Origin of the sequence: Rhodoferax sp., assembly GCF_023700745.1 — a bacterium.
In the GTDB taxonomy this organism is placed as follows: domain Bacteria; phylum Pseudomonadota; class Gammaproteobacteria; order Burkholderiales; family Burkholderiaceae_C; genus Rhodoferax.
The window spans coordinates 1-57,390 of sequence record NZ_JAMPYG010000018.1; the positions used below are offsets into that span (position 1 = coordinate 1).

Here is a 57,390-nt window from a genome sequence, read left to right on the forward strand (position 1 = left end):
CCAACTTGCACTGAAAAATTGGCCCGCACAATGCGCACCCTTGCTTCAGTCAGTCTTGGGCCCGTTACACGCAACATGAACCACTCATGTCGTTAGCTTTGGGCAGACACTTCGCTTTTAACGCGAAGCCTTGTATTATGCAGCAAAAAATTATCCTGATCAAGGATTTTCTTGATCCCTGATCAAATAATGTTGGCACAAGTGCACAAATTCCGATTGCGCCGGGTCTTGCCCGGTCTCTTCTGTCAATATTTCAGCGACCGTCGGCGCCATCTGACACGCTAGGCCAGCGTCGAGAAATAGCAGTCGAGACCTTCTTGCAAGCATATCTTCTACCGTAAGCGCGTATTCGTGGCGCGCGGCAAATCGCACCATCGCTTCGCTCAAGCCCTCGCACAACCAATTCTCGGCGCCGGGCAAAGCGCGCACCCAGGCCTGCTCGGAGCCATAGGAGTGCAAGCCCTCGGGCTCGCACAAGGCCTTAAACTCGAAGCTGTCGGCATCGGCACCCACCAGGCCCAGGTTTTTGGTTTGCCCACCCGATGTCGGGCGAATGAGCTGATGCTGGGTGCATTGCGACAGCACATCTTCGGCCATGGCCCGGTAGGTTGTCCACTTGCCACCGGTTACCGTCACCAGGCCGGTGCGACTCACCAAAATCGTGTGCTCCCGACTCAAGCCCTTGGTGCTGCCGCCTTCATCGTCCGGCGGTTTCACCAATGGCCGCAGACCGACCCAGATGCTTCTGACATCCTTGCGGGTCGGTGCCCGTTGCAAATAGCGGGCCGACTCGCTCAGAATGAACTCGATTTCTTCTTCAAACGCTTCAGGCTCACGCGCCAGATCATGGCGCGGGGTATCGGTGGTTCCGAGAATGAGCTTGCCCAGCCACGGCACGGCAAACAACACCCTGCCGTCAGCCGTCTTGGGCACCATCAAAGCTGCCTCCCCACCGAGGAAGGAGCGGTCAACCACCACATGCACACCCTGGCTCGGCGCCACCATGGGCTGCGTCTCTGACGATGCGGCACCACCGGCAGCCACACCATCCTGCCGGCGCAACTCATCGACCCAGACACCGGTGGCGTTGATGACGCAACCCCCTTTCAGTTGAAACACTTGGCCCGAGAACTGGTCCTCGCAGACCACGCCTGCGATGCGACCAACGTCATGGCTCAACGCCGTGACACGGCAGTAGTTGACCAACAGCGCGCCGTGCGCTGCGGCGGTTCGTGCCAGCGCCAGCGCCAGACGCGCATCGTTGAACTGTCCGTCCCAGTATTTCACGCCACCCTTGAGCGATGCTGGTTGCACCATGGGCAACTGTGCCAAGGTCTCACTGCGGCTCAGAAACTCGGTGCGACCCAAACCGGCGCTTCCCGCCAAGGCGTCGTACATTTTCAAGCCGATGCCATAAAAAGGGGCCTCCCACCATTGGTATGTGGGCATGACGAAAGGCAAGGGCTGTGCCAAATGCGGCGCATTTTTTAACAACAAGGTGCGCTCGTGCAAGGCTTCACGCACCAGGCCAATATTGCCTTGTGCCAGATAGCGAACACCCCCGTGCACCAGTTTGGTGGAGCGAGATGATGTCCCCTTGGCAAAGTCGTGTGATTCGACCAGCACCACACGCAGACCGCGTACAGCAGCGTCCAGCGCCACGCCAAGACCAGTCGCCCCCCCGCCAACCACAATCACGTCATAGTGACAAGGTTCAGCCAAGCGTGCCATAAGGTCACGACGATGGGTCAGACGCGGCTGTATTGGGGTAACCATAAAACAATCTTCCGTGTGTTCCAAACAAAATGACCGTGTGGCAAGGCACACACGGTCATTCTTCAAGACATTGAGAAATTCAATGCCTTATTACCGAACCTTGCCGTTTTTCCATGCGCTTAACAAGGTGTCGTAAGCGATGGTCTCACCTTTTGGTTTTTCGTTCGCCAATTTTTTCCAGGGTGCGCCCTTGTCACTCAGGTACTTGTTCGGATCACCTTTCGGGTTGAGCTTGGGCGGACAATTGGCCATGCCGGCACGCTCCAGCCGCGCCATCACCTGGTCCATTTCATCGGCCAGGTTATCCATGGCCTGCTGTGGCGTCTTTTCGCCGGTGACGGCAACAGCCACGTTTTTCCACCACAGCTGTGCCAGCTTCGGATAGTCGGGTACATTGGTTCCCGTTGGCGTCCAGGCTACCCGTGCCGGGCTACGGTAAAACTCCACAAGACCACCCAACTTCGGTGCCATGTCGGTCATGGCCTTGCTTTGAATATCCGACTCGCGAATCGGAGTCAGGCCAACAATGGTCTTCTTCAATGACACCGTTTTTGCTGTGACAAACTGGGCATAAAGCCAGGCAGCAGCCGTTTTGTTGGCATCGTGATCCTTAAAGAAGGTCCACGAGCCCACGTCCTGATAGCCATTTTGCATGCCTTGTTTCCAGTATGGACCGTTCGGTCCAGGCGCCATGCGCCACTTGGGTGTGCCATCGGCATTCACGACAGGAAGACCGGGTTTGATCATGTCTGCAGTAAAGGCGGTGTACCAGAAGATTTGCTGTGCAATTTGGCCTTGCGCAGGCACCGGGCCGGACTCACCAAAAGTCATACCCGTGGCTTCCTTGGGCGCATACTTCTTCATCCAGTCAACGTACTTGGTCAACGCATAGACCGCTGCTGGGGAATTGGTGGCACCGCCACGAGCTACCGAGGCCCCAACCGGTGTGCACTTGTCAGCTGCAACGCGAATCCCCCATTCATCAACTGGCATGCCATTGGGAATACCGATATCTGCGGTGCCGGCCATGGACAACCAGGCATCGGTAAAGCGCCAGCCCAGGGATGGATCCTTTTTGCCATAGTCCATATGACCGTAAACTGGCTTGCCATCAATGGTTCTGACATCCTCACTGAAGAACGCAGCAATGTCCTCATAAGCGCTCCAGTTCAGTGGCACGCCAAGCTCGTAACCGTATTTAGCCTTGAACTTGGCCTTCAGGTCTGGCCGTGCAAACAGGTCAGCGCGAAACCAGTAAAGATTTGCAAACTGCTGGTCAGGCAACTGGTAGAGCTTGCCATCAGGTGCGGTCGTGAAGCTGGAGCCAATGAAGTCCTTGAGGTCAAGACCGGGGTTGGTGTAGTCCTTGCCGGCACCCATCATGTAATCGGTCAGATTCATGATTTTGCCGTAGCGATAATGGGTGCCGATCAGGTCCGAATCCGAAATCCAGCCGTCGTAGATCGACTTGCCAGACTGCATGGATGTCTGAAGTTTCTCAACCACATCACCTTCCTGGATAAGGTCATGCTTGACCGTGATCCCGGTAATCTCGGTGAATGCCTTGGCCAATGTCTTGGACTCGTATTCATGGGTGGTGATGGTCTCGGAGACAACCGCTATGTCGTTCACACCCTTGGCTTTCAGTTTTTTGGCGGCATCGATAAACCACTTCATTTCGGCAGCTTGCTTGTCTTTTGACAGGGTGGAAGGCTGAAACTCGGCATCGATCCATTTTTTGGCTGCAGCCTCGTCCGCCCATCCCTGGCTGGACATGGCACTGCATGCCAATGCCACCGCCACAGCGCTATAACGCAATTTCATGTTCAATCTCCTCGGATGTGTACGCCCCTGACGTCAAGGCTGCTTCGGCTCCAGGGGACAAAAAGCCGATCCTTGATACCTTGTTTGTCACCCTTTACGCATGATCAGAACCAATGCGCCCATGGAAATGACGAAGCTGATCCAGATTGACGGCTCTGCCTCCAGACTCATCCAGTCCATCAATTGGCCACTGAAGCCGACGAAGGCAAGATTGATATAGGCTGCACTCAGCAAGCCAATAAACAGGCGGTCCCCGCGTGTGGTCGCAATGGGTAGAAAGCCGCGTCGCAACGGGGTGGGTGAGTGGATCTCCCATAGCGTCATGCCAAACAGCATGAGCACAATACAGCTGAAGAAAACTGCGACCGGTGTCGTCCAGGCCATCCATTCAAACATTTGATTCTCCTAAACCGTTGTCGATGGGGTGAGCCTGATGCGTCACACCCGACCCATCGCAAACCCTTTGGCGATGTAGTTGCGCACAAACCAGATCACGACCGCTCCTGGCACAATCGTCAGCACGCCAGCGGCGGCGAGCGTGGCCCAGTCCATGCCCGAGGCCGATACCGTGCGCGTCATGATGGCCACAATCGGCTTGGCGTTGACACTGGTCAGGGTACGCGCCAGCAGCAACTCCACCCAGCTGAACATGAAGCAGAAGAAAGCCGCAACACCGACACCGGCTTTGATCAAGGGCAAGAAAATCTTGACAAAAAATACCGGAAAGGAATAACCATCGACGTAGGCAGTTTCATCAATTTCGCGAGGAATACCACTCATGAATCCCTCCATGATCCAAACCGCCAACGGCACATTGAACAACAGGTGCGCCAATGCCACCGCGAGATGGGTATCCATCAGCCCAACCGTGGAATAGAGCTGAAAAAAAGGCAGTAAAAATACGGCCGGCGGTGTCATGCGGTTGGTAAGCAACCAGAAGAAGACATGCTTGTCACCAAGAAAGCTGTAGCGCGAGAAGGCATAGGCTGCCGGTAACGCCACCGTGATCGAAATCACCGTGTTGATGCCGACATAAATCAGACTATTGATGTAGCCCGAATACCATGACGAATCAGTCAGGATGGTTTTGTAGTTGGCCCAGGTGAAATGCTGCGGAAAGAGCGAAAAGCTGGCCAGAATTTCTTCGTTCGTCTTGAACGACATGTTGATCATCCAGTACACCGGCAGCAAGGCAAACACAATGTAGGCCAACATGAACAGGTTGCGTTTTTGAAAGCCCCGCTTATGCATGACCACCCTCCTTTTCCTGGGTTCCGACGCGCTGCATCCAGTTGTACAAAATGAAACAAAGTAACAAAATGATCAGGAAGTAGATCAACGAAAAAGCCGCCGCCGGGCCAATGTCGAACTGCCCCACCGCCTTGATGGTTAGAAACTGTGACAAAAAAGTGGTGGAGTTGCCCGGGCCACCGCCCGTCAGCACAAAGGGCTCGGTGTAAATCATGAAGCTGTCCATAAATCGCAGCAGCACGGCAATCATCAACACACCGCGCATCTTGGGCAACTGCACATACCGAAACACAGCAAATTTACTGGCGCCGTCAATGCTGGCAGCCTGGTAATAGGCATCCGGAATGGACCGCAATCCGGCGTAGCCAAGCAGGCCGACCAAGGGGGTCCAGTGCCACACATCCATCAGCAACACGGTGAGCCAAGCATGGGTTGCGTTGCCGGTATAGCTGTACTCAATACCTAAACTTTGCAACGCGGCTCCCATCAAGCCAATGTCGGTGCGGCCAAAAATTTGCCAGATCGTGCCAACCACGTTCCAGGGAATCAGCAGGGAAAGCGACACAATCACGAGCACAGCCGAGGCCTTCCAGCCCTGCGCCGGCATGGACAGGGCCAACAAAATACCCAGCGGCAGCTCAATTGCCAACACCGAGAGTGAGAAAGTAATTTGCCGCAACAAGGCACTGTGCAATTCTTCGTCGCGCATGATGGCGGCAAACCACTCGGTCCCGACAAACACCCGCCGTTCGGGCGAAATGATGTCCTGCACCGAATAGTTGACCACGGTCATCAGCGGCACAATGGCCGAGAAGGCCACACAGATCAAAACCGGCAAAATCAGAAACCAGGCCTTCTGGTTGATTGGCTTGGTGGTGGTGCTCATGCCACGATCTCCTCATTTTTATAGATGCAACTGCGTTCGCCCAGCACCTGCAACCAGACCGTCTCCCCAAGCTTGAGCTGTGCGGCATCCGAGGGCAAACGCGCTTTGACACTTTGCCCGGCGCAACTGGCAGTCAACATCACGTGCGTACCGACATCCTGCACCTGCACCACCGTCATCGGCAAGGCGCCTGATGCCTGGGGTGCGACCAGCGACACATACTCTGGACGCATGCCCAACTTGATTTGACCTGATGGTGGCGACTGCCCCGCCAGCCAGGGCAAGGTCAGGCCTGCTACTTCAAACCCTTGCGGCTGCGCCTGTCCGGTCAAGAAATTCATTCCCGGTGAACCAATGAAGTGACCGACGAAGGTATGGCCTGGACGCTCAAACAGCTCGGCCGCCGAACCTACTTGCACGACACGACCACGCGTCATCACCACCACCTGTTCGGCAAAGGTCAGCGCCTCCACCTGGTCATGGGTGACATAGATCATGGTCAGCTTGAGTTCGTGGTGAATTTGTTTGATCTTGCGACGCAACTGCCATTTCAGATGCGGATCAATCACCGTCAGCGGTTCATCGAACAAAACCGCTGACACATCAGGACGAACCAGGCCACGACCCAGCGAAATCTTTTGCTTTTGATCAGCCGACAAATTGGCAGCCAACTGGTTCAACTGACCGCTCATCTCCAGAATCTCGGCGATTTCGCCAACTCGCTTCCTGATTTGTGCGCTGGGGACATGCCGATTACGCAATGGAAATCCAAGATTTTCTGCCACGGTCATGGTGTCGTAAATCACGGGGAACTGGAACACCTGCGCAATATTTCGCGCCTGCGGCGATGCGCGCGTCACATCAGTGCCATCAAACCGCACCGTCCCCTGGGACGGCACCAGCAAGCCCGACATGATGTTGAGCAACGTGGTTTTACCGCAGCCCGAAGGCCCAAGCAGCGCGTAGGCACCGCCATCTTCAAACCTCATCTTCAACGGCAGCAGCGCATAGTCGCTGTCCTGTTGCGGCTTGGGCGCGTAGGCATGTGCCAGGTCGAGTTCAATGCGTGCCATGTCAACGCCCCCCGCCACGCACGGGTGCCAGCAACAGCATCCCTTGCGCATCAAAGATATAAACCTGGGCCGGACTGAGGTACAGGCTGACCTGGGCACCCAATTCAAAATAATGCACCCCGGTAAGCTGGGCCACCAGGTCACCCACCAGCGAATCCACATGCACAAAGGTGTCTGAGCCTGAGATCTCTGCGAGCCCAACTTTGCCGGGCAAAGCCACATCACCCTCTTGGAAATGCACCCGCAGCGCACTGGCGCGCAGCCCCACCGTCAATTGACCGGATGACATTGCCGGCAATGCCATTGCCAGCAAAGGGCCACCCTTCAGTTGTACGCCAGCCGCCACCACGCTGGCAGCCAACAAATTCATCGGAGGGTCACTGAAAGCACGTGCTACCCGCAATGATTTCGGCTTCTGAAAGACCTCTGCCGTGGGGCCATATTGCAACAGCTCGCCTTGATCCATCACGGCGGTGTAACCGCCAAGCAGCAGCGCTTCCCCCGGTTCGGTAGTGGCGTAAATCACGGTGGATTCACCCTCGGCGAACAAGGCACTGAGTTCGTCGCGCAATTCTTCACGCAATTTGTAATCCAGATTCACCAGGGGCTCATCAAGCAACATCAACGGAGCACCTTTCGCCAGGGCTCTCGCCAGCGCAACACGTTGCTGCTGACCCCCTGAAAGTTCAGATGGGTAACGGTCCAGAAACATCTCGATGTGCAATTTTTCGGCCAATACGTTGACACGCTGCACAATGTTCTTTTCACCGCCCAATTTCATCGGTGAGGCGATGTTGTCGCGCACCGTCATTGACGGGTAATTGATGAATTGTTGGTAAACCATCGACACATTGCGCTTACGCACCGGTACACCCACCACGCTGGATCCATTGACTTTCACATCGCCATGACTTGGCGCATCGAGACCGGCCATGATGCGCATCAAACTGGTCTTGCCAGCCTGGGTGGCCCCCAACAAAACCGTCACGGCGCCACTGGACGGCTGCAAACTCATGTCATAAAGCCAAGTCTGGCTACCGACCTTTTTGCCGATCCCCACAAGCGTCAAATCCATCATGCAACCTTTACTGACGAAATGTCATTCCTAATGAAGTTCCTATTTCTTCGAATTATTGTTCGTTTTAATTCTTTTTTTATCGGTATTTACCCTATAAATATTCTTTTTGATTCGTTTTAAAGTTCAGACTTCACATTGATCCAGCCAAAATAAACCGTATGAAACCCAACCCAAGACAGCTCAACTTACTGGCAGCAGTGCAGGCCCAAGGCTCGGTGACAGTTGAGCATCTTTCTGAGAAATTAGGCGTTACCCTGCAAACAGTACGCCGAGACATCCAGCGCATGGCCGACGAAGGCTTGCTGACACGTTTTCACGGCGGCGTCAGGGTGCCCGGCTCAACGATCGAGAACATTGCCCACCGACAACGTGAAAACCTGTATGCGGAAGGTAAAAACCGCATTGCCCGGGCAGTCGCTGCGGAGGTACCCAACGACTGCGCATTGATCCTGAATATTGGCACCACCACCGAGGCGATTGCCCGCGCCCTGCTCCACCATAGCGGATTGCGGGTGATTACCAATAACCTCAATGTCGCCACCCTCCTGAGCACAAATCCGAAGTGCGAAGTCATTGTGGTTGGGGGCGTGGTGCGGGGCCGCGACCAGGGCATCGTGGGTGAGGCTGCGGTAGACTTCATACGCCAGTTCAAGGTGGACATCGCGATCATCGGGATTTCTGGCATCGAAGCGGACGGCTCCTTGCGTGACTACGACTTCCGCGAAGTCAAGGTATCGCAAACCATCATTTCCCAGGCGCGAGAAGTCTGGCTGGCCGCTGACAGCAGCAAATTCAACCGTCCCGCAATGGTGGAAGTCGGTCACCTGAACCAGATTGACCGCCTGTTCACCGATGCACCACCTCCTGAACCTTTTCCAACCCTGCTGGCCGAGGCCCAAGTTCGTTACGAGGTATCGCGATGACTTATTTACTGGCCCTTGACCAAGGCACCTCCAGCTCCCGCAGCATTGTCTTCAACGGGCAAGGCCAAGTGGTAGCGCAAGCCCAGCTTGAGCTCACCCAAATCTACCCGCAACCCGGCTGGGTTGAGCACGACCCGCTGGAAATCTGGCGCACCCAGCTGGCCACCGCCCGCGAGGCATTGGCCAGGGCGGGCATCACGGCAAGTGATGTGCACGCTTTGGGCATTACCAACCAGCGTGAAACCACCATGCTTTGGAACCGCAAAACGGGCCTGCCGATTCACAATGCCATCGTCTGGCAAGACCGGCGCGCCGAGCCCATTTGCGTTCAGTTGCGCGCACGCGGGCTGGCCCCCACCATCCAGGCAAAAACCGGCTTGCTGATCGATGCCTATTTTTCCGGAACCAAGCTCAGGTGGCTACTAGACCATGCTCCCGGCGCGCGCCAGCTTGCTGACAACGGCGAACTTGCCTTCGGCACCATCGACAGCTGGCTGATCTGGCAACTCACCCACGGCGCGGTGCATGCTACCGATGTGAGCAACGCCTCACGCACCATGCTGTTCAACGTGCACAACAACCAGTGGGACACTGAACTGCTGCAGGCGCTCAACATCCCGGCTACGCTGCTGCCCAGTGTCAGACCCTCCAGCGCGCTGTTTGGCGAGGTCAGTGCAGATTTGCTGGGGGCGGCCATTCCGATTGGCGGTGTCGCGGGTGATCAGCAAAGCGCTCTGTTCGGCCAGGCCTGCTTCAAACCGGGCATGGTGAAAAATACCTACGGCACCGGCTGCTTCATGCTGATGCACACCGGCCGCCACTTTCAAACCTCTGCCAACGGCCTGATCACCACCAGCGCAGCACAAACCACAAAACAACCCGAATTCGCCATGGAAGGCAGTGTGTTTGTGGGCGGCGCCGTGGTGCAGTGGTTGCGCGACGGCCTGAAAGCCATTCCGAGCAGCGCTGACGTGCAGGCACTGGCCGAGAGCGTGCCTGATGCCGGTGGTGTGATGGTGGTGCCCGCCTTTACCGGGCTGGGTGCGCCCTACTGGAAGCCGGACGCGCGCGGCTCCATCACGGGGTTGAGCCGCGGCAGCACGCTGGCCCACATCGCCCGCGCCGCGTTGGAGAGTATTGCCTTTCAAAGCGCGGCGCTGCTGCAAGCCATGAGTCGCGATGCGGTGCAGGCGGGCGGTTTGGCTGTGGCAGAGTTGCGCGTTGATGGTGGCGCCTGCGTCAACAATTTGCTGATGCAGTTCCAGGCAGACTTGCTCGGCATCCCGGTGCTTCGCCCGGCAGTGATTGAAACCACCGCGCTTGGCGCAGCTTACCTGGCAGGTCTTTCGTCCGGCGTATTTCAGGATACCGACGAACTCAGCAGCCTGTGGCAAGCCGAACGTCGCTTCGAGCCGACCCTGGCCCCCGGCCACGCCGCGGAACTAATGGCCCGCTGGGAGCACGCGGTACGGCAGACCGTGCTGGCGCCCGACTGCTAAACCCCTTCATCAATTTTGATTAGACTCAAGGTTTTCAACAACATTGGCGCAGATTAACATCTGTACACCATTCATGAGTAAACGTATCGCATTCATCGGCGGCGGCAACATGGCCAGTGCCATCATCAGTGGTTTGATCAAGCAGGGGCTTCCTACCGACCTGATTGACGTGGTGGAGCCTTTTGCCGAGGCACGCGAAAAACTGCAAGCCAGCTTTGGCATCACGACCCGTCACGAAGCGGGCGCTTTTCTGATGGATGCCGCACTGGTGGTATGGGCTGTCAAACCACAAACCTTCAAGCAGGCGGCGCTGGCCGTTGCCCCGCATGTCCTTGGCGGCTTGCACTTGAGCGTGGCGGCCGGTATTACCAGCGACAGCATCGCCGCCTGGCTGGGCAGTGAACGGATCGTGCGCGCCATGCCCAATACCCCTGCGCTGATTGGTCAGGGCATCACCGGCTTGTTTGCCCGTGCCAGCATCACCCCCAATGACAAAGCTTTTGTCGAACAGGTCATTGCGACAACCGGAGAATCCCTCTGGCTGGAAGCCGAAGACCAGCTCGACGTGGTCACCGCCCTGTCTGGCTCGGGGCCGGCTTACGTGTACTACTTCATGGAAGCCATGACCATGGCCGGCACCGAAATGGGTTTGAGCCGTGAGCAGGCGCAGCAACTGGCCGTGGCCACCTTCGCCGGAGCCAGCGCCTTGGCAAAGGCCTCCAGCGAACCACCCCAGGTGCTGCGACAACGCGTTACATCCAAAGGCGGCACCACATTTGCGGCCATCTCCAGCATGGAAGACAACGACGTCCGGGCCCTGTTCATCGATGCCATGTATGCAGCCCGTGAACGCGCCAAGGAACTCGGCGACGAATATGGCGCGGCCTGATTTAACGAACGAAGTAACTGGCTGCAATGCCGACAAAGACGGTAAAACCAAGCCAGTGATTTAACCGGAAGGCTTTAAAACAGCCTTCGCGCGTGCGCGATCTGATCAAGGTGAAATGCCAAGCCACTTGAAGCAAGGCCACGAACATGGCCAGGACAAACAGCGGGCTTGGCACATACTGGTCCAGGGCCAGCGCCCAGATACTGATGAATCCGAGGTAGAACAACATGACCACCGGCACATCCCAGCTTCCCAAGGTAATGGCCGAGGTTTTGATGCCAATGCGTAAATCATCATCCCGGTCCACCATGGCGTACTCGGTGTCGTAGGCCAGCACCCAGCTCAGATTACCCAAGGTCAGCAACCAGGCCAGTGGCGGCAGATCACCACGCACGGCGGCAAACGCCATCGGGATGCCCATGCCAAAAGCCAGGCCCAATACCGCCTGCGGCATCGACACATAACGCTTGGCATAGGGGTAGGCCAAAGTGATGGCCAACGCTACGCCAGACAGACCAATCGTGATGGCATTGGTGGTGAGCACCAGGGCAAAGGCCAGCAATGCCAGCACAGCGCCCACCACCAGCGCTTCCTTGACCGACACCGCGCCGGTGGTCACCGGCCGTCCCGCTGTGCGCTTGACATGTTTGTCAAACTCGCGGTCAGCCACGTCGTTGATGCAGCAGCCCGCACTGCGCATCAAAATCGTGCCCAGCACAAACACGGCCAGCAAATGCCAACCCGGAAAACCGTCTGCAGCCACCCACAATGCACCCAATGTGGGCCACAACAGCAGCAGCCAGCCGGCGGGCCGGTCCCAACGGATCAAGGCCAGGTACAAATCGATTTTTTTACGCCAGGGCATCACTTGATTCCTTCAATGACAGGCCCAGCTGACGCATGTCGAGGCGCCCTCCGAGCATGGGCGGGCACCAGAAATACGCGCTGCTGATCGGTCGGGAGATGCCAAACAGCGCATCAACCAGACCATCATCTAGCCCCACCATGCGCTGCAAGATCGCTTCGAATGCATCAAAGGACTTGCCGAACGCAACAAACATCAGTCCGGACTGCGCACCTGCCGCCCATGGCATGGAGCGGCGCAGTACAAAAGCCTCGGGCTCGAAGCTTTCTTGTGCTGCCCGCTTGACATGGGCGGAGTCGGGCGCGTCTTCCAGCTCTTCATTGTCCGAGCGCCTGCGTCCCATCATCTGGTCCCGGGCTTGATCCGTCATGGTTTCAAACGCATCAAAGTCATGCAGCCACTGCTGCACTGCCATGAAACTGCTACCCGTCAAACCAGGTCCTGCGCCCTGAAGCACAGCGGCGTCCAGCGCGGCATCGTCTTGCGGGTTTTCGGTGCCGTCTTCGTAACCCGTCAGGTCGCGTCCATGTCCATTGGGTCCCCGGCCATGGCGAAACGCTTCCACCACCTGGGTCATGCGCAGTGCCGGAGCCAAAGCCTGTTGCAATCGGCGTGTCAGGTGCACCAGATCACCCCGGTCATGGCCACGCAACCAGCACAACAAAGCCGACGGGGTACCTGGCACGGATAAGCCGGCCCCCGTTATCGTTTCAAAGTTGTGCAAGCCAGGCACCTGGGCACCCAACACCTGCACCAGCTCAGATCCCACACCGACCAGCAACTGCTGGCCACCCGCCAGTTCAGGCAGCGCTGCCAAACGCGCCAAACTCTGGCGTACCTGCGCGGTTTCCCGACTGGTCAGGTCAAAAAACACGTAACAGCCCACGGGAGGCACATCGGCCAACACCGCATTTTGAACAAGACTCATGGCGATCACTCCAGCACCCAATCTTCAGGACAAGCGCCGCACGCCCGGCAACTCACAGGCATAAATGGCATTGCGCAGGGCGGCAATGGCCTCGTAGCGGGTAAAGCTGCGCCGCCAGACCAGCACCACACGGCGCATGGGCGGATCACCGGCAAACGGCAGGTATTTCACATAGGCATCCTCATGGCGCCTGGCTTTGGCCGCCAACGCTTCCTTGGGCACGCTCAGGCGCGGCACCAGGGTGACCCCCATGCCAGCCGCCACCATGTGCTTGATGGTCTCCAACGATGAGCCCTCAAAGCTCTTGCGAATACCCTCGGTTTGACTGGAAAACCTGGCAAATTCAGGACAAACCTCAAGCACATGGTCCCGAAAGCAATGACCACTGCCGAGCAACAGCATGGTCTCGTTTTTTAACTCGTCACTGGTCACCTGGGCCTTGGCTGCCAGCGGATGATTGGCTGGCACGGCCGCCATGAAAGGCTCATCGTAAAGCGATGCAATCGCCAGCCCGGCGTCCGGAAAAGGCTCGGCCAGAATGGCGCAATCAATCTCACCGGTACGCAGCATTTCCAGCAACTTCACAGTAAAGTTTTCTTGCAGCATCAATGGCATTTGCGGGGTTTTGGCAATCATCTGGCGGACCAGGTCCGGCAACAAATACGGGCCAATGGTGTAGATAATGCCTAGCGCCAGCGAACCGCCCAATGGGTCCTTGCCCCGCTTGGCAATTTCCTTGATGGCCGCAGCCTGCTCCAACACGCTTTGCGCCTGGCGCACGATTTCCTCACCCAGCGGTGTCACGGAGACCTCATTGGCGCTGCGCTCAAACAGCTTCACATCCAGCTCTTCCTCGAGTTTTTTTACCGCAACGGACAAGGTTGGCTGCGACACATAACAAGCTTCGGCCGCCTTGCCAAAGTGCCGCTCACGCGCAACAGCCACAATATATTTGAGTTCGGTCAGGGTCATGCTGCTATTTTCTCTCAGAGTGCGTCAGCCGGGCATCCAGGTGCCGCAAGCCCAGCATTGTTCAAAGCCGCCTTCGACCAATTCACCGCACGCACATTGCCAGCGCCGCTGCGGTACATATTGCAAGTGGTGCAGCAGCTCACGCGCCCGGGCTTCCTGTGCAGCATCCTGAATCCAGACTTCCGGCAGGCACTGATCAGGAGGCAATTCCCCCGCCACGCCGCTCAAGTATTGGCGCTGCACACTGGCGACAATACCCTCCACCTTGAGGGCATCCGCCCACAGGGTGGCGATCACGACATTGGGGGCCTGGATCAGTTTTGGCATAATTTCCCAAGCATACGCGGCTTTGAATTCGAAGTTGCGGTTGATTTGCATCAATGCAATCGTTCATAGTACCGCTAGGATGTGCAAAAGAGGTTCACCATGTTCGATCTACCTATACGAAGCGTTATGGAACGCAAAAAATTCATCACGGCAACGCCAGACAAGACCGTCAGCCAGGCAGCGCGCCTGATGGCGGCCAAGGATGCAGGAGCCGTGCTGGTCATTGAAGACGCTCAATTGGTCGGTATTTTCACCGAGCGGGATGTGGTGTTTCGCGTCATCGCCCCAGGACTCGAACCGAAAGCAACCCTCCTGAGAGAGGTGATGACCGCCGACCCCAAAACACTCGGACCGTCACAATCCTACGGCCACGCCCTGGTACTCATGCAGGAAAACGGTTTTCGGCATGTCCCGGTGGTTGAAGAGGGGCAAGCCATCGGCATTATTTCGTCGCGCAATGCGATGGACCCTGACCTGGAAGAGTTTGTCGCGGATCAACGCCGGCGTGAACACTATCGCTAGGCCACGGACGCCAGAATCCCGTTCGACGAGCCTCCCGTCAGGCCTTTAAATAATCCGTCCTGCTGCCGAGCCAGCGCTGCACATGCTGCTCGGCCTGTGCCGGATGCTGGTCCAGCATCAGCGGGGCCAGGCGGCGGGCCCAATCCAGCAAGGGGGCATCTGTAACCACATCGGCAAACCGCAACATGGCATCGCCTGACTGGCGTGCACCCATGAATTCACCGGGACCGCGAATTTCCAGATCACGCCGAGCGATCTCAAAGCCGTCGTTGCTTTGGACCATGGCCTTGAGCCGCTCACGCGCAGCCTCCCCCAAGCGCGGTGCGTCCCCGGTGGCATAGAGCAACACACAGGCGGACGCGGCCGCCCCGCGCCCCACGCGACCGCGCAACTGATGCAACTGACTCAGGCCGAAGCGCTCGGCGTGTTCGATCACCATCAGCGAGGCGTTGGGCACGTCCACCCCCACTTCGATCACAGTGGTACTGACCAGCACTCCCATCTGGCCGCCGACAAACAGGCTCATCACCGCTTTTTTCTCGAGGGGCGCCATGCGCGAATGCAACAGGCCCACCAGCACGCCCGGAAGCGCGGCCCTGAGCTGGGCGTGGATTTCGGTCGCATTGCGCAGATCCAGCGCCTCGTTTTCCTCAATCAAGGGGCAGACCCAGTAAATTTGCCGCCCCTGCACCAATTGGTCACGGATGCGGGCAATCACCTCATCGCGACGCGCGTCATTGACCACCTTGGTGACGATGGGCGTGCGCCCAGGCGGCAACGCGTCGATGGTGGACACATCCAGATCGGCGTAGTAACTCATGGCCAGCGTGCGCGGGATGGGCGTTGCCGTCATCATCAGCAGGTGGGGCTCCTGAAGCTGGCTGCCCAGCTTGCCGCGCAAGGCCAGGCGCTGGGCCACGCCAAAACGGTGCTGCTCGTCGATGATGGCCAGCGCCAGCTTCTGGAACTGCACCTTGTCCTGGATCAGCGCATGGGTGCCCACCACCAAAGCAGCTTGGCCGCTGGCAATCAGCGCCAGCATGTCGCGCCTTTCTTTGGCTTTCTGGCTCCCCGTGAGCCAGGCCACAGTCACACCCAAAGGCTGCAACCAGCCCACCAGCTTGGCGAAATGCTGGGTGGCCAGAATCTCGGTAGGCGCCATCAGTGCACACTGCCAGCCGGCATCCATGCATTGCGCAGCGGCCAACGCGGCCACCACAGTTTTTCCAGCACCGACATCACCCTGCAACAGACGGTGCATGGGAATGGAACGGGCAATATCCTGGCTGATTTCCCCAACCACGCGCTGCTGCGCGGCAGTGAGCTGAAACGGCAGCGCAGCCAGCAACCGCTCAAACAAACTGTTGGCACCAGCCCCAGTCAAAGTGGGCGCGCGCAGCTGGTCACGGGCACGCCGCGATTGCAATTGCGACAATTGTTGCGCCAGCAACTCCTCGGCCTTGAGCCGTTGCCAGGCCGGGTGGCTGTGATCCTGCAGCGTGTCCAACAACACATCGGACGCCGGGTTGTGCAAAAAGGAGAGTGCTTGACGAAGATCCCACGATGGATGCAAGCCAATCGCCTGAAGGTACTGCGAAGGCACAGTATCAGCCAGCTCAGCGCGGGCAAGACCGGCCTGCACCGCCCGGCGCAAATACGTCTGGGGCAAACCTGCCACCGTCGGATACACCGGGGTCAAGGCCGTGGCCAGTTCACCGCCGGCGAGTTTGACCACCGGGTGCATCATGGTCAGCCCGGCAAAGCCGCCGCGAATTTCACCGCGCACCCGAATCCGATTGCCCACCGCCAGTGCCTTTTGCTGTGAGGGATAAAAGGTGAAAAATCGCAACAGGCAGGTGCCCGAGCCGTCATCCAGCGTGACCAGCAATTGCCGGTGGCCACCGAGCTTGACCTCGGCATGGGTCACCCGGCCCTCCACCTGCGCCGTCTCGCCCTCGCGCACGTCACGCAATTTAACCAGCCGCGTCTCATCCTCATAACGCAGTGGCAAATGCAAAGCCAGATCGATTGGACGCAGCAAGCCGAGCTTGCGCAAGGCTCTTTGCGGCCCCGTCAAGGGTTTTGCTGTTGGAGAGGCAGGCGACTGCGGCATGTGCCAATTTTGCACGCAATCACACACTGGCCCAGTGCAGCAAGCAGAGCACTGATTCATTATCATCAGGCCATGCCAGCCCATCCTGCCTTGTCTGACCGCCCTTCCATCTGGATTCATGCGCTGCTGCGCAACATGCGCAGTTGGCGGCACATGTTGCATGTGGGATCCATCGTACTGGTGCTGGCGCTCAGTCCGAGCAGCTACACACCAGAGTTTCGCCACCGCACTGCCCGCCACATTTACACCAGCACCTGGCAAGCGATGCCCTGGTTTACGGCACTTTCGGCCCTGCTGAGCCTGGTGTTGATCCGCATCGTCGTGGTTACCGCCCTGAGTTACGGCCTGTCGCAGTATGCCTTGCAGATGGTGGTAAGGGTGCTGGTGCTGGAGCTCATCCCCCTGTCGGCCGCCTTGTTCGTGGCCTTGCGCGCAGGTCTGGCGTTCAACGCTGGCGCGGTTGACTTGGCAGCCAAGCCGACTGTCCATCACAGAAAGCTGGACCTGGACCACCTGCGCAACCATGCGACACCGCATGTGCTGGCCGATACCTTTTCAGTCTGGGCGCTCGCCACACTCAGCAGCGTGGTCGTACTGGTCATGACTTACTTCACGGTATATGGTTTGTCGCCCTGGGGGCTGCCAAGCTTTACCCGCACCGTGGGCCAGGTCTTCGACCTAGCGGTGAGCCTGGGCTTCATTCTTAAAATCCTGTTTTTCAGCCTGGCGGTCGCCGTGGTGCCGATGGCCGCCAGTCTGGAGGCGTCCCAACATCGGGCCACAGATACGATCCAGCCTGGCGCGGTGCGGCTGTTTCTGGTTTTATTCCTGCTTGAAGCAGCTTCCCTGGCTGTTAAATACATCTAATACATCCGAACAACACCAATGACCACACCCGACCCTGCCGAGCCGACACCGGCCTGGCCCCACATCGAGCGCAGAGCCAATGCGCTACTCTTGCTGATTGCCAGCCTGGTGACAGGCTTTGTGCTGTACGTCATGGTAGCCCGTGGTGTGTTTGAGAGTACACAACAACTGGTGCTGGTCTCGGACGATTCCGAAGGGGTGATCGTAGGCATGGACCTGACGTTTTCGGGCTTTCCCATTGGCCGCGTGCGCCGCATAGAACTCGCCGCCGACGGCATGGCCCGCATGGTGATCGACGTACCGCACAAAGACGCCCACTGGCTGCGCAGTTCCAGTATCTTTACCCTGGAGCGCGGCGTGGTGGGTGACACCCGAATCCGCGCCTACAGCGGCATCATGAGCGATCCACCGCTGCCGCCCGGCTCGGAGCGCACGCTGCTGCGTGGCGACACTTCGGCCGAAATGCCTCGGCTGATTGCGTCGGCACGGGCCCTGCTGGAAAACCTGGAGGCCATGACCGGCACCGAATCGCCTCTCAACACCAGTCTGAGCCAATTGAAAGTCACCAGCGAACGCATGAACGGCCGCTATGGCCTGCTGTCGGGTGTCATGGGCAGCGATGACCATGCGCAAAAAGTGATTCAAACACTGGAACGCACCAACCGCTTGCTGGCCAAAACCGAAGAACGCGTGTTTGGCAACGATGGCCTAGTGGACAGTACCCAAGCGACCCTGGTCAGCAGCAAAGCTGCGCTGGACCAGCTCCACAGCGTCCTCCGCGACACCCGCAACACCCTGAAAAACGTCGATGCCGTGCTGGCCGAAGCCCAGGTCGTGGGCGCCAATGCACGTATCGCCAGCACCGACCTTGGGGTCTTGCGCGCCGAAATCGAGAGCAGTCTGCGCCGCGTAAGCCAACTCGCTGACGAGATCAACCGCAAATGGCCTTTTGCCCGGGATAACGAAATCAAGTTGCCATGAAAAAATTGCTGTTCCTGATGGCCATCGCGTTGCTGATCTCCGGCTGCACCAGCACGCCCGTGCCACCCGAATGGCAAAGCCAGGCTTTTGCCGCGCTGAACCGCTACTCGGCAGCCTACCTGAGTGGCAACAGCCGGGTGGCCGATCTTGAATTCAAACGCGCCCAGGAAGAGATCGCCCGCACCGGTCGCCCCGACCTGATGGCGCGTATCGAACTGCTGCGCTGCGCCACGCAAGTGGCCAGCCTGGATCTGACGCCCTGCGCCGGGTACCAGGCCCTGGCCGGGGATGCGCCTCTTGCGGAACAAGCCTACGCCAGCTTTATCAGTGGCAAATGGCATGACCTTGATGCCACACAGCTGCCAAAGCAGTACCAAGTTCTGGTGCGACAAACACAGGCTCAGGCTGCGAAAAATGAGGCCACCGCCCCCATGGCAACAAATCCCAACTACAGCGAATTGCACCATATGCAAGACCCGCTGGCGCGTCTGGTGGCTGCCGGTGCGATGCTGCAAAGAGAGCCGCTGGCCATCACGGAAATTGACCTCGCGGTCGAAACCGCTTCCAGCCAGGGCTGGCGCCGGCCCTTGCTGGCATGGCTGGGCGTGCAACTCAAGCACATGCAGTCTGCCGGCAAACAGGCCGCCGCCGCGGGCATCCAGCGGCGAATCAATCTGGTGCTAGAGAAACATTGAGTGAAAAAAGCGGCGCACGCTGGTTAAAACGGCATTTTGGGCATGCCTTTCATGCCACCCATGCGTTTCATCATCTTCATCATGCCGCCGCCCTTCATCTTTTTCATCATGTCCTGCATTTGCTCAAACTCCTTGAGCATGCGGTTGACTTCCTGCACCTGCACGCCAGCGCCTGCGGCAATGCGGCGCTTGCGCGTGGCCTTGATGAGTTCGGGCTTGCGCCGCTCCAGCGGCGTCATGCTGTGAATGATGCCTTCCTTGCGCTTGACATCTTTCTCGACCCGGCCCATGTCCATCTGACCGGCTTTGGCGGCCATGGCGGCCGGCAGTTTGTCCATCAGACTGCTCAAACCGCCCATCTGCTTCATTTGCTGGATTTGGCTCAAAAAGTCGTTCAGGTCAAAGCTGGCCCCGCTTTTGACCTTGGCCGCCAGTTTTTGCGCAGAGGCCATGTCGACCCCCGCCGTGACCTGTTCCACCAGCGCCAGAATGTCGCCCATGCCCAGAATGCGGCCGGCGTGACGTTCGGCATCAAACACTTCGAGGCCATCGAGTTTTTCGCTGGTACCCGCGAACTTGATCGGTGCGCCGGTGACCTGCCGCACGGACAAAGCCGCACCGCCGCGCGAGTCGCCGTCGAGCTTGGTTAGGATGATGCCGGTCAGGGGCAGTGCGTCCTTGAAGGCCTTGGCCGTGTTGATCGCATCCTGGCCCTGCATGGCGTCCACCACAAACAGGGTCTCCACCGGCTTGATGGCCGTGTGCAAGTCCTTGATTTCCCGCATCAGCACCTCATCAATGGCCAATCGACCCGCGGTATCAACCAACAGCACATCAAAATAGTGTTTGCGCGCATAGTCCAACGCCGCCAACGCAATAGCCACCGGTTTTTGCTCAGCGCTACTGGGAAACCACTCGGCCCCGGCCTGGGCGGTAACAGTTTTAAGCTGTTCAATGGCCGCCGGGCGATAAACGTCGCCGGAGACCGTCAACACTTTCTTGTTGCGTTTTTCGATCAAATGTTTCGCCAGCTTGGCCGTGGTGGTGGTTTTGCCTGCGCCCTGCAAACCGGCCATCAAAATCACCGCCGGCGGTTGCGCCGCCAGATTGATGTCGCTGACGCCATCGCCCATGGTGGCGGCCAGTTCCTTGTTAACGATACTGACCAGGGCCTGGCCGGGCGTGAGCGAACCCAGCACATCCTGGCCAAGTGCCTTTTCCTTGACCCGGGCAATGAAGTCACGCACCACCGGCAACGCAACGTCGGCCTCCAGCAACGCCATGCGGACTTCGCGCAACATGTCTGCAACGTTGGTTTCAGTGATGCGGGCCTGGCCGCGTATTTCTTTAACCAGGCGGGAAAGTTTGTCGGTGAGAGCGGAGGCCATAGGATATTTTTCCGGCAAACGGAACCTGAGTTAATGTCAAGGGTATAAAGACAGGATACAAAACGCTAAACTGTGCGCATGATTTTAGCCAGTGCAACTCCAGTCACCTTAGCCTTGGCCCTGGGCGCGTCAGCAGCCTACGCAGCGTCTGCCACAGGTGCCGCGCGCGTCGGCCAGACCCTGCCTCGTATCGCGGTCTGGGTGGCGTGGTGCTTGCATGGCATGATGCTGGCCTGGGGACTGTGGGGCAGTGAACCGCGTTTCGGCTTTGCGCCGGCACTGTCCGTCACCACCTGGCTGGTCGGGCTGGTATATGCCATCGAGGGCTACGTTTTTCCCCAGCTCAAGACACCCTGGCTGTTATCCAGTGCGGGTTCGGCAACCGTGTTGCTGGCCTTGCTGTTCCCGGGCCAGACCCTGCATGCCAGCGCCTCGACCTGGCTGCCACTGCATTGGGCGCTGGGCATTGCCTCGTACGGCCTGTTTGCCGTGGCCGTGATACACGCCTGGTTCATGACACGTGCTGAAGCACGCATTCGCGTGGCAGCCAATGCGGTCAACGGACTGCCCCTGCTGACCATGGAACGGTTGACCTTTCGCTTTGTCAGCCTCGGATTTATCCTGCTGAGTGCCACCTTGCTGGCCGGTTTTTTCTTTGGCAGCCAGTTGTATGGCGGCGGTCACGCCATCAAACTGGATCACAAAACCATTTTCTCGGTATTGTCCTGGCTTACTTTTGCCATACTGGTGGTGGGTCGGGCCCGCCTTGGCTGGCGCGGCAAGCGTGCTGTGCGCTTTCTTTACGCAGGCTCGGGCCTGCTATTGCTGGCTTATGTTGGCTCCCGTTTTGTCATGGAAATCATGCTGGGGCAAACGCTGTGAAAGGCTTGCTGGTATTGCTGGCGGTACTGGCCGCTGTCTGGCTCTGGCGCAGTCGCGCATCTGCCATCAGCCAGCGCCCGTCTTCGTCGACCAACCAGGCAGCCCCGCCACTGGATACCGTGGCCTGCCGCCATTGTCATGTGCACATTCCCCGTGCTGAGGCGGTTCAGGGGCAGCGCGGGAGCTATTGTGGACTGGAGCACCTGCATCAAGCGGAACCCTGAATGAAGTTGCCCGCGCTGGCATCCCTCTGGTCAGGAAAAAAGTCACCCGAGACCGACTTCAACGATCACCCCGACGAGTTTGATCGTTTGTGGCGCAGCTTCATGACAGCCCGTGCCACCTTGGGTGGCGTGCTGGTGCTGCTACAGGTCAGCCTGTTGGGTCTGGCCGCGGCACCCAGTCTGACCCCCCTGGTGATATGCGCAGCTTACCTGATGGCAACGCTGGCAGAGCGGGTCATGTCAGCGCCGAAACAATCAGGTCTGCGTTTCAATGGCACCTGGCTACGCACGCTGGGCGTGGATTTACTGGCATTTACAGCGCTTCAAGCCATGCAAGACAGTAGCATCAATTACACCCCGCTCTTTGCCTTGCCGGTCCTGATGGCCTCAGTCCTGGGCTCACAGCTGATGGCCCTTGCCAGCGCAGCCAGTGTCACACTGCTGCTGTTTGCGCACGCCGGCTGGCTGTCTTTACAAGCGCCGTGGAACACCAGTGCTCTTTTTTCCCAGGCTGCACTGACAGGTGCGGGTTGTTTTGCCATTTCCTTTATCGCCCGTCAAATGGTGAGCCGACTGGCCAGCATTGAGCTGAAAGCGCAACGCAGTCAATTGGCGGCTGCGGTACAGCGGCAGGTCAACGAACTGATCATTGAAACCCTGGGTGATGGCGTATTGGTAGTCGATGCACAGCACCTGATTCGATCCGCCAACCCTGCCGCTCAAAAACAATTGTGCATCCCCCCAGGTACACAAAATCGGTCTTTGATCCTGACCAATGTGCCGGGTTGGCAGGGACTGCGCCATCTCATTGACGAAACATTCAGAACGCAAACGACGCAACATCTGGAAATCAGCATTCAGCACGAAGGCCACGGAACACGTCTGGTCATGGCACACACACAACTGACCAAGCAATTAAATCCGGACGCGCAAGGCATGTGTGTGGTATTTTTGCAGGATCAAAGGGAATTGCAGGCGCGCTTGCGCGTGGAAAAATTTGCCAGCATGGGACGCATGTCTGCCGCAGTCGCCCATGAAATACGCAACCCCCTGGCCGCCATTGTCCAAGCCAATGCCTTGCTCGCAGAAGACCTGTCAGACCCCGGACTGCAACAATTGAGTCGCCTGGTACAACAAAATGCCCAGCGACTTGAAAAAACGGTGCACGACATCCTGCATGTCGTCCAGTCACCCAACACAGACCATCTGGTTCAGGCTCAGCCGCTTGACCTGACACTCACCTTGCCGCGAATTTGCCGGGACTGGCAATCACATGGGGGCAACAAACCGAATATCGCGCTACGTCTGCCCAACACCCAGGCCTGGGTCTGGTTTGACCCTGAACACCTGCGCCGCATTCTGATCAACCTGCTGGACAACGCGCAACGCTACATCAGCACGCGACCCGATGCCATCCAGATCAATCTGGACAAAAGCTGGGAAACTGGTGCGAGCGCGAGGATCTGCCTGCGGGTCTGGAGCGACGGGGCACCGCTTGACCCCTCCGTGGAGCAACATTTGTTTGAACCTTTTTTTTCCTCCGAGAGCCGTTCCAGCGGCCTTGGGCTTTATATTTGTCGGGAACTGTGTGACAGTCATGGTGCCGAGATCAATTACCAACGCAGCACACGCGCCATGGGTGGGCAGATGTTCACGGGCAATGAATTTTTTGTCGTATTTAAAACCTTGCCGCCACACGATCTGCAGTCTGCGCCCACCAAGCCAAACGAGTGAAACCATGACACAAACCACCCAACACATCCTGGTGGTCGATGATGAACCCGACCTGCGTACTATTTATGAACTGACCCTGTTGCGTGAAGGTTACCGGGTCGATACCGCAGAAAACCTGCAGCAGGCACGCACCTGCTTGGAAAACAGGGTCTTTGATGCTGTCATTACCGACATGCGCTTGCCTGATGGCCTGGGTTTGTCACTGATCTCCGAACTCAAGGCCCGACATCGCAGCGAGCGCTGTATTGTCATCACAGCCTATGGCTCCCCTGCCAATGCCGTTGAGGCCTTGAAAGCAGGTGCTTTTGACTACCTGACCAAACCAGTCGATTTAAAACAATTCCGTTCCGTCATTGCTGAAGCGCTACGCAGCACCCCCCCCCCACTCCCCAAGCAAACCACGCAGCGCCATCAGACGCAGCCCGAATGCAGCAACGGACCAGACCATCCGGGTGCCCAGTCGCTGGCGCGGCTGGTGGGTCAGTCCATGGCAATCCGCCAGATCAAGGAACGCATCCTTAAAGTCGCACCCAGCATGGCACCGATCATGGTCACGGGCGAATCAGGCACGGGCAAAGAACTGGTGGCTTGGGCGATTCACAGCAACAGCCACCGGGCCCAGGAGGCCTGGGTCGCCGTGAACTGCAGTGCCATTCCCGAAAATCTGCTGGAGGCCGAATTTTTTGGTGCCAAAAAAGGGGCCTACACCGGGGCCAACCAGGACCGACAAGGTTTCTTTCAGGCCGCCCAGGGAGGCACCTTGTTTCTGGATGAAATTGGCGACCTGCCTTTGGCCATGCAGGCAAAATTGTTGCGCGCCATTCAGGAACGGCGGGTCAGGCCCCTGGGCTCGCCGCAGGAAGAAATCGTGGATGTACGTATCATCAGCGCCACTCACAAAGATTTGGCCACAGAAGTCCAGCAGGGCAACTTCAGGCAGGATCTGTATTACCGACTCAATGTGATTGAAGTGGCCATCACGCCCCTGCGTGAACGACAAGAAGACTTGCCAGACCTGTGCCACGCACTGTTGTCACGCATTGCCCAGGAAGCCGGCTTGCCGACACCCAGGCTCAGCAAGGAAATGCTGGCGCAACTGGCGCAAATGCCCATGCCGGGCAACGTCCGCGAACTGGAAAACCTGCTCCACCGCAGCGTGACCCTGGGCGACCTTGACCAACTCCAAAGCACACCCATCCCCGCACCACCTGCAGTCACGACCACCCCATCGGTAGATCACATTCCCAATGATTTGCAGGCGTATCTGGATACACATGAGCGCGCCATTTTGCTCCGCACCCTGCAAGAAACCAACTTCAACCGCACCGCTGCCGCGTCACGACTGGGCTTAAGTTTGCGACAGATCCGGTACCGCATCGCCCGGTTGGGGATTGCCACCGCCACCCCTGATGAGAATTCCGACGATGACGCCATTGACGCAAGCTGCTGACGCCCTGTGGTCTCAAGGCTGGTACCGATTTGCCGCGCATCAGGCCTCACCTAACTTTGGTCCTCGACCACCTCAGGCCCACATCGATTTGATTGTGCTGCACTCCATCAGCTTGCCACCTGGTCAATATGGCGGGCAAGAGGTCCAGCAGTTCTTCAACAACCAACTCGACTGGCAAGCCCATCCCTATTTCAGTCAAATCAAAGGATTGCAGGTTTCAGCGCATTTCTTCATCCGGCGCAACGGTGAACTCTGGCAATTGGTCAGTTGCGATGACCGCGCCTGGCACGCCGGGACCTCCGGTTACCGCGGCCGCAGCAATTGCAACGACGACAGCATCGGCATTGAACTCGAAGGGCTGGAAGGCGACTTGTTTGAAGACGCACAGTATGAATGCCTCCAGAGCGTTTGCGCCGTACTGATGCAACGTTACCCCATTGCCCACCTGGCAGGACATGAACACATTGCCCCTGGCCGCAAGGCCGACCCTGGCGCGGGCTTTGACTGGTTGCGTTTGCAAAAATACCTGGGGCTTGATGCTCGGTATTTACCCGTAGCCGTAGGCTCTCAAACTGATAGAGAAAACCGCTGAATTGATGCGTTAGTTCTTTGAGAAAGTACCAGCACGCAAGATCGGACGTGCATCGATCGCTATCAAATTTCGAGAAGCACGGCTCTTCGATCGCAACCAGCTTTCTCCTGGAAAACACTACGGGTAGTGTAAAAACAAACTCATAACCCTAGATATAGTGCTAAGCTAAGACCTTCTACAAGGTGCGTGCAGATTCCTCGAACTGCCTCGCCCTTGGTTTATCGACCAGCTTCAAGAGAGGATGCCATGCAAACTGCCCAACCCACGCCCGGTTCACCTTACAACAACATGCCGGTCAGATCAGCATCAAACGAACCGTCTGCGACCAGCAGTGGGGCATTGAGCCAATACCAAATCATCCGGCGCAACGGTGCCGTGGTGCCGTTTGAACCCAACAAGATTGCTGTGGCCATGATGAAGGCCTTTCTGGCTGTGCATGGCACCCAGGGTGCAGCGTCTGCCAGTGTGCGCGAAACCGTTGAGACGCTTACCCAGGTCGTAATCAAGGCGCTGATGCGTTCGCGCCCCGCCGGCGGTACGTTCCACATTGAAGACGTACAAGACCAGGTGGAACTGGGTTTGATGCGCGAAGGTCACCATGAGATTGCCCGCGCCTATGTGCTGTACCGCGAGAAACGCACGCAGGAACGCGTCCAAAAGGTGGTTCAACAAAGCCCCGCAGCACCGCAGTTTCACGCCATCGAGAAGGGCCAGCGCGTGGTGCTCGATCTGGCGCGCCTGCAAGGCATCATCACCGACGCTTGCAGCGGTCTGGATGCCGAGGTCAGGCCCGAGCCGATCATGGCCGAGACCCTGCGCAACCTGTATGACGGCGTCCCCATGGACGAGGTCTACAAGGCCTCGGTGCTGGCGGCCCGCACCCTGATCGAAAAAGATCCGGACTACACCTACGCAACCGCGCGCCTGCTGTTTCATACCATCGCAAAGGAAATCCTGGGCGAAGACGTGGCCCAAGCTGACATGCCACAAGCCTACACGGACTACTTTCCGCAGTTCATCAAACGCGGCATCGAGCACGAACTGCTTGACGAAAAACTCCAGCAGTTTGATTTGCCACGGCTCGCCGCAGCCCTCAAGGCCGAGCGTGACCTTCAGTTCGACTACCTGGGCCTGCAAACCCTGTATGACCGCTACTTTTTGCACATTGGCAAACAGCGCATTGAATTGCCCCAGGCATTTTTCATGCGGGTCGCCATGGGATTGGCGCTGAACGAAATCGACCGTGAGGCACGTGCTATCGAGTTCTACGAAGTCTTGTCCTCGTTCAACTTCATGTCGTCGACCCCCACGCTGTTCAACAGCGGCACCTTGCGCTCACAGCTCTCCAGTTGCTACCTGACCACGGTGCCCGACGACCTCGACGGCATCTACGAGTCGATCAAGGAGAACGCCCTGCTGTCCAAGTTCGCCGGCGGCCTGGGCAACGACTGGACCCGCGTGCGAGCCCTGGGCAGCCACATCAAAGGCACCAATGGCGAATCCCAGGGCGTGGTGCCTTTCCTCAAAGTGGTTAACGATACGGCGGTGGCAGTCAACCAGGGCGGCAAACGCAAGGGTGCGGTATGCACCTACCTGGAAACCTGGCACCTCGACATCGAAGAGTTTCTGGAGCTGCGCAAAAACACCGGTGACGATCGCCGCCGCACGCACGACATGAACACGGCCAACTGGATCCCTGACCTGTTCATGCGCCGCGTCATGGAAAAAGGCCAGTGGACGCTGTTCTCGCCCAACAACGTGCCCGACCTGCACGACAAGTTTGGCATCGCCTTCGAACAGGCCTACGTGGCCTATGAAGAAAAAGCGGCGCGCGGCGAAATCAAGCCTTATCGCACGGTGCAAGCCAGCGACCTGTGGCGCAAGATGCTGACCATGCTGTTCGAGACCGGCCATCCGTGGATCACGTTCAAAGATGCCTGCAACATCCGCTCACCGCAACAACATGTGGGGGTGGTGCATTCCAGCAACCTGTGTACCGAGATCACACTCAATACCAGCAACACCGAGACCGCGGTCTGCAACCTCGGCTCGGTCAATTTGCTGCAGCATTTGAAAGACGGCAAGGTGGACCATGCCAAGCTGCAAAAGACGATCACCACCGCCATGCGCATGCTCGACAACGTGATCGACATCAACTACTACGCGGTCAAAAAGGCGCGTGACTCCAACCTGCGGCATCGCCCGGTGGGACTGGGTCTGATGGGCTTCCAGGACAGTCTGTATGCCTTGCGTCTACCCTACGCGAGTGAAGCCGCGGTGCAATTCGCCGACGAATCCATGGAAGCCATTTGTTATTACGCTTACCAGGCTTCGACCGAACTGGCACGCGAACGCGGCCAGTATTCCAGCTACAAGGGCTCCTTGTGGGATCAGGGCATCCTGCCCATCGACACGCTCGACCGGCTTGCACACGAACGTGGAGGTTATGTTGAAGTAGACCGATCCAGCACCCTCGACTGGGACGCGTTACGGAAGAAAATTGCCGTGCACGGCATGCGCAATTCCAATTGCGTCGCCATTGCGCCCACCGCGACTATTTCCAACATCATCGGGGTCGACGCGTCGATTGAGCCCTGCTTCGGCAACCTGTCGGTCAAGTCCAATTTATCAGGCGAGTTCACCATCATCAACAGTTCGCTGGTACGCGACCTCAAACACCTCGGCCTTTGGGACGACGTGATGGTCATGGACCTCAAACATTTTGATGGCTCACTGGCCCCCATTGACCGGGTGCCCGAAGAAATCAAGTCGCTTTATGCCACCGCGTTCGAAGTGGAAACCCGCTGGCTGGTGGAAGCTGCGGCGCGGCGTCAGAAGTGGATTGACCAGGCGCAATCGCTCAATATTTACATGGCAGGTGCATCAGGTAAAAAGCTCGATGACACCTACAAGCTGGCCTGGGTTCGCGGTCTCAAAACTACCTACTACTTGCGCACCCAGTCGGCGACACACGTAGAAAAATCAACCGTGACGGCGGGTCGTTTAAATGCTGTGTCATCGGGAGGGGAAGTAACGGGACAAAGCCACATGAGTGCGCTGGAAGTCGCGGCAGCTGCAGCGCGTCAACAGATGGCCGCCATCCCTGCCACTGACGTCAAATTTTGCGGGGTCGACGACCCAACTTGTGAGTCTTGCCAGTAGCTTTAGCATGCGCTCGGCGCGGTCGATGTTGCAACACCACAGTGTGACATTCACCCGTGCTGAACGCGAACAAAATTCTTTCAATTTATGACACTAGATCTCATAATTCACCGATTGGAAAAAACATGTTGACTTGGGACGACGAAGTTATACCCACTGCCAGTTTGCCTGCCCCCGCAGCCAGCCGTCCGGACCCGGTGATGGCAGCGCGTTTCTCCGGCCCTCCCACCGTCCCACTCAAAGCGCCCGGGGTAGCCCCAGCGCGACGCGTCAATGCCGCTGACAAACGCATCATCAATGGCAAGACCGATGTCAACCAGTTGGTCCCCTTCAAATACAAATGGGCTTGGGAGAAATACCTATCGAGTTGCGCCAACCACTGGATGCCGCAAGAGGTCAACATGACGCGCGACATTGCGCTCTGGAAAGATCCTCATGGCCTGACCGAAGACGAGCGACGCATCGTTAAACGCAATTTGGGATTTTTCGTCACTGCCGACTCCCTTGCAGCCAACAACATCGTGCTTGGCACCTATCGCCACATCACTGCACCCGAGTGCCGCCAGTTCCTGTTGCGTCAGGCTTTCGAGGAAGCCATCCACACCCACGCTTACCAATACATAGTGGAATCACTGGGGCTGGACGAAGCCGAGATATTCAGCGCTTACAACGAGATCCAATCCATCCGCGACAAAGACGAGTTTCTGATTCCATTCATCGAGGCCATCATGGACCCGCAGTTCAGGACTGGTACACCGGAGGCCGATCAGACCCTGCTCAAATCATTGATCGTATTCGCCTGCCTGATGGAAGGCCTGTTCTTTTATGTCGGCTTCACCCAGATCCTGGCACTGGGTCGACAGAACAAGATGACTGGTGCAGCAGAGCAGTACCAGTACATCCTGCGTGACGAATCCATGCACTGCAATTTTGGCATTGACCTGATCAACCAGCTCAAGCTGGAAAACCCGCAACTCTGGACAGCAGAATTCAAGGCTGAAATCAAAGCCCTGTTTGAAACCGCCGTCGACCTTGAATACCGCTACGCTGAAGACACCATGCCACGCGGCGTGCTGGGCATGAATGCATCCATGTTCAAGGGTTACCTGCGCTACATTGCCAACCGCCGAGCCACCCAGATTGGACTCGATGCACTCTTCCCCAACGAAGAGAACCCCTTTCCCTGGATGAGTGAAATGATCGACTTGAAGAAAGAGCGTAACTTTTTCGAGACTCGTGTCATTGAATACCAGTCTGGCGGCGCCTTGTCCTGGGAATGACCGCGACGTATGACCCACCTCATTTCACCAACTTTTGAACCAGCTCATGGCTGCAAAGTTTGGTTGACCCCCATTCATGGTGCTGGGAACCCGCCCAACACCATGAATCACTTGACGCGCAATGATTTTCGTCAAGTGCTCTTTGCAAATTGATCAAGGAGATTGACATGGCCACTGCAAAAAAACCTGCTGCCAAGCCTGCTGCAAAACCCGTAGCAAAAGCTGCTGCCAAACCAGCGGTTAAAGCTGCTGCCAAACCAGCGGTTAAAGCTGCTGCCAAACCAGCTGCTAAAGCTGCTGCCAAACCAGCTGCTAAAGCTGCTGCCAAACCAGCTGCTAAAGCTGCTGCCAAACCAGCTGCTAAAGCTGCTGCCAAATCAGCTGCTAAAGCTGCTGTCAAACCAGCTGCTAAAGCTGCTGCCAAACCAGCTGCTAAAGCTGCTGCCAAACCAGCTGCTAAAGCTGCTGCCAAACCAGCTGCTAAAGCTGCTGCCAAACCAGCTGCTAAAGCTGCCGCCAAACCAGCTGTTAAAGCTGCTGCTAAAGCTGCCGCCAAACCAGCTGGTAAGCCCGTAGCAAAAAAGGCGGTGGTCGCCAAAAAGGCAGCTCCAGCAAAAAAAGCCGCCAAGGCCCCTGCGGCGCCAGCAGCACACACCAAGCTCAATCCAAAAGCAGCCTGGCCGTTTCCATCTGGATCCAAACCCTGACCCATCATTTGCGCCGAGGTGTCTGCCCGTTGCCGAATGTGCAGCGGGCTTTCCTGTCAGGGATAAAAAATCAGCAAACGATAGCCCTGTGGCCGCACCCCGGCGGCCTCAGACCTGATACGAATATACGCGGCAACTGACCATTCACCCGCCGCAGCCACCGAGTCAACCGTAGCGCCCAATTCGGTTGGTGTAAAAACTTTTCGCACCACAGGCTGATCAGACAGATCGGTCAAAGTTAATTCGATCGCAGGCAAGGCCAACGCAAATCGACCCTTGTTTTTGACGGCAAAATGCAATTCAAAGCTGTCTTGCCCCATTTGCTGAAACGTTGCGGAATCAATCACCAAGTCTTCAATGCGAAGAAGTGAGGAGACGCGACAGTCCATGACATCGCAGACGAATTGCAAGGCAGGTTTAAGCTCAGGAAACACAACCGCCATCTGATCGCGTTGGCGGTACAAGCCCTGAACCATCAGACCAAACACAAGAAGGACACCCAGTCCCCACCAGAATACGCGCCGATTACTCGGCTGCATGCTTGAAGGACGGTCTGGCATCTGCATAAACGAGACAGGTTCAGCCAATGGCTCGCGTTGTAGGTGCGTTGTCTCGGCAGCATCCGCTTCTGTCTCATTTGAAGGCTTGATCAATAGCGCACCCGACGCCCATGATGCCTCAGACGAGAACCTCACCCCCTCATGACGTACCGGAGCGCCCTCTGCTGGCACGGATGCAAGGTGTTGATTGCCGCTGGCCGATGCAGAAGACGCCAACTTCCGGTCGACGACCTCGGTTTCATCGGGCATCCATTGCGTCGTTTGAACGAAGTCATCCACAGACACCGGAAAAGAGGGATTTGTGCTTCTGACTTCGGTTTCGACCAACTGCTGTGAAGCATCGAAAATAACATCACACTGCCCGCAACGTACCCAGCCATCCGAAATACGCAACTGGTCAGGAACCAGCTTGTAACGCGTATGACATGCAGGGCAGCGGGCTATCAAGTCCATGAAGCACGCTTATTTTGTCGCCGTCATCAAGATCCAACCATCTTCAGTATCCGCGACCTCAAGTGCGCAGTAGGGTGCATAGGCCGCCTTGAGTTCGTCGACCTGGCGTTCCAGAATACCTGCCAACACCAAGGTCCCGCCATCCGCCACTCGCGACCAGAGCAGCGGTGCCAGCACCTTCAAGGGCGTCGCCAGGATATTGGCCAGCACAGTCTGGTACACACCATGGATCGTTTCCGGCAAACCCGCACGCAAAACGACATGGTTGGCCTGCGCATTCAGCACAGTTGACTCCACCGCGGCCAAATCTATATCGACCGCATCAATGTCGGTAGCACCAAATTTGGCGGCACCAATGGCCAGGATGCCAGAACCACAGCCATAGTCCAGCACGCGGCTCAGTGCCACCAGGTCGACACCGTCATGGCGGGCGATCCAGCGCAAACACATCCGCGTGGTGGGATGGGTGCCAGTACCAAAGGCCAGTCCCGGATCAAGCCGAATGACAATGCGCGCTGTAGCGGGAGGTTCATGCCAAGTGGGAACAATCCAGAATTCAGACGTGATGTCCACAGGAGCAAACTGCGACTGCGTCAAACGTACCCAGTCCTGCTCCGGCACATTCTGAATCCCCAAAACCGCACAGCCCTCAAAGAAATCCTGCAATTGCAGCAGTTCAAGTGTGGCCTGGGCCTGTTCACGGGTTGCAAACAGGGCCAGCACCCGGGAGCGCTGCCAGCCCTCTTTAGGTGGCGGCATCCCTGGCTCGCCAAACAGCGCCTGCTCGGCATCAGTTTGAGCATCAGCATCTTCCACGCTGATGCTCAAGGCATCGAGCGCATCGAGCGCGTCGCTCAAGGTTTCGACCCGGTCTTCCGGGCACATCAAGCGCAACTCAAACATGGCGCTGCCCCATCACCGGTTGTGATTGGCAAGCCAACCTTCAAGGTAATGGATGTTGGTACCACCCTCCATGAACTTGGCATCGACCATCAACTCTCGATGCAATGCAATGTTGGTGTTGATCCCCTCCACAACCGTTTCACCCAACGCCGTGCGCATGCGCGCCAGGGCCTGTTCACGGGTATCACCATAAACAATGATTTTGCCGATCATCGAGTCATAGTTGGGTGGCACAAAGTAATTGGTATAGACATGCGAGTCCACACGCACACCGGGTCCCCCTGGAGGATGCCACATGGTGATGCGCCCGGGCGACGGAATGCACTTGTAAGCATCCTCAGCATTCAGCCGACACTCAATGGCATGCCCCCGGATTTGAATCTGACGCTGTGTGAACGGTAACTTTTCACCGGCTGCCACCATAATTTGCGTTTTGACGATGTCAACGCCCGTTGTCATCTCGGTTACCGGGTGTTCGACCTGAACGCGGGTATTCATCTCAATGAAGTAAAACTCGCCGTCCTCATACAAAAACTCAAAAGTACCGGCACCGCGGTAACCAATCTTTTTACAAGCGGCCACACAGCGTTCGCCCACACGTTCAATCAGCTTGCGGGGAATGCCTGGTGCAGGGGCTTCTTCAATGACTTTTTGGTGACGCCGCTGCATTGAACAATCGCGCTCACCAAGATAGACCGCGTTTTTGAACTTGTCGGCAAGAATCTGAATTTCGACATGGCGCGGGTTCTGCAAATACTTTTCCATGTACACCGCAGGATTGCCAAAAGCAGCGCCGGCTTCGTTTTTGGTCATCGCCACCGCGTTGATCAGCGCTGCCTCGGTGTGCACCACCCGCATGCCACGGCCTCCACCACCGCCTGCGGCCTTGATGATGACCGGATAACCGATCATTTTGGCAATCCGTTTGATCTGGACCGGATCGTCCGGCAATTCGCCTTCAGAGCCGGGCACACAGGGCACACCCGCCTTGATCATGGCTTGTTTGGCCGACACCTTGTCACCCATGATTCGGATCGATTCCGGCGTAGGGCCAATGAACTGGAAGCCGCTGCGCTCCACCCGCTCTGCAAAATCAGCGTTCTCACTCAAAAAACCATAGCCCGGGTGAATGGCTTCTGCATCGGTAACCTCGGCGGCCGAAATAATGGCCGGCATGTTGAGGTAACTTAGCGCGGAAGATGCAGGTCCGATGCACACCGCCTCTTCAGCCAGTTTGACGTACTTGGCATCGCGATCAGCTTCCGAATACACCATAACGGCCTGGACACCCAACTCACGGCAGGCACGTTGGATCCGCAAAGCGATTTCGCCTCGGTTGGCAACCAGAATTTTCTTAAACATGAATGGCGCCTGACCTTAATCAATGATGAAGAGCGGTTGACCATATTCCACCGCTTGACCGTTATCAGCCAATATGCGTCGCACGGTCCCGCTCTTGTCAGATTCAATTTCATTGAGGATTTTCATGGCCTCAATGATGCAGAGGGTCTCACCCTCCTTCACATTGTCGCCAACCTCGACAAAAGACTTGGCGCCCGGTGAAGCAGAACGATAAAAAGTTCCTACCATTGGCGACTTGACGGTATGGCCGGTTTCAGCCGGGACCGCAGCCACGACAGGGGCTGCCTCAGGTGCGGCAACAGGTACCGCGACCGGCACCTGCGTTGCAGACGGACTCTGGGAGGCAAAGTGTTGAATCACGGCTCCCCCCCCTTTGACAATGCGAATTTTGCCTTCTGCTTCAGTGATTTCAAGCTCGGAGACATTTGATTCCGAGACCAGGTCGATCAGGGTTTTGAGTTTTCTGAGATCCATGGGGGCTCCAACGAAAATAGGTAACTGCCAACAGGAATTCACTTATATTTTCGATAAATTGCAATTAATTTTCGACAAAACAAGCTAACTAGGCATTATTTTACATTTTCTTTACAACGTCAATCAGACTGGCAAGCGCTCCCAAAGACGCAGATCATCGGCTGTCAGCTTGCCCATTTTACGGTGGACAACTTGGCCTGTCGAATCAAATACCACGGTAAACGGCAAGGCACCAGATGAATTTCCAAGCGATCGACTGATTTCGATGCCTGGGAAACCGGCCAAAGCGACCGAAAAAGACAGCGGCGACTGAGCCAGAAAACGAGTCACCGGCGCAGCCTGATCTACTGCCAAACCCAATACCTGCCACCCTTTTGTCTTGTTTTGTTGAAAGAAATTGTCAATTAACGGCAGTTCTTCAACACAGGGTGGGCACCAGGTTGCCCAAAAATTCAACACCAGCGGGCGACCCTTGAATGTACTTGTCGCCAGTACAACCCCGTCCAACCGGGCGAATTGTTGTCCCCAAAAATGATTTTCAGCCTCTTGAAGCGCCTGTGACTGGCGCTTGATAGTACGCCAGACCAAGCCTGCACCGACACCAGCCAAAGCCAACCCGGCGGCGGCAAGCAAGCCGCGCCGTGATGTACGCGACGCGCTCATGCCGTCCGCTGCGTCAGCAAACGTCGGACAGCCGCGGCATCCCCACGCGGCGCGCGGCACCTGGCATCGGGTTTAAGCGCACCGCGCATATCGTCAAAATCATAAATCATCAGATGCACCCCTATATCTTCATTCAATTCGGCACAAAAGGCATGCACGCTCAAAGCCTCGACCATCTCGCCTTTGAAGCCCGAGACCGTGCGCGGGACATAACTCACATGCTGGTCAATCAACGCGATTTCAGCTGATTTGCTGTCATCACAAAATAACTGGAGGTAAATATCCGACTTTCTAGTCGCTGAGCCATGCCACACCGCCCCCCCCAAGTGAGGGCGAAACTCAGACAAGCGCGCCATCCAGTCCAACGCCAGGCGCCGCAAGGCCTGCAACTCATGCGGCTGGGTGTCCGCACAAAACACCGCAATGTAATCCATCACTGCCTCTTCCAAAACTTCATTGGATGGCAATGCCCCTCGCCCATTCAGACCCAGCTCTTTGACCGCCCGTCGTTTGGCAGGGCCGTACTCAAGGCCATCCTCCACCACCCAACGGGCGGCCTGTGTCGCAATTTCAGATTGGATTTCAGTCATGGAAAGTGCATTTTGCCCTGATTGTGTTTCTCCAGCCCTGCAGAGGGAATGGGTCTGGCACTAACGGATTGGCCACCTAAAATGACACCATGCATATTCACATTCTTGGCATCTGCGGCACCTTCATGGGAGGACTTGCCGCCTTGGCACGCGAAGCAGGCCACAAAGTCACCGGCTGTGATGCTGGCGTTTACCCCCCCATGAGCGACCAGTTACGCGCTTTGGGGATTGACCTGATGGAAGGCTATGGTGCCGATCAACTGGCACTCAAGCCAGACATGTATGTGGTCGGCAACGTAGTGAGCCGTGCACAGTTGAACGATGGCACACCCAAATTCCCGCTGATGGAAGCCATTCTCGATGCCGGTCTGCCCTACACCAGCGGACCACAATGGCTGGCCGAGCACGTATTGCAGGGTCGCCATGTGATTGCCATTGCCGGCACCCATGGCAAAACCACCACCACCGCCATGACCAGCTGGATTCTGGAACATGCTGGCTTGCAACCCGGCTTTTTGGTTGGTGGCGTGCCACTGAACTTTGGCGTCTCTGCCCGACTGGGCCAGGGCCAGGCATTTGTCATTGAGGCCGATGAGTACGACACCGCCTTTTTTGACAAACGCAGCAAGTTCGTGCACTACCGGCCACGCACCGCCGTACTCAACAATCTGGAGTTTGACCACGCCGACATTTTTGACAATCTGGCGGCCATTGAGCGGCAATTTCACCATTTGCTACGCACCGTGCCCGGTACCGGCGCGCATGGCAGCGGGCGGATCGTCGTCAACGGCTTGGAAGAAAGTCTGGGGCGCGTGCTGCACATGGGCTGCTGGAGCGAGGTGCGCAGCTTTGGCGCCGCCGTCAGCGACTTCACGGCACAGGGCGAGGCGCAGGACTTCGACGTATTATTTCAAGGTCAAGCCGTCGGTCACGTGACATGGCCACTGACAGGCAACCACAACCAACTCAATGCCCTGGCCGCCATCGCTGCCGCCGAACACCTGGGCGTTGACCCGCAGCTTGCTGCGCAGGCGCTGGCCAACTTCGAGAACGTGAAACGTCGCATGGAGTTGCGCGGCACGGTCCAGACCGCGAACGGAAACATCAACGTTTACGACGACTTCGCCCACCACCCCACGGCGATTCGCACCACCGTGGACGGCCTGCGCCGGACACTCAAGGCCGGCGAACGCATTCTGGCGGTATTTGAGCCGCGTTCCAACACCATGAAACTGGGCACCATGAAATCGCAATTACCCTGGAGTCTGGAACAGGCCGATCTGGCTTTTTGTCACAGCGCCGGTCTGGATTGGGATGCCAACGAAGTGCTGGCAACCATGGGCGCACGGGCGGTGGTGACAAACAACATCGACGCACTGGTCAGTCAAGTCAGTCAGGCCGTCCGAGGCGGGGACCACATCCTGTGCATGAGCAATGGCGGTTTTTCCGGAGTTCATGCCAAGCTGCTGCAAACACTACGCAACAAATAACAGGGCCCACTGGCAGGACGTCGCCAGAGGCCCCCAAGACCTCTGGTGGTTTTACCTACTAGCGCGTCGCGCCAAGACTGCTTTGGACAGCACGTCCAGGCATTCCATCGAATCATCCCAGCCCAGACAGGCATCGGTGATGCTCTTGCCAAATTCGAGCTTGTCGGATTTGTCCTTGCCCGGCGTGAACTTTTGCGCACCAGCCTGCAGGTGACTTTCAACCATGACGCCGAACACCTGGTGCGAGCCAGCCTTGATCTGATTGGCAATATCACGCGCCACCTCCAGCTGCTTTTCGTGCTGCTTGCTGCTGTTGGCGTGACTGCAGTCCACCATCAGGGTGGCGGGCAGTTTGGCTTTTTCCAGTTCGGCACAGGCCGCCGCGACACTGGCTGCGTCATAGTTGGGCGCTTTGCCACCGCGCAAAATCACGTGGCAGTCCTTGTTGCCATGGGTTTGCACAATCGCCACCTGACCATTCTTGTGAACTGACAGAAAGTGGTGGCCGCCGGCGGCGGCCTGAATCGCATCGGTAGCAATTTTGATGTTGCCGTCGGTGCCATTCTTGAAGCCGATCGGCGCGGACAGACCGGAGGCCAGTTCGCGGTGCACCTGGCTCTCGGTGGTGCGGGCGCCAATCGCGCCCCACGCGATCAAGTCACCCAGATACTGGGGAGAGATCACGTCCAGGAATTCACTACCGGCGGGCAAGCCCAGACGGTTGATCTCGATGAGCAATTGGCGGGCGATGCGCAGACCTTCGTCGATGCGAAAGGATTCGTCCAGGTAGGGGTCGTTGATCAGGCCTTTCCAGCCGACGGTAGTGCGCGGTTTCTCAAAGTACACGCGCATCACAATTTCCAGCGAGTCAGCGTACTTGTCGCGCTGCTCTTTCAACCGGCGCGCGTACTCGATGGCCGCCGCCGGGTCATGAATGGAACACGGGCCAATGATCACCAACAGCCGGTCATCCTTGCCCGCCATGATCTGGTGAATATGCCGCCTTGTGCTGCTGATCATCTTTTCCACTGGCGTGCCCTGAATCGGAAAAAACCGGATTAAATGCTCTGGCGGCGGTAACACGGTGATGTCCTTGATACGTTCGTTGTCGGTCTGACCGGTACGGTCAGTGGCGGGACTTGGCGCGTTGGTACCCCAGGCATCTTTATCAGCAGTGGCTTTGGCAGTCATGGACAGGTTCCTCATAGAGTTGAAATCAAGAACACATAAAAAAACCGCCGGGGTTAGCGGCGGTTTTTGGAAGATCAGGACGTTTGATTCAGGTACGTTCAGAACTCTCTACCGCCGGTGGCGCTTGAGAACCAAAAATAGCCAAAGAAAAAATAAACTGACTTCATGAGTCTGAAATGTAGCACAGTCGCATCAGTCAAAAATGACAAAATCACTTGCGCGCTTTGGCGTCATGCCGTCCCACCCACCGTCAGGCCATCGATCCGCAACGTGGGTTGCCCGACCCCGACCGGAACACTCTGGCCTTCTTTGCCGCAGGTGCCAACCCCGCTGTCAAGCTTCATGTCATTTCCGATCATGCTGACGCGTTTCAGCACTTCAGGCCCACTGCCCACCAGAGTCGCGCCCTTCACCGGATACAAAATCTTGCCGTTTTCCACCCAATAGGCCTGGCTCGCCGAAAACACGAACTTGCCCGAAGTGATGTCCACCTGACCGCCACCAAAGTTGGTGGCGTACAGACCTTTCTTGATGCTGGCCACGATTTCTTCAGGCGCCTTGTTACCGCCCAGCATGTAGGTGTTGGTCATACGCGGAAGCGGCACGTGCGCGTAACTCTCACGCCGCCCGTTGCCCGTTGGTTTGACCCCCATCAAACGGGCGTTCATGGCGTCCTGGATATAGCCCTTGAGAATGCCGTCTTCAATCAGCACATTGCGGCCGCTGGCGTTGCCTTCATCATCGACATTGAGCGAACCCCGCCGGTCACTGAGGGTGCCGTCGTCCAGCACAGTCACCCCCTTGGCAGCCACCCGCTGGCCAATTCGGCCACTGAAAGCACTCGACCCCTTGCGATTGAAATCACCTTCGAGCCCGTGACCGATGGCTTCGTGCAACAAAATACCTGGCCAGCCTGCACCCAGCACCACCGTCATCTCACCCGCTGGCGCGGGTCGTGCATCCAGATTGGTGAGCGCCGCCGAGACCGCTTCATCGACATACTGCCCAATCAGTGCGTCATCAAAATAGGCAAAACCAAAACGACCGCCACCGCCGGCAGATCCGACCTCGCGACGACCTTGTTGCTCGGCGATCACGGTTACGCTCAAACGCACCAGCGGGCGCACATCGGCAGCCAGGGTACCGTCGGCACGCGCCACCAGCACCACGTCATACTCTGCAGCCAAACCGGCCATAACCTGCGCCACACGCGGATCTTTGGCACGTGCCAACTGTTCTACTTTTTCCAGCAAACTGACCTTGGCCGTGCTGTCCAGACTAGCAATAGGGTCAAGTCCGTTGTACAGGGTGCGCGAAGACGCAATTTTTTTAGCAGGCACCCGCACCCGCCCAACCTGCGCGATGCTGGCGATTGACCGTACGGTCCGTGCCGCATCCAGCAGCGAGGCTTCAGAAATGTCATCGGAATAGGCAAAAGCGGTTTTCTCGCCGCTGACTGCGCGCACACCAACACCCTGATCGATAGAGAACGAGCCGGTTTTGACAATGCCTTCTTCCAGACTCCAACCCTCTGAACGGGTGTACTGAAAATACAAATCGGCCTCATCGACCTGATGCGCCTTGATTTCGGCCAAGGCGCGGGCCAGGTGGGATTCGTCCAGCCCAAACGGGGTCAGCAGCAGGGACTTGGCAATTGCCAGGCGTTCAAGAGTGGGTTCGCGTGAAATCATCGCACGATTCTAGGGCTTGGGGGTCAATTTGGGCGGTGGATGGCAGCACTCAACCACTTGAACCATGCGGTGAACAGCCATCCTCCTACAAGATGTTGAGGACAGAGCAAATTTGCCACGGAAATATTGATCTGCCTCGCAAGGGATCAGGTTGTCAGGATTGCACCAGTCTTTTGGACTTGGCAATCGACATCAGGATGCCCAGGCCCAGGCCCAGGGTGACCATGGCTGTGCCGCCGTAGCTGATGAACGGCAAGGGCACGCCCACCACCGGCAAAATACCGCTGACCATGCCCATGTTCACGAAAGCGTAGCAAAAGAAAATCATCGCCATGGCCCCCCCCAACAGGCGGGTGAACACGGTGGGCGCCTCCAGCGCAATCACCAGCGCACGCAACACCAAAAAGAGAAAGGCAGTAATCAGCAGCAAATTACCAAACAAGCCAAACTCTTCCGAGAACGCCGCAAAAATAAAATCAGTGGTGCGCTCCGGGATGAACTCCAGATGGGTTTGTGTGCCCTGCATGAAACCCTTGCCCCAAAAACCACCGGAGCCAATCGCAATCATGCCCTGGATGATGTGAAACCCCTTACCCAAGGGATCGCGACCGGGGTCCAGCAAAGTGCATACGCGCTGCTGCTGGTACTCATGCAACAATGGCCAACGGACACCCTCGGCACACAACTCAGGCTCAAACACCACCAGCATGGTGATGCCCAGCAAGGTCAGAATCAATGGCGGCGCCACCAGCTTCCAGCTCAAGCCGGCAAAAAAGATCACGGACAGTCCGGCCGCCAGCACCAGCAGCGAGGTACCTAAATCAGGCTGTTTCATGATCAGCCCAACTGGCAACATCAACAACAGGCCAGCCACCAGAAAATCCAGTGGCCGCAATTGACCCTCTCGCTTCTGGAACCACCAGGCCAACATCAACGGCATGGCAATCTTGAGGATTTCACTGGGCTGAATGGTCACGCCGACATTGAGCCAACGCCTGGCGCCTTTTTTTGTCACCCCAAACACCGCCACCGCGATCAACAACGTAACACCCAAAATGTAGAGCGGGACAGCCAGTGCCATCAAACGCTGTGGTGGAATCTGAGACACCACGAACATGATGAAGCCGGCAATCAACATGTTGCGCGCATGGTCTTCAAAGCGCGTGCCATGGTCGTAGCCGGAGGAATACATGGTCAGCAAACCACCGCATACCAGTATGAAAACGGCAAAAGCCAGGGGACCGTCAAACCCTGAAAACCAGGGTGATAGACGACGCGACAGGGAAGGACGTTCAAAAACCAGCGACATGGGCGTGATTATCGCGGGACGCAATCAGGTGGTGACACCCTCAAGGGTATCGTTACCGGACCGTCGTTCACCAGGTGCACCTGCATGTCGGCGGCAAACTGGCCGGTTTGCACGATGGGGTGCACCGCCTGGGCCTGTTTTACAAAATACTCATACAAATGTCGACCTTCGTCAGGTACCGCAGCCGTCGTGAAACTGGGCCGGTTGCCGCCTGAGACATCTGCCGCCAGCGTGAACTGGCTCACCACCAGCAAACCACCCATTCGTCCATGACCATCGATGTTTTGCACGTTGTGGTTCATCTTGCCCGCTGCATCGCTGAAAATTCGCAATTTCAGAATTTTGGCCAGTAGTTTTTCACCCTGCGCCTCGGTGTCACCACGCTCAGCGCACAGGAAGACCAGCAACCCAGGGCCAATTTCGCCGACCACGCGGCCAGCCACGTCCACCCGGGCGTGGCGCACCCGCTGCAGCAAAGCCATCATGATCGAGCCACCAGACAGCCGGGTTGCGACTTGACAATCCCTTTCACGAGAGGCTCAAGACAGTGTCACGCGGACAAACTTGCGTTTCCCAACTTGCAGCACGTACGTACCCGCACCCAGCTTGAGTCCCTTGTCACTCACGACACCCGAGTCCAGCCGAACGCCACCACCATCAATCAGGCGATTGCCTTCGCCGCTGGAAGTCGCCAGACCCACGGTCTTTAACAAAGCACCAATGCCCAAGGCTGCACCGCCCTCGCCCAAAGGCAAACGCACCTCGGCAATCTCATCAGGAACGCCGCCCTTGCTGCGATTGATGAAGTCCTGCTCGGCCGCATCCGCCGCCGCGCTGGAGTGGAAACGGGTGGTGATTTCCTTGGCCAGCGCCACCTTGGCCTCCTTGGGATTGCGCCCGGCCAGCACATCCGCCTTCAAGGCAGCAATTTCAGCTTCCGACTTGAAGCTCAGCAGCGTGTACCAACGCCACATCAGCACGTCAGAGATGCTCAGGACCTTGGCAAACATGGTGTTGGCATCCTCGGAAATTCCAATGTAGTTGCCCTTGCTCTTGGACATTTTCTCAATACCGTCCAGGCCCTCGAGCAGGGGCATGGTCAAAATGCACTGAGGCTCCTGGCCGTATTCAGCTTGCAGGTGACGTCCCATCAACAGATTGAATTTTTGATCGGTCCCTCCCAGTTCCAGATCACTCCTTAGAGCCACGCTGTCGTACCCCTGCATGAGCGGGTACAGGAACTCGTGCACGCTGATCGGTGTGCCGGCGTGGAAACGGTCATGAAAATCGTTGCGCTCCATCATGCGTGCCACGGTATAGCGCGCTGCCAGCTCGATCATGCCGCGCGACCCCAAGGTGTCGCCCCACTCGCTGTTGTAACGAATCTCGGTTCTTGATGGGTCCAGAACCATGGACGCCTGACGGTAATAGGTTTCGGCATTGACCTCAATTTGCTCGCGGGTCAGCGGTGGACGCGTGGTATTACGACCGGACGGATCACCGATCAGCGTGGTGAAATCGCCAATCAAAAAGATGACGGTGTGACCCAAGTCCTGCAATTGGCGCAGCTTGTTGAGCACCACCGTATGGCCTATGTGAATATCCGGTGCAGTCGGGTCCAGTCCGAGTTTGATGCGCAACGGGGTACTGGTCGCCTCTGAGCGCGCCAGTTTCTTGAGCCAATCTTCCTGAGGAATCAGTTCTTCACAGCCGCGCAGGGTGACCGCCAAAGCCTCCCGGACACGATCAGACACAGAAAATTGAGGTGATTTGGCATTTGTCATAAGGGTTTTTCTGGATGCAACGGATCGGGCAGGGTTTATACTCTATAGCTGTTTTTTTAGACTGATTTTACGTTGGCAACCCGGCCTATTTTTTCTTGCCTGTTGCTTCCTTCAGACAAGACTCATTCCAGGATTCTCTCTTGTTCAAGCAATTTTTTGCCATCGGCCAGGTTTTCGCGAACACTGCTGCCCATTTGCTGAAGCAGCACCCCAAGCGTGTCACAGCCGTAGTGGCGGCATTGTTGCTGAGCGGCGGTGGCGGTGCTTTTGCCGTGGCCTCACTGGGGCCGGATGCCGCTGATTTACCCGTGCGCGAAATACTGGAAACAGTGCAGCCGCTGGCCGTCACTGACTATATCCAGGATGTCACCCCGGCGTATGTGCTCTACCGAACTGATAACACGCGCGCCAGCGACACAGCCGATACCCTGTTCAAACGCCTGGGCATCGACGATCCACAGGCTGCCGCTTACCTGCGCAACGATGACAGCGCGCGTCAGATTTTGCTTGGCCGCAGTGGCCGTCAAATTACCGTCGAAGCCCTGAACGACCAGCGTCTGCAAAAACTCACAGCCCGCTGGAGCACCGACACCGATGCTCAATTCAAACGTCTGGTCATTGAGCGCAAAGGCGATGGTTTCAGCACACGCCTGGAAACTGCCCCCCTGAGCGCCAGCAGCCAACTGGCCAGCGGTACCATTCAGAATTCATTGTTTGCAGCCACCGATGAAGCCAAGATTCCCGATGCCATCGCCGTGCAATTGGCCGAGATTTTTTCGGGCGACATCGATTTCCGTCGCGAGTTACGTAAAGGAGACCGCTTTTCCGTGGTCTATGAAACCCTGGAAGGCGATGGTGAGCCCCTGCGCACCGGTCGCGTCCTGAGCGCCGAATTTGTCAATGCAGGCAAGACCTATCAGGCCATGTGGTTCGATGAACCCATTGCAGGTCAAGCGCCCGGAAGCACACAGGCAGGCAGGCCCAGCTACAAGGGGGGTTACTACACGCTTGATGGCCAAAGTTTGCGCCGCGCATTTTTAAGCTCGCCAGTCGCCTTTTCGCGTATCAGCAGTGGCTTTGCCATGCGCTTTCATCCGGTGTTGAAACAAATGCGCGCCCATCTGGGCACTGACTTCGCAGCCAGCACCGGTACACCGGCACGTACCGTCGGCGACGGCGTGGTGACATTCTCAGGCGTTCAAAATGGCTACGGTAATGTTGTTTTTATCAAGCACCGCGACGAAACCGAAACGGTGTATGCCCATTTGAGCAAACTGCTGGTCCGTCGTGGCGAGAAGGTAAGCCAAGGCCAAACCATTGGTCTTGTTGGTTCGACCGGCTGGGCGACCGGTCCTCATCTGCACTTCGAGGTGCGCCACAATGGTGTACAGCAGGATCCCATGAAAGTGGCCCAAAAGAGCGAGACCGTTCCTGTCACTGCAGCAGTCAAGCCCGTTTTCGACAAATTAGCGCAACAGGCCAAAATTGCATTGGCCGCTGCCGCCACCATGGAAGTGACCAGCGCGCAGTAATTTGCTTACCTACGGCATCGCATGACTGCGTTATTCATCGGCCTGATGTCAGGCACCTCGCTGGACGGAGTCGATGGTGTCCTGGCGGACTTTGGTACCACCCCGATCGCTATTCGCGCCCATGCCAGTGCCGCACTTGAACCTGCCCTGAAGGCGGAACTGCTGGCACTCAACCAGCCAGGCATCAATGAGCTGCATCGCGCCGCCTTGGCCGCCAACGCGCTCATGCGAGTCTATGCCAGCGTGGTGGAACAATTGTTGGCCATGACTTCCTTTGTGCCTCGGCAGATCACAGCCATCGGTGCCCATGGACAAACGGTGCGGCACCAGCCCCAAATACACGATGGCACCGGCTACACATTGCAGTTGGCGAATCCAGCATTGCTGGCTGAACTCACCGGCATCGATGTCATTGCAGACTTCCGGAGCCGCGACGTGGCCGCTGGCGGCCAGGGGGCGCCCTTGGTACCAGCCTTTCACCAAGCCGTATTTGGCAAGCCGGATCAGACCATGGCGGTACTCAATATTGGCGGCATGGCCAATCTCACCATCTTGGGTCTTGCGCGGACGGATGATGTGCTCGGCTTTGATTGCGGCCCCGGCAACGCCTTGATGGATGCCTGGTGCCTGCGCCATCTCGGTCTTCCATTTGATGCTTACGGCACCTGGGCTGCAAGCGGCCAAGTACATACCAACTTGTTGAACACCATGTTGGCCGAACCTTTTTTTGCTTTGCTGCCGCCGAAAAGTACCGGGCGGGACTTGTTCAACCTTGATTGGCTTGAACTGCAACTCAAAGGCTTTCCCAATGTGATGCCTGTCGATGTTCTAACCACATTAACCGAATTGACTGCTAGAACCTGTGCCGCATGCGTCCAAACTTATGGTTCGAAGAGCAAACAACTGATCGTTTGCGGCGGCGGCGCCTTCAATGCACACTTGATGGCGCGCCTGCAAGCACTGCTGCCGGGCGTGGTGGTTCAAGTCTCCGATGCCCACGGCCTGCCAGCACAACAGGTCGAGGCCGCAGCCTTTGCCTGGCTGGCCCGCAAAACAATCCGGCGCGAAACCCTGGATCTAAAAAGCATCACGGGCACCCGAGGTGCCCGTGTATTGGGTGCGATTTACCCGGCTTGAGCCGGCTTATGCCGCTTGATCAGGAGAAGCTTGAGCCACAACCACAGGTGGTGGTGGCATTGGGGTTTTTAATCACAAACTGCGCCCCCTGCAGGTCTTCCTTGTAGTCAATCTCTGCCCCAACCAGATACTGGTAGCTCATGGCATCGATCAACAGGGAAACCCCATTCTTGGTCATGGTGGTATCGTCGTCGTTGGTGATTTCATCAAAGGTGAATCCGTACTGAAAGCCCGAACAGCCACCACCCTGCACAAACACGCGCAGTTTCAGATCAGGATTGCCCTCTTCGGCAATCAGGTCAGCCACTTTGGCTGCGGCACTGTCAGTAAACAAAATCGGGGCAGGCATTTCGGTTTGAATGTCTTCAGCAACAGCGCTCATGAATTTCTCCGTTAAATGGAATTGATGAAATGGTACAGTAATTCGATCAAGCTTTGTCGCGCCCGTGATTAGTCGCTAGTTTCAATGTGGGATTTTCTTCCACCTCAAGTGACATTCGGGGCTAGATGCAAAAAACCGCCAGAACTTGCATTCGGGCGGTTTTTTAGTTTGGAAGCGAAGAATTAACGCTTGCTGAACTGCTTGCGACGGCGGGCACCGTGCAAACCGACCTTCTTACGTTCCACTTCACGGGCATCGCGGGTCACGAAGCCAGCTTTGCTGAGTTCGGATTTGAGCGTTGCGTCGTAGTCGATCAGGGCGCGGGTGATACCGTGGCGCACTGCACCCGCCTGGCCAGACTCGCCGCCGCCTGCCACATTGACCATGATGTCAAAGGTTTCAGCGTGGTTGGTCAGCATTAGGGGCTGTTTGCAGATCATGATGGAGGTCTCGCGGCCAAAGAACTTTTGAATGTCCTTACCGTTGACGACAATCTGGCCGGAGCCTTTTTTCAGGAAAACACGGGCGACGCTGGATTTGCGACGGCCGGTACCATTGTTCCATTCACCAATCATTGAGAGCTCCTTAGATTTCCAACACTTTGGGTTGCTGGGCAGTGTGCGGGTGCTCAGCACCACCGTACACCTTGAGCTTCTTGATCATGGCGTAGCCAAGCGGCCCCTTGGGCAGCATGCCCTTGACGGCTTTTTCCAAAGCACGGCCAGGGAATTTGGCTTGCATGTCACGGAAGTTGGTGGAACTGATGCCGCCCGGGTAACCCGAGTGGCTGTAGTAGACCTTGTCCAGGGACTTGGCACCGGTCACGCGCAGCTGGGCCGCGTTGGTCACGATGATGAAGTCGCCGGTATCGACGTGAGGCGTGTAAATGGCCTTGTGTTTGCCGCGCAAACGGAGAGCAACTTCGCTGGCTACTCGTCCGAGGACCTTGTCGGTCGCGTCAATCACAAACCACTCGTGCACGACCTCAGCGGGTTTTGCGCTGAATGTTGACATGAGATTTCTCTTTGTAAAGAAGGGTTTGGCGGGCTCTTTTCTACGTTCGGCGTTCCTTCTATTCCAAACCCGACGACTTTGATCGTCAGCTTCGGTGGGAATCTCTTAGGTAGGGGTTTTAGCTTCGCCGCGGAGCCACAAAAGCGCTGCGAAGCCCGGCATTATACAAACATACCGGGCACTGCGGTTAACATCCCCACATGTTCAGTTATCGACACGCCTTTCATGCCGGCAACCATGCCGACGTTCTCAAGCACACCACGCTGCTGGCCATCCTGCGCCACATGGCGCTCAAGGACACGGCTTTTACCGTATTTGACACCCACGCCGGCGCCGGTTTGTACCGCCTTGATGGCGACTACGCCAGCACCAGCGGCGAAGCTGGCGGGGGCTATTTGCGTCTGATCGAGAAGCTCGCCAGCATCACACCCACCTCTGCCCTGCAGGACTACCTCGACACCGTGGCCGGCTTCAACGCGCCGGGCAGCCACAAGGTGTATCCGGGTTCGCCCTTCATCATTCAGCGCCTGCTGCGCGAACGCGACAAACTCAAGCTGTTTGAAATCCACCCCACCGACACCAAAACCCTGTCTTCCAACATTGCCCAGCTCGACGTGGGCCGCCAGGTTGCGGTGCTGCGCGAGGACGGCTTTGAAGGCATCAAGAAATTCCTGCCACCACCGTCACGCCGCGCGCTGGTGCTGTGCGACCCAAGTTATGAAATCAAACACGACTACAACCGCGTGGTCGACATGGTGGCCGATGCGCTGGGCCGATTTTCTACCGGCACCTATGCCATCTGGTACCCGATTATTCCGCGCCCGGAAGCGCACCAATTGCCACGCAAGCTCAAGACCCTGGCCACCAAGGCTGGCAAACCCTGGCTCAATGCCACCCTCACGGTCAAGTCCAGCAAACTGCTGACCAACGAAGCCGGTGACGTGATCCGCCCGGGCCTACCCGCCAGCGGCATGTTTGTCATCAACCCGCCGCACACCCTGAAACAGGCCTTGAAAGACAGCTTGAAGCAGGTGGCACTCGTGCTGGCGCAAGACCAGAACAATGCCTTTGAGGTGGAGTCGGGCAGTTAAGCGCGTCCCGCCTTGACAAGAGAGGCGCCCGAAAAGGCCACAACTCCTTCACGTTAACGGGCCAACAGCGCCGTTAACGCCACCCCGGTATGTGTGGCCAAGGCCACCACGGCTTCGGGCGAGCCCGCGGCCACCACATGGCCACCCGCGTTGCCACCCTCCGGCCCCAAATCAATCACCCAATCTGCCTCGGCAATCACGTCCAGGTCATGCTCGATCACCACCACGCTGTGGCCGCCGTCAACCAGTCGGTGCAGCACCTTGATGAGTTTTTCGACATCAGCCATGTGCAAGCCCACGGTCGGTTCATCCAGCACATAGAGCGTGTGTGGCGCCTTCTGGCCGCGCCGGGTGATGTCGTCACGCACCTTGCTGAGCTCGGTCACGAGCTTGATGCGCTGCGCCTCACCACCACTCAAGGTCGGTGACGGCTGGCCCAAGGTCAGGTAACCCAGACCCACGTCTTTCAACAGTTGCAACGGATGGGAAATGACCGGCATGGCGGCAAAAAAGTCGACTGCTTCGTCCACTTCCATTTGCAGCACGTCACCAATGTTTTTTCCGCGCCAGGTCACCGCCTGGGTCTCGGGGTTGAAGCGCGCGCCCTTGCAGGTTTCGCACAGCACCTTCACATCGGGCAGGAAACTCATGGCGATGGTGCGGATGCCCTGCCCTTCACAGCCCGGGCAACGGCCCTCGCCGGTGTTGAAGCTGAAGCGGTTGGCAGCATAGCCCCGCGCCTTGGCTTCCAGCGTGTCGGCAAAGAGCTTGCGGATGGTGTCCCAAAAACCGATGTAGGTGGCGGGGCAACTACGGGGCGTTTTGCCGATCGGGGTTTGGTCGACTTCCAGCACGCGGTCCACCGTCTCGAAGCCGGTGACATCTTCGCATCCCACCCAGGCCAGGGTTTCGCCTGCAGCCATGGCGTCGCGACCGGCCTTGGTGCTGCGCTTTTGCACGGCGACCTGCACATTGGCCAACAACACGTCACGCGCCAGCGTGGACTTGCCCGAGCCACTGACACCAGTGACGGCGACCAGGCGGCTCAGGGGAATGCGGACGGTGACCTTATGCAGGTTGTGGAGCTTCGCGCCAGTGACGGTGATCCAGTGCTGCGCTTCGTGGTCCGTGCGTCGCGGCTTCAGCGGGTGCTTCATCGCGTGCAGCAAATAACGCCCCGTCTGGGAATCGGCTGCGCCCTGAATGTTCGCCACCCCGCCTTCAGCCACCAGCCGGCCACCGCGTTTGCCGGCGCTGGGGCCAATGTCGATGATGTGATCGGCATGACGAATGGTGTCCACGTCGTGTTCCACCACCACCAGCGTGTTGCCCTGGTCGCTCAGGGTCTGCAAGGCACCCAGCAGGATCTGGTTGTCGCGTGCGTGCAGGCCAATGGTGGGTTCGTCCAGCACGTAACACACGCCCTGCAAATTGCTGCCCAGCTGCGCAGCGAGGCGGATGCGCTGCGCCTCGCCGCCGCTCAAGGTGGGCGCACCCCGGTCCAGCGTCAGGTAGCCCAGGCCCACCTGCTCCAGAAACTCCAGCCGACCCTTGATCTCGGGGATCAGGTCGCGGGCAATGTCACTTTCCCGCCCGCTCAGGCGGCCCAGCGTTTGCATGGTTTCGACCCAGCCGCGCAGGTCGCTCACGCTCAGGCTCGCCAGTTCGGTGATGGCCACTTCCCCAAACCGCACCGCCCGCGCCGTCGCGTTGAGCCGGGTCCCCTGGCAAGTGGGGCACACGGTATCGACCAAGTCTTCCACTTCAGGCTCGGCAAAGGTCTGCTCACGGCCCTTGTTGTCGTCGTCACGCACCGAGTCGTCAAACACCTTGCGCTGCTCACGCGTGAGCTTGACCCCGGTGCCCACACAGTCCGGGCACCAGCCGTGTTTGCTGTTGTAACTGAAGAGCCGCGGGTCGAGCTCGGCATAACTGGTACTGCACACCGGGCAGGCGCGCAGGGTGGAAAACGCACTCAAATGCCCGATGCCCGCTGTCGGCATTCCCGCCTGCATGGCTTCGCTCAAGCCAGCCAGATCACTCAGCACATGCACCACGCCCTTGCCGTGCTGGAGCGCCTTGGCCAGTGCCTCACGCAGCAGCGCCTCCTGTTCCGGCAAGACATCCAAACTGAACACCGGCAGTTCGATGGTGTGTTCCTTGAAACGATCCAGGCGCGGGAAGTTGGTGGTGGGCAAAAAGTTGCCATCGACCCGCAAATGGGTGAAGCCGCGCGGGCGCGCCCAGTCGGCCAGCTCGGTGTAAACGCCCTTGCGGTTCATCACCAGCGGCGCCAGCAGACCGATGTGCTGACCACGAAAGTTCTTCAGCAACTGTGCTGCAATCTTTTCAGGCGTTTGCGGTGCCACCGGCGTGCCGTCATGGATGCAGTGCTGGGTGCCGAGTTTGACGAACAAGAGCCGCAAAAAGTGCCAAACCTCGGTGGTGGTACCGACGGTCGATTTGCGCCCGCCCCGGCTCAGGCGCTGCTCGATCGCCACCGTTGGCGGGATACCGTAGACCGCGTCCACCTCGGGCCGGCCAGCCGGTTGCACGATGGAGCGGGCATAAGCGTTGAGGCTTTCCAGATAACGACGCTGGCCTTCATTGAACAAAATGTCAAAGGCCAGCGTCGATTTGCCCGAACCCGAGACGCCGGTGACCACGGTGAACTTGCCGCGCGGAATGTTGACGCTCAAGGACTTGAGGTTGTGCTCACGTGCATTGATGATCTGGATGCTGTCGGTGTGCGCATTGCTCACCGATGCAGCGTCATTGGGGTCAGAGCCCAATTTCCTGACGGAAATCGGTATCCGATCCCAATGACTTGTGCCCTCTGCCGCAGAAAAATCCTGCACCTCATGCACCACGCCCATTTGCGCAGCGTAGTCGCGCAGCGCCAGGGCGGTGTGGGAACTGGCGTGCAGCATCACCTCTTCGGGCGTGCCAAATGCCACCACCTCACCCCCGGCGTCGCCGCCCTCAGGGCCCAGATCAATCAGCCAGTCCGAGGCGCGAATCACGTCCAAGTTGTGCTCGATCACCAGCAGCGAATGGCCCGCGTCCTGCAGCTTGCGCAGCGCCCGCATGAGTTTGGCAATGTCGTCAAAATGCAGCCCGGTGGTGGGTTCGTCGAACATGAACAACACACCACGCCGGGCCAGCGCTTGGCGGCTATTGCTGCTCGCTTTGGCGGCTTCAGCCAGGAAACCGGCGAGCTTCAGGCGCTGCGCTTCGCCACCACTGAGCGTGGGCACCGGCTGGCCCAATTTGACGTAGTCCAGGCCGACGTCCACGATGGGTTGCAAGGCCCGCAACACATCGCGGTCGGCGACGAACAGCGCAACAGCTTCGCTGACGGTCAGGTTCAGCACGTCGGCGACGTTGAGGTGCTGCGCCTGTCGCTCAATGGTGATTTCCAGAATTTCCGGCCGGTAGCGCTTGCCGTCGCAGTCCGGACAACGCAGGTAAACGTCGCTTAAAAACTGCATTTCCACATGCTCAAAACCCGAGCCGCCGCAGGTCGGGCAGCGGCCGTCACCGTTGTTGAAACTGAATTTGGTGGCGGTGTAGCCGCGCTGTTTTGACAGCGGCGCGTTGGCAAAGATCTCGCGAATAGCATCCCAGGCACCGACGTAACTCACCGGGTTTGAGCGCGCGGTTTTGCCGATCGGCGACTGATCCACAAACACCACGTCGCTGATCTGCTCGGCCCCCAGCAAGCGTTCATAGGCACCGGGCGTCTCGGTGGCTTTGCCAAAGTGGCGCAGCAACGCGGGCGCCAGCGTGTCCTGAATCAGCGTCGATTTGCCGGAACCACTGACGCCGGTGATACACACCAGGCGCTGCAGCGGTATCTCGACAGTGACGTTTTTGAGGTTGTGGTCGCTGGCACCTTCGAGCACCAAGCGCGGCGTGCTGGCGGCCACCAGCCGCTTGAAGCCCATGCCCACGGTTTTTCGCCCGCCCAGATAGGCGCCGGTGAGCGTGTCGGCGTTGCGCAAGTCCTCTGTGCTGCCATCAAACACAATCTGGCCGCCGCGTTCGCCGGGGCCAGGACCCATGTCGATCATGCGGTCGGCGGCCAGCATCACGGCCGGGTCATGCTCCACCACCACCAGTGTGTTGCCGGCATCAACCAGGCGCTGCATGGCTTTGATGATGCGGTGCATGTCGCGCGGGTGCAAGCCAATGCTGGGCTCGTCGAGCACAAACAGGGTGTTGACCAGCGACGTGCCTAAAGCAGTGGTCAGGTTGATACGCTGCACCTCGCCGCCACTCAGCGTGCGGCTTTGCCGGTCCAGCGTGAGGTAGCCGATGCCCACCTCGCACAGGTATTTCAGGCGGGTGCTGATTTCATCAAAGAGCAGCTTGAGGGTTTTCTGATCAGCTTCAGACACGCCCGGAATGAGCTGGGCGAGTTGCAGGGTGGCAAAAAACTGGCGCAAGCGATCCATCGGCAACTGCATCAAGTCATGCAGACACAGCCCCGGCAAGGCTTCCAGCTGCTCGCGGCGCCAAGTCACGCCCTGCGGCATGAAGCGTTTGGCGGGTTCAAGCACGGCATCGGCATCCGCTTTGGAACCGATGCGCCACAGCAGGCTCTCGGTCTTCAGACGTGCGCCACCACAATCCGGGCACGGCGTGTAACTGCGGTACTTGGACAGCAACACGCGGATGTGCATCTTGTAGGACTTGGTTTCCAGGTATTCAAAGAAGCGCTTGACGCCAAACCAGTGCTGATTCCACTTGCCGTCCCAGTGGGGCGAGCCATGAATCACCCAGTGTTGCTGCTCGGGTGACAGCTTGTTCCAGGGTGTGTCGCGCGGAATGCCCTCGGCTTCGGCGTGGCGCATCAGATCGTCTTGCGCCTCTTGCCATGCCGGGGTTTGTATCGGTTTGATGGCACCCGCACGCAGCGTGAGCTTGTCGTTGGGGATGACCAAACCATAGTCCACGCCGATGACCCGACCAAAACCGCGGCAGGTGTCGCAAGCGCCCACAGCCGAGTTGAAGGAGAACATCGACGCCATCGGGTCGGTATAACGCAAGTTGCTCTCGGGGCAATGCAGGCCGGTCGAAAACTTCCAGACCACCGGGTCAGCGCCGACATCCGTTTGCGGCGCATCCAGCAGGTACACCGTCATGCGACCGCTGCCGTGTTTGAGCGCGACCTCAATCGCCTCCAGTACGCGGGCACGCTCGGCCGTGATGAGCCGAAAGCGGTCAGCCACCACGTCGAGCACCTTGCGCTTTGAGACCGGCTCGGCGGCCAATTTACCGGTTTTCTTTTTTACCACATCGGAGTGGGTCTCAACCGTCACCTCACGCTCGGCCTGCACCTTGGTAAAGCCACTCACCGACAACCACTGTTCAATTTCATCCGGTGTGGCGCTGGCGGGCAACTCCACCGGGAAGGTGATGGCCAGGCGCGCGTCGCTGCTGCCCACGCGCTGCTGCAACTGGGCACAAATGGTTTCTGGCGTGTCGTGACGCACCGGCTGGGCTGTTGCCCGGTCAAACAAGGACCCGGCGCGGGCAAACAACAACTTCAGATGGTCGTTGAGCTCGGTCATGGTGCCCACGGTGGAGCGGCTGGAACGCACCGGGTTGGTCTGGTCGATGGCAATCGCCGGGGGCACGCCTTCGACCTTGTCCACAGCGGGCTTGTCCATGCGGTCCAGAAACTGGCGCGCGTAGGCGCTGAAGGTCTCCACGTAACGGCGCTGGCCTTCGGCAAACAGGGTGTCGAACACCAGGCTGGACTTGCCCGAGCCACTCGGACCGGTGACCACGGTCAATTCACCGGTGCGAATGTCCAGATCGAGGTTTTTGAGGTTGTGCTGACGCGCACCGCGAATGCGGATGGTTCCCTGTGACATGAAGGCTTTCCGGTTTGTGAGGCGAACATTCTAGGGATGTCCGCCCGACACATCAGGTCAAAGGGGCTTAAGCACCCGGCCCTCGGTCAAGGCAGGCGCTGCACCCCTGGCGCAATGGCTGCCGCCGCGTCCCAGGCCCCGTCAAACCAGGCATCACCCGCCAGATAAGCCTGCAACATGGGCAAGGCATCAAGGCCCCAGAACAGTTTGCCATCCACCTCGAACGTGGGCACACCAAACACACCCAGCGCAATGGCCTCGGCCGTGTTGGCCTTGAGCCGCGCTTTGACTTCGTCGCTATCGGGCCCAAGCGCTGGCTTCAAGTGCTGGCTGAGAGCCTGCAGCCGAACCGGGTCCGCGGCCTCCAGACCACCCTGCCAGACATGGCGCAACAGGGTCTCGCAGACATAGCGATTCGGCTGCTCGGGCGCGCCACAGGCCAGCGCCAGCCGCAACAAGGCGAGCGGGCTGAACGGGTGGGTCGCGGGCATGTGCAAATTCACGCCGTGCTGATGCGCCAGCCACAGCACCTGGCGGTAGGTCCACTCGCGCTTGCCCGCGATCTCGGCCGGCCCTAGCTGCCCGTGATGCTTGAGCAGCGCGCCAAACAATACCGGCTTGTAAGTCACGGTCGTGCTGTGGCCCATCAGCGCCTCGGGCAATTGCTCGAACGCCAGATAGGCGTAGGGCGAGATGACATCCAGGTAAAAAGTGATGTGTTTCATGAAGCAAACTCCGCCAGGCGGGTCTCGATCCGGGCCCAGACGACACGCTTGAACGCGTCATCGGCATTGCCCCACTGGCCGATTTCTTCCAGGGTACGCAAACAACCCTGACACAAACCTGTAGTCGCGTCCATCTGGCACACCGACAAGCAGGGCGAAGGCACCGTCTGGGCAAAGTGGTCTTCGCTGGCGCGGACATGTCTGGCGCTGGCCGCCAGGAATTGGATGGCTTTCGGATCGGGACTCAAGCGCTTTCTCCTCGCGCCACATCCACCACCGGCGCACCGGTCAAATGCACCAGATCAGCCGGTTGCAACCTGAAAACACCATGCGGGTGTCCGGCCGCCGCCCAGATTTCATCAAAACGCAGCAGGTCGCGGTCAATCAGGGTGACAGGCGCCACCGCATGTCCCACCGGCGAAACACCGCCAATGGAAAACCCCGTGCTCGCCTTGACAAACTCGGCATCGGCGCGCCCCAGCTTTTGTCCGTCGGCACACACCAGCGCCTGCACCTTGGCCTCATCGACACGGCGGTCGCCCGAGGTGATGACCAGCACGGCGGCGGCATCGGGCTTGCGCCTGAAGATGATGCTTTTGGCAATTTGCCCCAGAGCCACGCCCAGCGCGTCGGCGGCCTGCTGCGCGGTGCGTGCGGCCTCAATGAGCAGGACCGGCGGGTGCGGATGCCCCTTGTCCTGAAGGGTACGCGCCACCCGCTGCATGCCTTCGGGAAGGGGTTTCAATTCAGCGCCGCACATCAGGCTTGTCGCTTGGTCAGCAGCGCCTTGCCCGCACGCGCGTTCGTCGGACGATTCAGGAAATCGCTGATGAACTGGCCGGCATCAATCAGCAAATCCAGGTCGATGCCGGTGTCGATGCCCATGCCGTGCAGCATGTACACCACGTCCTCGGAAGCCACGTTGCCAGTGGCACCTTTGGCATAAGGACATCCGCCCAGCCCGGCCACCGAGGTATCAAACTGCCAGACGCCCATTTGCAAGCAGATCAGCGTGTTGGCCAGCGCCTGGCCGTAGGTATCGTGAAAGTGACCCGAAACATCGTTCAGGTCGAAATGCTTGAGCGTGGCTTCCACCGCGCGCTGCACCTTGAGCGGCGTGCCCACGCCAATGGTGTCGGCCACGCCCACATGCTGCACGCCAATGCCTTTCATGAGGCCAGCCAGGTAGCTCACCCGCTCGGGCGCGATGTCACCCTCGTACGGACAACCCACGCTGCAGCTCATGGCGCCGCGCACGTAAATGCCCGCGTCACGCGCGGCAGACACCACCGGCGCAAAGCGTTCGATGCTCCCGGCGATGCTGCAGTTGATGTTCTTCTGGCTGAACGCCTCACTGGCCGCGCCGAACACCACGATTTCGTCGGGCTGTGACGCCAAGGCGGCCTCAAACCCCTTGAGGTTGGGCGTCAGCACCGAATAACGCACACCAGGCAGACGATGGATGCCGGCCATGACTTCTGCGTTGTCGGCCATTTGCGGCACCCATTTGGGGCTGACAAAACTGGTGACTTCAATTTCTTTCAGACCAGCGGCTTGCAGCCGGTGCACCAGCTCGATCTTGACGGCGGCGGGTACCAGGCTCTTCTCGTTTTGCAGGCCGTCACGGGGGCCGACCTCGACCAGTTTGACGCGTTGCGGAAGGGGCATAAATCACTCGCTAAGATAAAACTAAAAATGGGCAATGATGGCAACAAGCTGGATCTCGACGGGCGCATTGCCCGGCAGGTTTGCAACCCCGATGGTAGCCCGGCATCCAATCCCGTCGTCACCGATTTCACGTTGCAGATAGGTCGATGCAAAATCGGCCAAGCTTGCATGTGCGGTGAATTCTGGTTCAGCTGCGATATAAACCGTCAGACTGAGAACCCCCGCAACCTTTTCGTGCGGAGCCATCAGAAGGCGTGCGGAGGCCAGGGCATTTTTCGCGGCGAGCTCCACCGCCGCTTGATAGCTTTCCAGCGGAACACCTGGACTCACCGCGCCCTTGAACATCAATACCCCGTTGTCCCGGGGTGTCATGCCCGAGGTATGGACCAGGTCCCCATGCCGCTTGGCGGCGACATAGTTCCCTTGCGGAACGGGAGGGTGCGTCATCTCCGGTATCGCTCGATCAAGGCACAAGTACGTTCAACCGCCTGAATCGCCGCCTCACGATCTTGCGAAAAATTAAAGCGTATGCTGTTGGTTGAATGGGGGCCAAATTCCGCCCCGGGAGTAACCGTCACACCGGCCTGGTGGCGCAAAATAG

At 58.0% G+C, this 57,390-nt stretch carries 53 protein-coding genes (1 of these 53 only partly in view); 19 read left to right on the top strand and 34 right to left on the bottom strand.

Annotation, left to right across the window (positions count from 1 at the left end; translation table 11 throughout):
• Positions 1–159 precede the first annotated feature (159 nt).
• The 7 genes from NDJ10_RS12900 to NDJ10_RS12930 form a co-directional block, all read right to left on the bottom strand.
• The gene (locus NDJ10_RS12900) at positions 160–1,776 is read right to left on the bottom strand and encodes a glycerol-3-phosphate dehydrogenase/oxidase (RefSeq protein ID WP_296162903.1); all 1,617 of its coding nucleotides are present in this window, start codon (positions 1,774–1,776) and stop codon (positions 160–162) included.
• Positions 1,777–1,866: 90 nt separating this feature from the next.
• A complete protein-coding gene (locus tag NDJ10_RS12905; RefSeq protein WP_296162906.1) occupies positions 1,867–3,600 on the bottom strand; it encodes an ABC transporter substrate-binding protein in 1,734 nt (577 codons plus the stop codon).
• Positions 3,601–3,687: 87 nt separating this feature from the next.
• A complete protein-coding gene (locus NDJ10_RS12910; RefSeq protein WP_296162909.1) occupies positions 3,688–3,996 on the bottom strand; it encodes a DUF2160 domain-containing protein in 309 nt (102 codons plus the stop codon).
• A 42-nt stretch (positions 3,997–4,038) separates the two neighbouring features.
• Complete coding sequence (locus NDJ10_RS12915) at positions 4,039–4,851, bottom strand: carbohydrate ABC transporter permease (protein ID WP_296162911.1); 813 nt, start codon at positions 4,849–4,851, stop codon at positions 4,039–4,041.
• Positions 4,844–5,737: a sugar ABC transporter permease gene (locus NDJ10_RS12920; RefSeq protein ID WP_296162913.1), complete on the bottom strand. Its 894-nt coding sequence runs from the start codon at positions 5,735–5,737 to the stop codon at positions 4,844–4,846. Before NDJ10_RS12920 ends, NDJ10_RS12915 begins: the two co-directional genes overlap by 8 nt.
• Complete coding sequence (locus tag NDJ10_RS12925) at positions 5,734–6,810, bottom strand: ABC transporter ATP-binding protein (protein ID WP_296162914.1); 1,077 nt, start codon at positions 6,808–6,810, stop codon at positions 5,734–5,736. Before NDJ10_RS12925 ends, NDJ10_RS12920 begins: the two co-directional genes overlap by 4 nt.
• 1 nt (position 6,811) lies before the next feature.
• A complete protein-coding gene (locus NDJ10_RS12930; protein WP_296162916.1) occupies positions 6,812–7,885 on the bottom strand; it encodes an ABC transporter ATP-binding protein in 1,074 nt (357 codons plus the stop codon).
• Positions 7,886–8,046: 161 nt separating this feature from the next.
• On the opposite strand from NDJ10_RS12930, the gene NDJ10_RS12935 reads away from it, so the two are divergent.
• The 3 genes from NDJ10_RS12935 to proC all read left to right on the top strand — a co-directional run bounded on the left by NDJ10_RS12935 (position 8,047) and on the right by proC (position 11,199).
• The gene (locus NDJ10_RS12935) at positions 8,047–8,811 is read left to right on the top strand and encodes a DeoR/GlpR family DNA-binding transcription regulator (RefSeq protein ID WP_296162918.1); all 765 of its coding nucleotides are present in this window, start codon (positions 8,047–8,049) and stop codon (positions 8,809–8,811) included.
• Complete coding sequence (gene glpK, locus NDJ10_RS12940) at positions 8,808–10,310, top strand: glycerol kinase GlpK (protein ID WP_296162921.1); 1,503 nt, start codon at positions 8,808–8,810, stop codon at positions 10,308–10,310. Before NDJ10_RS12935 ends, glpK begins: the two co-directional genes overlap by 4 nt.
• A gap of 73 nt (positions 10,311–10,383) precedes the next feature.
• Positions 10,384–11,199 carry a pyrroline-5-carboxylate reductase gene (proC, locus tag NDJ10_RS12945; RefSeq protein ID WP_296162923.1) on the top strand — a complete coding sequence of 272 codons (816 nt, stop codon included), beginning with the start codon at positions 10,384–10,386 and terminating at the stop codon, positions 11,197–11,199.
• 1 nt (position 11,200) lies between these two features.
• Here the strand turns inward: proC and ubiA are convergent, their stop codons facing one another.
• From ubiA to NDJ10_RS12965, 4 genes are read right to left on the bottom strand one after another with little or no spacing between them, the layout of a single operon-like run.
• Positions 11,201–12,064, bottom strand: a complete 864-nt coding sequence (gene ubiA, locus NDJ10_RS12950) for a 4-hydroxybenzoate octaprenyltransferase (RefSeq protein WP_296162924.1) — start codon at positions 12,062–12,064, stop codon at positions 11,201–11,203.
• Entirely contained in the window at positions 12,051–12,992 is a 942-nt protein-coding gene (locus NDJ10_RS12955) for a Dyp-type peroxidase (RefSeq protein WP_296162926.1), read from the bottom strand. Before NDJ10_RS12955 ends, ubiA begins: the two co-directional genes overlap by 14 nt.
• Positions 12,993–13,016: 24 nt before the next feature.
• A complete protein-coding gene (locus NDJ10_RS12960; protein WP_296162928.1) occupies positions 13,017–13,964 on the bottom strand; it encodes a LysR substrate-binding domain-containing protein in 948 nt (315 codons plus the stop codon).
• Positions 13,965–13,988: 24 nt separating this feature from the next.
• A complete protein-coding gene (locus NDJ10_RS12965) occupies positions 13,989–14,291 on the bottom strand; it encodes a DUF2007 domain-containing protein (RefSeq protein WP_296162930.1) in 303 nt (100 codons plus the stop codon).
• A gap of 126 nt (positions 14,292–14,417) precedes the next feature.
• On the opposite strand from NDJ10_RS12965, the gene NDJ10_RS12970 reads away from it, so the two are divergent.
• Positions 14,418–14,813, top strand: coding sequence for a CBS domain-containing protein (locus NDJ10_RS12970; RefSeq protein WP_296162932.1), 396 nt, complete (start codon positions 14,418–14,420; stop codon positions 14,811–14,813).
• 37 nt (positions 14,814–14,850) lie between these two features.
• On the opposite strand, the gene recG is transcribed toward NDJ10_RS12970, so the two are convergent.
• The gene (gene recG / locus NDJ10_RS12975; protein WP_296162933.1) at positions 14,851–16,926 is read right to left on the bottom strand and encodes an ATP-dependent DNA helicase RecG; all 2,076 of its coding nucleotides are present in this window, start codon (positions 16,924–16,926) and stop codon (positions 14,851–14,853) included.
• A gap of 72 nt (positions 16,927–16,998) precedes the next feature.
• On the opposite strand from recG, the gene NDJ10_RS12980 reads away from it, so the two are divergent.
• From NDJ10_RS12980 to NDJ10_RS12990, 3 genes are read left to right on the top strand one after another with little or no spacing between them, the layout of a single operon-like run.
• Positions 16,999–17,793, top strand: a complete 795-nt coding sequence (locus NDJ10_RS12980; RefSeq protein ID WP_296162935.1) for an ABC transporter permease — start codon at positions 16,999–17,001, stop codon at positions 17,791–17,793.
• Positions 17,794–17,811: 18 nt separating this feature from the next.
• Positions 17,812–18,774 carry a mammalian cell entry protein gene (locus tag NDJ10_RS12985; RefSeq protein WP_296162937.1) on the top strand — a complete coding sequence of 321 codons (963 nt, stop codon included), beginning with the start codon at positions 17,812–17,814 and terminating at the stop codon, positions 18,772–18,774.
• A complete protein-coding gene (locus tag NDJ10_RS12990) occupies positions 18,771–19,469 on the top strand; it encodes a hypothetical protein (RefSeq protein WP_296162939.1) in 699 nt (232 codons plus the stop codon). The genes NDJ10_RS12985 and NDJ10_RS12990 overlap by 4 nt, the downstream gene beginning before the upstream one ends.
• 23 nt (positions 19,470–19,492) lie before the next feature.
• On the opposite strand, the gene ffh is transcribed toward NDJ10_RS12990, so the two are convergent.
• Positions 19,493–20,857: a signal recognition particle protein gene (gene ffh / locus NDJ10_RS12995; RefSeq protein ID WP_296162941.1), complete on the bottom strand. Its 1,365-nt coding sequence runs from the start codon at positions 20,855–20,857 to the stop codon at positions 19,493–19,495.
• A 78-nt stretch (positions 20,858–20,935) separates the two neighbouring features.
• Between ffh and ccsA the strand changes: the two genes are divergently transcribed.
• From ccsA to NDJ10_RS13035, 8 genes are all read left to right on the top strand, one after another.
• The gene (gene ccsA / locus NDJ10_RS13000; protein WP_296162943.1) at positions 20,936–21,739 is read left to right on the top strand and encodes a cytochrome c biogenesis protein CcsA; all 804 of its coding nucleotides are present in this window, start codon (positions 20,936–20,938) and stop codon (positions 21,737–21,739) included.
• Positions 21,736–21,963 carry a PP0621 family protein gene (locus NDJ10_RS13005; protein ID WP_296162945.1) on the top strand — a complete coding sequence of 76 codons (228 nt, stop codon included), beginning with the start codon at positions 21,736–21,738 and terminating at the stop codon, positions 21,961–21,963. Before ccsA ends, NDJ10_RS13005 begins: the two co-directional genes overlap by 4 nt.
• Positions 21,964–23,697 (top strand): ATP-binding protein, encoded by a 1,734-nt coding sequence (locus NDJ10_RS13010; RefSeq protein WP_296162947.1) that lies wholly within the window; start codon positions 21,964–21,966, stop codon positions 23,695–23,697.
• A 4-nt stretch (positions 23,698–23,701) separates the two neighbouring features.
• Positions 23,702–25,147 carry a sigma-54 dependent transcriptional regulator gene (locus NDJ10_RS13015; RefSeq protein ID WP_296162950.1) on the top strand — a complete coding sequence of 482 codons (1,446 nt, stop codon included), beginning with the start codon at positions 23,702–23,704 and terminating at the stop codon, positions 25,145–25,147.
• Positions 25,122–25,739, top strand: coding sequence for a 1,6-anhydro-N-acetylmuramyl-L-alanine amidase AmpD (gene ampD / locus NDJ10_RS13020; protein WP_296162952.1), 618 nt, complete (start codon positions 25,122–25,124; stop codon positions 25,737–25,739). Before NDJ10_RS13015 ends, ampD begins: the two co-directional genes overlap by 26 nt.
• A gap of 288 nt (positions 25,740–26,027) precedes the next feature.
• Positions 26,028–28,901 carry a ribonucleoside-diphosphate reductase subunit alpha gene (locus NDJ10_RS13025; RefSeq protein WP_296163011.1) on the top strand — a complete coding sequence of 958 codons (2,874 nt, stop codon included), beginning with the start codon at positions 26,028–26,030 and terminating at the stop codon, positions 28,899–28,901.
• A gap of 125 nt (positions 28,902–29,026) precedes the next feature.
• A complete protein-coding gene (locus NDJ10_RS13030; protein ID WP_296162954.1) occupies positions 29,027–30,181 on the top strand; it encodes a ribonucleotide-diphosphate reductase subunit beta in 1,155 nt (384 codons plus the stop codon).
• Between the two features lie 167 nt (positions 30,182–30,348).
• Positions 30,349–30,888 carry a histone gene (locus NDJ10_RS13035; protein ID WP_296162956.1) on the top strand — a complete coding sequence of 180 codons (540 nt, stop codon included), beginning with the start codon at positions 30,349–30,351 and terminating at the stop codon, positions 30,886–30,888.
• Positions 30,889–30,944: 56 nt separating this feature from the next.
• On the opposite strand, the gene NDJ10_RS13040 is transcribed toward NDJ10_RS13035, so the two are convergent.
• From NDJ10_RS13040 to NDJ10_RS13065, 6 genes are all read right to left on the bottom strand, one after another.
• Positions 30,945–31,901 (bottom strand): zinc-ribbon and DUF3426 domain-containing protein, encoded by a 957-nt coding sequence (locus tag NDJ10_RS13040; RefSeq protein ID WP_296162958.1) that lies wholly within the window; start codon positions 31,899–31,901, stop codon positions 30,945–30,947.
• Positions 31,902–31,910: 9 nt separating this feature from the next.
• Positions 31,911–32,804 carry a 50S ribosomal protein L11 methyltransferase gene (gene prmA, locus NDJ10_RS13045; RefSeq protein ID WP_296162961.1) on the bottom strand — a complete coding sequence of 298 codons (894 nt, stop codon included), beginning with the start codon at positions 32,802–32,804 and terminating at the stop codon, positions 31,911–31,913.
• 12 nt (positions 32,805–32,816) lie between these two features.
• A complete protein-coding gene (gene accC, locus NDJ10_RS13050; RefSeq protein WP_296162963.1) occupies positions 32,817–34,166 on the bottom strand; it encodes an acetyl-CoA carboxylase biotin carboxylase subunit in 1,350 nt (449 codons plus the stop codon).
• A gap of 15 nt (positions 34,167–34,181) precedes the next feature.
• The gene (gene accB / locus NDJ10_RS13055; protein WP_296162965.1) at positions 34,182–34,640 is read right to left on the bottom strand and encodes an acetyl-CoA carboxylase biotin carboxyl carrier protein; all 459 of its coding nucleotides are present in this window, start codon (positions 34,638–34,640) and stop codon (positions 34,182–34,184) included.
• A 123-nt stretch (positions 34,641–34,763) separates the two neighbouring features.
• Positions 34,764–35,303, bottom strand: coding sequence for a TlpA disulfide reductase family protein (locus tag NDJ10_RS13060; protein ID WP_296162967.1), 540 nt, complete (start codon positions 35,301–35,303; stop codon positions 34,764–34,766).
• On the bottom strand, positions 35,300–35,893 hold the full coding sequence (locus NDJ10_RS13065; RefSeq protein ID WP_296162969.1) for a hypothetical protein: 594 nt from the start codon (positions 35,891–35,893) through the stop codon (positions 35,300–35,302). The genes NDJ10_RS13060 and NDJ10_RS13065 overlap by 4 nt, the downstream gene beginning before the upstream one ends.
• Positions 35,894–35,982: 89 nt before the next feature.
• Here NDJ10_RS13065 and mpl point away from each other — a divergent pair, with 89 nt between their 5' ends.
• Entirely contained in the window at positions 35,983–37,383 is a 1,401-nt protein-coding gene (mpl, locus tag NDJ10_RS13070; RefSeq protein WP_296162971.1) for a UDP-N-acetylmuramate:L-alanyl-gamma-D-glutamyl-meso-diaminopimelate ligase, read from the top strand.
• 51 nt (positions 37,384–37,434) lie between these two features.
• On the opposite strand, the gene NDJ10_RS13075 is transcribed toward mpl, so the two are convergent.
• From NDJ10_RS13075 to tyrS, 5 genes are all read right to left on the bottom strand, one after another.
• On the bottom strand, positions 37,435–38,574 hold the full coding sequence (locus NDJ10_RS13075; protein WP_296162972.1) for a 3-deoxy-7-phosphoheptulonate synthase: 1,140 nt from the start codon (positions 38,572–38,574) through the stop codon (positions 37,435–37,437).
• Positions 38,575–38,804: 230 nt separating this feature from the next.
• Entirely contained in the window at positions 38,805–40,265 is a 1,461-nt protein-coding gene (gene tldD, locus NDJ10_RS13080) for a metalloprotease TldD (RefSeq protein WP_296162976.1), read from the bottom strand.
• Positions 40,266–40,419: 154 nt separating this feature from the next.
• The gene (gene rodA / locus NDJ10_RS13085; RefSeq protein ID WP_296162979.1) at positions 40,420–41,574 is read right to left on the bottom strand and encodes a rod shape-determining protein RodA; all 1,155 of its coding nucleotides are present in this window, start codon (positions 41,572–41,574) and stop codon (positions 40,420–40,422) included.
• Positions 41,575–41,582: 8 nt separating this feature from the next.
• Positions 41,583–42,059, bottom strand: a complete 477-nt coding sequence (gene dtd / locus NDJ10_RS13090) for a D-aminoacyl-tRNA deacylase (RefSeq protein ID WP_296162981.1) — start codon at positions 42,057–42,059, stop codon at positions 41,583–41,585.
• A gap of 54 nt (positions 42,060–42,113) precedes the next feature.
• On the bottom strand, positions 42,114–43,358 hold the full coding sequence (tyrS, locus tag NDJ10_RS13095) for a tyrosine--tRNA ligase (protein ID WP_296162983.1): 1,245 nt from the start codon (positions 43,356–43,358) through the stop codon (positions 42,114–42,116).
• A gap of 140 nt (positions 43,359–43,498) precedes the next feature.
• Between tyrS and NDJ10_RS13100 the strand changes: the two genes are divergently transcribed.
• The gene (locus NDJ10_RS13100; RefSeq protein ID WP_296162984.1) at positions 43,499–44,890 is read left to right on the top strand and encodes a M23 family metallopeptidase; all 1,392 of its coding nucleotides are present in this window, start codon (positions 43,499–43,501) and stop codon (positions 44,888–44,890) included.
• 21 nt (positions 44,891–44,911) lie between these two features.
• On the top strand, positions 44,912–46,027 hold the full coding sequence (locus NDJ10_RS13105) for an anhydro-N-acetylmuramic acid kinase (RefSeq protein ID WP_296162988.1): 1,116 nt from the start codon (positions 44,912–44,914) through the stop codon (positions 46,025–46,027).
• 19 nt (positions 46,028–46,046) lie between these two features.
• Here the strand turns inward: NDJ10_RS13105 and erpA are convergent, their stop codons facing one another.
• From erpA to rplM, 3 genes are all read right to left on the bottom strand, one after another.
• On the bottom strand, positions 46,047–46,409 hold the full coding sequence (erpA, locus tag NDJ10_RS13110; protein WP_296162992.1) for an iron-sulfur cluster insertion protein ErpA: 363 nt from the start codon (positions 46,407–46,409) through the stop codon (positions 46,047–46,049).
• Positions 46,410–46,591: 182 nt separating this feature from the next.
• The gene (gene rpsI, locus NDJ10_RS13115) at positions 46,592–46,984 is read right to left on the bottom strand and encodes a 30S ribosomal protein S9 (RefSeq protein ID WP_078366577.1); all 393 of its coding nucleotides are present in this window, start codon (positions 46,982–46,984) and stop codon (positions 46,592–46,594) included.
• A 10-nt stretch (positions 46,985–46,994) separates the two neighbouring features.
• A complete protein-coding gene (gene rplM / locus NDJ10_RS13120; RefSeq protein WP_296162997.1) occupies positions 46,995–47,423 on the bottom strand; it encodes a 50S ribosomal protein L13 in 429 nt (142 codons plus the stop codon).
• Positions 47,424–47,623: 200 nt separating this feature from the next.
• On the opposite strand from rplM, the gene rlmJ reads away from it, so the two are divergent.
• Positions 47,624–48,514, top strand: a complete 891-nt coding sequence (rlmJ, locus tag NDJ10_RS13125) for a 23S rRNA (adenine(2030)-N(6))-methyltransferase RlmJ (RefSeq protein ID WP_296162999.1) — start codon at positions 47,624–47,626, stop codon at positions 48,512–48,514.
• Between the two features lie 53 nt (positions 48,515–48,567).
• On the opposite strand, the gene uvrA is transcribed toward rlmJ, so the two are convergent.
• From uvrA to NDJ10_RS13160, 7 genes are all read right to left on the bottom strand, one after another.
• Complete coding sequence (gene uvrA, locus NDJ10_RS13130) at positions 48,568–54,396, bottom strand: excinuclease ABC subunit UvrA (RefSeq protein ID WP_296163000.1); 5,829 nt, start codon at positions 54,394–54,396, stop codon at positions 48,568–48,570.
• An 86-nt stretch (positions 54,397–54,482) separates the two neighbouring features.
• Complete coding sequence (locus tag NDJ10_RS13135; RefSeq protein WP_296163001.1) at positions 54,483–55,121, bottom strand: 2-hydroxychromene-2-carboxylate isomerase; 639 nt, start codon at positions 55,119–55,121, stop codon at positions 54,483–54,485.
• On the bottom strand, positions 55,118–55,369 hold the full coding sequence (locus NDJ10_RS15275; protein ID WP_363318715.1) for a DUF1289 domain-containing protein: 252 nt from the start codon (positions 55,367–55,369) through the stop codon (positions 55,118–55,120). Before NDJ10_RS15275 ends, NDJ10_RS13135 begins: the two co-directional genes overlap by 4 nt.
• Positions 55,366–55,881, bottom strand: a complete 516-nt coding sequence (locus tag NDJ10_RS13145) for a YbaK/EbsC family protein (protein WP_296163002.1) — start codon at positions 55,879–55,881, stop codon at positions 55,366–55,368. Before NDJ10_RS13145 ends, NDJ10_RS15275 begins: the two co-directional genes overlap by 4 nt.
• Positions 55,881–56,789 carry a hydroxymethylglutaryl-CoA lyase gene (locus NDJ10_RS13150; RefSeq protein WP_296163004.1) on the bottom strand — a complete coding sequence of 303 codons (909 nt, stop codon included), beginning with the start codon at positions 56,787–56,789 and terminating at the stop codon, positions 55,881–55,883. The genes NDJ10_RS13145 and NDJ10_RS13150 overlap by 1 nt, the downstream gene beginning before the upstream one ends.
• Positions 56,790–56,810: 21 nt before the next feature.
• Positions 56,811–57,236: a RidA family protein gene (locus NDJ10_RS13155; RefSeq protein WP_296163006.1), complete on the bottom strand. Its 426-nt coding sequence runs from the start codon at positions 57,234–57,236 to the stop codon at positions 56,811–56,813.
• Positions 57,233–57,390 carry the 3' portion of a pyridoxal phosphate-dependent aminotransferase gene (locus NDJ10_RS13160; RefSeq protein ID WP_296163008.1) on the bottom strand. 1,060 nt of this gene lie beyond the right edge of the window, so 158 of the gene's 1,218 nt are visible here — the last part of the coding sequence; its start codon lies beyond the right edge, outside the window; its stop codon occupies positions 57,233–57,235. The genes NDJ10_RS13155 and NDJ10_RS13160 overlap by 4 nt, the downstream gene beginning before the upstream one ends.

Excerpts from the sequence above, each read along its gene's own strand:
- NDJ10_RS12900 (WP_296162903.1), bottom strand. The coding sequence starts at position 1,776 with ATGGTTACCCCAATACAGCCGCGTCTGACCCATCGTCGTGACCTTATG.
- NDJ10_RS12905 (WP_296162906.1), bottom strand. The coding sequence starts at position 3,600 with ATGAAATTGCGTTATAGCGCTGTGGCGGTGGCATTGGCATGCAGTGCC.
- NDJ10_RS12910 (WP_296162909.1), bottom strand. The coding sequence starts at position 3,996 with ATGTTTGAATGGATGGCCTGGACGACACCGGTCGCAGTTTTCTTCAGC.
- NDJ10_RS12915 (WP_296162911.1), bottom strand. The coding sequence starts at position 4,851 with ATGCATAAGCGGGGCTTTCAAAAACGCAACCTGTTCATGTTGGCCTAC.
- NDJ10_RS12920 (WP_296162913.1), bottom strand. The coding sequence starts at position 5,737 with ATGAGCACCACCACCAAGCCAATCAACCAGAAGGCCTGGTTTCTGATT.
- NDJ10_RS12925 (WP_296162914.1), bottom strand. The coding sequence starts at position 6,810 with ATGGCACGCATTGAACTCGACCTGGCACATGCCTACGCGCCCAAGCCG.
- NDJ10_RS12930 (WP_296162916.1), bottom strand. The coding sequence starts at position 7,885 with ATGGATTTGACGCTTGTGGGGATCGGCAAAAAGGTCGGTAGCCAGACT.
- NDJ10_RS12935 (WP_296162918.1), top strand. The coding sequence starts at position 8,047 with ATGAAACCCAACCCAAGACAGCTCAACTTACTGGCAGCAGTGCAGGCC.
- glpK (WP_296162921.1), top strand. The coding sequence starts at position 8,808 with ATGACTTATTTACTGGCCCTTGACCAAGGCACCTCCAGCTCCCGCAGC.
- proC (WP_296162923.1), top strand. The coding sequence starts at position 10,384 with ATGAGTAAACGTATCGCATTCATCGGCGGCGGCAACATGGCCAGTGCC.
- ubiA (WP_296162924.1), bottom strand. The coding sequence starts at position 12,064 with ATGCCCTGGCGTAAAAAAATCGATTTGTACCTGGCCTTGATCCGTTGG.
- NDJ10_RS12955 (WP_296162926.1), bottom strand. The coding sequence starts at position 12,992 with ATGAGTCTTGTTCAAAATGCGGTGTTGGCCGATGTGCCTCCCGTGGGC.
- NDJ10_RS12960 (WP_296162928.1), bottom strand. The coding sequence starts at position 13,964 with ATGACCCTGACCGAACTCAAATATATTGTGGCTGTTGCGCGTGAGCGG.
- NDJ10_RS12965 (WP_296162930.1), bottom strand. The coding sequence starts at position 14,291 with ATGCCAAAACTGATCCAGGCCCCCAATGTCGTGATCGCCACCCTGTGG.
- NDJ10_RS12970 (WP_296162932.1), top strand. The coding sequence starts at position 14,418 with ATGGAACGCAAAAAATTCATCACGGCAACGCCAGACAAGACCGTCAGC.
- recG (WP_296162933.1), bottom strand. The coding sequence starts at position 16,926 with ATGCCGCAGTCGCCTGCCTCTCCAACAGCAAAACCCTTGACGGGGCCG.
- NDJ10_RS12980 (WP_296162935.1), top strand. The coding sequence starts at position 16,999 with ATGCCAGCCCATCCTGCCTTGTCTGACCGCCCTTCCATCTGGATTCAT.
- NDJ10_RS12985 (WP_296162937.1), top strand. The coding sequence starts at position 17,812 with ATGACCACACCCGACCCTGCCGAGCCGACACCGGCCTGGCCCCACATC.
- NDJ10_RS12990 (WP_296162939.1), top strand. The coding sequence starts at position 18,771 with ATGAAAAAATTGCTGTTCCTGATGGCCATCGCGTTGCTGATCTCCGGC.
- ffh (WP_296162941.1), bottom strand. The coding sequence starts at position 20,857 with ATGGCCTCCGCTCTCACCGACAAACTTTCCCGCCTGGTTAAAGAAATA.
- ccsA (WP_296162943.1), top strand. The coding sequence starts at position 20,936 with ATGATTTTAGCCAGTGCAACTCCAGTCACCTTAGCCTTGGCCCTGGGC.
- NDJ10_RS13010 (WP_296162947.1), top strand. The coding sequence starts at position 21,964 with ATGAAGTTGCCCGCGCTGGCATCCCTCTGGTCAGGAAAAAAGTCACCC.
- NDJ10_RS13015 (WP_296162950.1), top strand. The coding sequence starts at position 23,702 with ATGACACAAACCACCCAACACATCCTGGTGGTCGATGATGAACCCGAC.
- ampD (WP_296162952.1), top strand. The coding sequence starts at position 25,122 with ATGACGCCATTGACGCAAGCTGCTGACGCCCTGTGGTCTCAAGGCTGG.
- NDJ10_RS13025 (WP_296163011.1), top strand. The coding sequence starts at position 26,028 with ATGCCGGTCAGATCAGCATCAAACGAACCGTCTGCGACCAGCAGTGGG.
- NDJ10_RS13030 (WP_296162954.1), top strand. The coding sequence starts at position 29,027 with ATGTTGACTTGGGACGACGAAGTTATACCCACTGCCAGTTTGCCTGCC.
- NDJ10_RS13035 (WP_296162956.1), top strand. The coding sequence starts at position 30,349 with ATGGCCACTGCAAAAAAACCTGCTGCCAAGCCTGCTGCAAAACCCGTA.
- NDJ10_RS13040 (WP_296162958.1), bottom strand. The coding sequence starts at position 31,901 with ATGGACTTGATAGCCCGCTGCCCTGCATGTCATACGCGTTACAAGCTG.
- prmA (WP_296162961.1), bottom strand. The coding sequence starts at position 32,804 with ATGTTTGAGTTGCGCTTGATGTGCCCGGAAGACCGGGTCGAAACCTTG.
- accC (WP_296162963.1), bottom strand. The coding sequence starts at position 34,166 with ATGTTTAAGAAAATTCTGGTTGCCAACCGAGGCGAAATCGCTTTGCGG.
- accB (WP_296162965.1), bottom strand. The coding sequence starts at position 34,640 with ATGGATCTCAGAAAACTCAAAACCCTGATCGACCTGGTCTCGGAATCA.
- NDJ10_RS13060 (WP_296162967.1), bottom strand. The coding sequence starts at position 35,303 with ATGAGCGCGTCGCGTACATCACGGCGCGGCTTGCTTGCCGCCGCCGGG.
- NDJ10_RS13065 (WP_296162969.1), bottom strand. The coding sequence starts at position 35,893 with ATGACTGAAATCCAATCTGAAATTGCGACACAGGCCGCCCGTTGGGTG.
- mpl (WP_296162971.1), top strand. The coding sequence starts at position 35,983 with ATGCATATTCACATTCTTGGCATCTGCGGCACCTTCATGGGAGGACTT.
- NDJ10_RS13075 (WP_296162972.1), bottom strand. The coding sequence starts at position 38,574 with ATGACTGCCAAAGCCACTGCTGATAAAGATGCCTGGGGTACCAACGCG.
- tldD (WP_296162976.1), bottom strand. The coding sequence starts at position 40,265 with ATGATTTCACGCGAACCCACTCTTGAACGCCTGGCAATTGCCAAGTCC.
- rodA (WP_296162979.1), bottom strand. The coding sequence starts at position 41,574 with ATGTCGCTGGTTTTTGAACGTCCTTCCCTGTCGCGTCGTCTATCACCC.
- dtd (WP_296162981.1), bottom strand. The coding sequence starts at position 42,059 with ATGATGGCTTTGCTGCAGCGGGTGCGCCACGCCCGGGTGGACGTGGCT.
- tyrS (WP_296162983.1), bottom strand. The coding sequence starts at position 43,358 with ATGACAAATGCCAAATCACCTCAATTTTCTGTGTCTGATCGTGTCCGG.
- NDJ10_RS13105 (WP_296162988.1), top strand. The coding sequence starts at position 44,912 with ATGACTGCGTTATTCATCGGCCTGATGTCAGGCACCTCGCTGGACGGA.
- erpA (WP_296162992.1), bottom strand. The coding sequence starts at position 46,409 with ATGAGCGCTGTTGCTGAAGACATTCAAACCGAAATGCCTGCCCCGATT.
- rpsI (WP_078366577.1), bottom strand. The coding sequence starts at position 46,984 with ATGATTGGTGAATGGAACAATGGTACCGGCCGTCGCAAATCCAGCGTC.
- rplM (WP_296162997.1), bottom strand. The coding sequence starts at position 47,423 with ATGTCAACATTCAGCGCAAAACCCGCTGAGGTCGTGCACGAGTGGTTT.
- rlmJ (WP_296162999.1), top strand. The coding sequence starts at position 47,624 with ATGTTCAGTTATCGACACGCCTTTCATGCCGGCAACCATGCCGACGTT.
- uvrA (WP_296163000.1), bottom strand. The coding sequence starts at position 54,396 with ATGTCACAGGGAACCATCCGCATTCGCGGTGCGCGTCAGCACAACCTC.
- NDJ10_RS13135 (WP_296163001.1), bottom strand. The coding sequence starts at position 55,121 with ATGAAACACATCACTTTTTACCTGGATGTCATCTCGCCCTACGCCTAT.
- NDJ10_RS13145 (WP_296163002.1), bottom strand. The coding sequence starts at position 55,881 with ATGTGCGGCGCTGAATTGAAACCCCTTCCCGAAGGCATGCAGCGGGTG.
- NDJ10_RS13150 (WP_296163004.1), bottom strand. The coding sequence starts at position 56,789 with ATGCCCCTTCCGCAACGCGTCAAACTGGTCGAGGTCGGCCCCCGTGAC.
- NDJ10_RS13155 (WP_296163006.1), bottom strand. The coding sequence starts at position 57,236 with ATGACGCACCCTCCCGTTCCGCAAGGGAACTATGTCGCCGCCAAGCGG.